Raw genomic sequence first — 54,908 nt, 5'->3', positions numbered from 1 at the left:
GGTGAGCATCACCTCAGAGTCTACCAGGTTTTTGGAGCACCCCAGGGTTACGATATTTACCTTGTCTTTCTTTAGTCCTTTTGTCTTCACGGTCCTTGCTTCTAAATAAACTGCAAAGCTAATACAATTCGTACCCTATAATAAGTTCAATAGTTGTGGGTTATTATAACTTTGCCTCCATTCTCTGAAAAATATGAAATCAGGAAGCTTCATTGTACTGGGTATTTGGTTGCTGCTGGCGTGTCAGGAGATCAAAGATTGTGGGCTGGAGTCCAGCACAGACTATGCGATAGCTGGCTACTATGTGGCAGACTCTGCAGAAAAGACACCCCGTGTAGCCAAGTTCAACAAAGTATACGAGGTTGGTGTGAGTAATTACTATATCTCCAATGTAGAAGATACCATTGCGGACGATTCTGTGCAGCTGGTGGGCTTGCCAGTATATGATCAGGCAGAGCAAGTGACTTATATTTTTGAGACGGACAGTGTGGATTATGAGCTGGATATTCTCTACAAACCACATTTGAGGATATACTATGACAATTGCGATCCTGTCTTTTCATTTAAGCTGGATACGGTGCTCAGCACTACTTTTGACTCAGTGGTGGTGGTCAATCCGGCGCTGGATCGTGTGGTGCCCGAAAACATTGAAATTTATTTTTAAGCAACAAATAAGAGATCGAAGCGAAAGAAATGAAGATTGAGTTTAATCCCGAATTGACGGAAGTAGCAAGAGAAATGCGCGAAAACAGTTCATTGGCAGAAATTCTGCTTTGGAACGAACTGAAGGCCCGTAAGCTGAAAGGATTTCAGTTTTTTCGTCATAAACCGGTAGGAGACTGCATCGTTGATTTTTACTGCAATCGTCTCAGACTGGCTATCGAAATAGACGGTATCGATCGGGATATGGCGTATAAGGTAGATGCCGATCAGCAAAAGACATTGGAAAGCAAAGGCGTTAATTTTTTGCGGTTTGATGCGCTACTCATCAAAAGAAATACAGAGGCAGCTGTGGAGAAGATCGCAGCTTATATAGAGGAGTTTGAGGGCAATTGATCGCTAAGACTACATATCGCAGGTATTTCTTCGGGGCAGTGCTCTTGCTGACCGTATTGGCTGAGGCCACAGCTCAGGGTGGATTGGGTCAGCGCATGCAGAGTCAGATGTCTGGAGGTGGTGGCAAACCACTACCCCGTGAGCCGCTGTTTGAAAAGCGTGAGCGCGACTGGAAGCCATCGATGCTTAAGTTGAGTGCCGATTTTATTCCGCTGGGGCAGACAGCCTTTGCCGATGTGATGAGTGGCTGGGGCGTGCAGGCGGCCATGGATTTCGACATTTATTTTCTTTCGGTGGCCTATGGTCATCAGGCGTCCACTCGAGGAGAAGATCAGAACTATACTTACCAAAACTCGGGAAATTATTTCATGATTGGCCCGGAGACCAACCTGCTCAAAAACGACCGAAACGGCAACTCTCTCACATTTGGGCTGAAGTACGGCCGATCATGGTTTAGCGATGAAATTTCCTTTCGCAGAGACAGTACCTTTTTTGGGTCCTACGAGGTAAATGAGACCAATCCAGGCCTCACCGCTTCGTGGATGGAAATGAACATGGCCCTAAACGTAAACGTTTGGAAAGGGCTTTATATGGGCTATACGGTACGCTACAAGTTTTTTAGAAACGTGAAAGGCTGGGAGACCTTTGCTCCTTATGATGTACCGGGCTTTGGTTTGTATGAAGACAATACTGGCGTACAGTTCAATTATTACATTGGGTGGGCATTTCGGTGGAGAGAAAAATTTCCACCGCTACCAGAAGTCAACTAGAGAAACCTTACTTCGTCTATTAGGTCGCCAAAGTCCTTGTCGAGCATCGCTTTCACCTTGTCTTTGTTGTTAGCCAGCTCTTGCTTGAGAGGCGCAGAGGTGAGCTTGACAAATAGTACCCTGTTTTTGATAAATAAGTCAGAAGTTCGCGAACCAATGGGCTTGCCCATGATAGTGCTCCAGGACTGGAGCAGAAGCTTTTCGCGGTATTTGGTGTCTATTTTTTCCTTTTGCAAAAACTGCCTGAAGGCGCTGGTAAACGTATGGGAGTTGTCTCTATCTTTTTTCATTTCAGTTGTCCGTCGTGGATTTCATAAAACTGCACATTTGCTTTCCCCTCAAAAAACGCTTCTGAGCGTTCTTTCCGTGCGTCGGTAATGAAGATCTGCGAAAACCGCTCCTCATCTGTGAGCAAAGATACCAATCGATGGATGCGCTCATCGTCCAACTTGTCGAAAATATCATCCAATAGCAAAAGCGGGCTCAAGCCTTTCAGCGTTTTGAGGTAGTCATACTCGGCCAGCTTCAGCGCGATCACAAAAGATTTTTGCTGACCCTGAGAGCCAAATTTTTTCACTGCCCGGTCATTGAGCGCAAACACATAGTCATCCCGATGAGCCCCTTTAGTGGTGCGTTGGAGGAGGATGTCTTTCTGAAACACCTCTTTGAATTGCAGCTCGAAATCCTCAGAGACCACATCCGAACGGTAGCGTATGCTGGGGGTTTCCTTGCCCTCAAAGATCTGCGCGTAGTTTTTGATAAAATAGGGTGTAAACTCCTCAATAAATGCCTGTCTTCGCTTTGCTATTTGCTGAAAAAGCGGGAGCAATCCTTCGTCGTATACGTCCAGTAGTTGGCGGTTGATGTTGAGCTTGCCGTCGTTTTGTTTTAAGAAACTATTTCGCTGCTTGAGGAGGCGTTGCATTTGGATGAGGGCTTCCAGGTAGCTGCGGTCATGTTGTGCGATCACACTGTCAAAAAACTTTCTGCGAACTTCACTGCCTTCTTTGATAATCTCCGTATCGTCCGGCGTGATGAGCACAGAGGGCAGGCGGCCGATGTGGTCACTGAGTTTGTCCACCTCTTTGCCGTTTACTTTCAGCACCTTCTTTTTGCCCTGCTCAAAGTAGCAATTGATTCTTAGTTCCTGATCCGCTACCTCAAAGACGCTGTTGATAGCAAAAAAAGATTCTCCGTGTTGGATGTTTTGTCCGTCTACCGTGTTGAGTGCACTCCGCGTCATGGACAGATAATGAAGCGCGTCCAGTAGATTGGTCTTACCCATCCCATTTTTTCCTACCAGGCAGTTGATCCCCGAAGAAAAATTGGCCTCTAAAGCGTCGTAGTTTTTAAAATAGGTAAGTTTCAGGCTATTGAGCTTCATAGATTTTGCCGCAAGGCCTTTTTCGGTTAATTTCGCAAGGCTTGAAGGATACTGAAGGCGCAAAACTAAACATAAGACAGTAAGCTTAATTGGATATGGCAGCCAAATCAAAGTCAAAAAAAGAAGAATTTAGCAAAGAGCAATACATGGAATGGTACGAGTCCATGTTGTTCATGAGACGATTCGAAGAAAAGGCAGGACAGCTTTACGGACAGCAAAAAATCCGTGGGTTTTGCCACTTATATATAGGACAGGAAGCGTGTGTAGCCGGAGCAGTTTCGGCATTGAAGAAAGGTGATAAATACATCACTGCATACCGTGATCACGCACATCCCATTGCTTTGGGTAGTGACCCAAAGGCTATCATGGCGGAGCTTTTTGGTAAACGCACCGGAATCTCTAAAGGTAAAGGCGGATCCATGCACATGTTTGACAAAGAGAATGGATTCTTTGGTGGACATGGTATTGTAGGTGGCCAGATTCCATTAGGTGCTGGTATTGGTTTTGCTGAAAAGTACAATGGTACTGACAACCTGTGTGTATGCTACATGGGAGATGGTGCTGTGCGTCAGGGAGCTTTTCACGAGGCACTCAACCTCGCTATGACTCTGAAGCTGCCAGTGATTTTTGCCATCGAAAACAATGGCTATGCCATGGGTACATCTGTAAAGCGTACCAGTAACGTGACTGAGCTGTTTCAACTGGGGGAGGCATATGACATGCCATCTGCCCCTGTGGATGCAATGTCTGTAGAGGCTGTGCACCATGCCATGGCAGAGGCTGGCGAGCGTGCAAGAAAAGGTGAAGGACCTACACTTCTTGAGCTAAGAACTTACCGCTACAAAGGGCACTCTATGTCGGATCCGGCAAAATATCGTACCAAAGAGGAGGTAGAGGAGTACAAGCAAAAAGACCCTATCGAGCAAGTAAAGGCTGTAATTCTTAAAAAGAAATGGGCCTCTGAAGAGGAGCTCAAGGAATTGGATAAGAAACTCAAAGATCAGGTGAAGGAATGCGTGGATTTTGCTGAAGAGTCTGAGTTTCCTCCAGCTTCTGATGCCTACACTGACGTGTACGCCGAAGAAAATTATCCATTCATAATGGATTAATGCAAAAAGTATATCTTTGCGACCTTAAATTTTATTTTGAATAATGGCTAAGACAACAACCAAGAAGGAAGAGGGGATAGAAATCCTGGAAGATCCGGATGTACTTGCGAATAAGGCTGAGGAGTTTTTCAACAATAAGCGCAATAAGAACCTCGTCTTTGGTATCGGTGGCGTAATTGCCGCAGTGATAGCTGGATTTTTGATTTACAAGGTGTATATCTCTAATCAAAACCAGGAAGCACAGCAAGAGATGTTTCAGGCGGTGTATTACTTTGAAGCAGATAGCCTGGGTAAAGCACTCAATGGCGATGGCATCAACTACGGTTTCTTAGACATTAAAGATACCTACAGCGGTACAGAAGCAGCCAACCTTGCGAGCTTCTACGCTGGAGCATCTTACATGAAGCTCGGAGATTACAGCAGCGCCATTCGCAACCTGGAAGACTTCAGTAGTTCGGATTATCTGGTGCAGGCTAGAGCCTATGCTTTGGTAGGAGATGCAAACATGGAGTTGGAAAACTATGGTGCGGCAGTGGATGCGTACGAGCAGGCGGCAGGTTACAAACCTAACGACCAGTTTACTCCTATATACTTGCAAAAGTTGGCTGTAGCTCATGAAGCAAACGGAAATTTCGATGCTGCGGCAGCTGCTTATGGCAAGATCGTGGATGAATTTCCAAATGCGACGTTACTACAGGAAGCAAAGAAACAGAAGGCCAGACTCGAGGGACTGGCTGCCGAATAATATTTAGATTCAATCGAAAACAAAATCTAAGGGATAGGGCAGCAAAAGCTTTATCCCTTTTTTTATTTTATGGCAACATCATTAAAAAACCTTAGTGATACCAATGTAAAAGGAATCAAGGACGTTTCCGGATTTAAATTTGGTATCGTAGTAGCAGAGTGGAACGAAGAAGTAACCGAAGCCTTGTATTCGGGCGCATTCGAGACGCTTCTTCAGCTGGGAGCCACACGCGAAAACATCGAGCGAATGAATGTGCCGGGCAGCTTTGAGCTTACGCTCGGAGCTCAGTGGATGGCAAAGCGAGAAGACATAGATGCAGTCATTACCCTGGGCTGTGTCATCCAGGGAGAGACGCGTCATTTTGATTTTATCTGCCAGGCTTGTGCTCAGGGCATCACTGATGTGGGCCTAAAATATGACAAGCCTGTGGTCTTTGGGGTACTCACCCCCGATACACAAAAGCAAGCCATGGATCGAGCAGGCGGCAAGCATGGCAACAAGGGTGACGAAGCAGCAGCTACAGCAGTGAAAATGCTCAGCGTAAAACCTGTTTGACTGAAATAAACACCCATTAGCCCATCAGTGTAATAACGTTTCAAGTCAAAACTTTTTATCAGGAATGAAAATTTTAAAATTCGGAGGGACATCTGTAGGCTCACCTGAGCGTATGAAGCAAGTGGCAGAGATCATTGCTGGTGTGCCAGGAGAGAAGATCGTGGTATTATCAGCAGTATCAGGTACCACCAATACACTGGTGAGCATCTGTGAACAATGCGAAAAGGGGAACAAGGAAGAGGCATCGAGAATAGCCAATGACTTGGAGGTCAAATACCACGAGTTTGTAGATGAGCTACTCGGGCAGGCTCCAGCTGCTGATACCAATCACGAATTTGTAAAACAAACTTTTGCAGATATCAGGGCATTGGTCGATGAGAAATACTCAGAGCAGGTGGCTAAGATGCTGGTCGTAAAGGGAGAACTGATTTCCACGCGTTTTTTCACCGATTACCTCAATAGTCACACCAACACGGCTGCCGATATGGTGATGGCCCAGGATTTTATGTCCCTGGACGAGTATGCAGAACCAGACTTGAAACTGTCAGGTAAGAAGCTCAAGCATCTGCTGACCGAGGTAAAGAACGATGTAGTTATTACTCAGGGTTACATAGCTCGAAATGCCGCTGGAGGTATGGACAACCTCCGCCGAGGGGGAAGTGATTATTCTGCCACCATCATTGGCGCGGTACTGGGAGCCGAAGAAGTGCAGATCTGGACAGATATCGACGGGATGCACAATAACGATCCAAGAATTGTACAGCCGACACACCCTCTGGCTAATCTCAGCTTTGAAGAAGCGAGTGAGCTGGCATACTTTGGTGCCAAAGTGCTCCATCCTCACTGCATAGTGCCAGCGCAGCTGCATGAAGTTCCTGTGCGCATCAAAAACACCATGGATCCGGATGCACATGGTACGCTGATATCTTCGCATCGTGAGCCGGAGGCAGTAAAAGCCATAGCGGCAAAGGATCACATCACTGCTATCAAAATAAAGTCTAGCCGCATGGTGATGGCTTATGGTTTCTTGAAGCGTGTATTTGAGGTGTTTGAAAAGTACCGTACCCCTATCGACATGATCACGACCTCAGAGATTGCTGTGTCGCTTACGATTGACAATCCAGAGCATATCGATGCGATATCCAAGGAGATATCTCAGTACGGCACTGTAGAAGTAGATGCCAAGCAAACCATCATTTGCATCGTAGGTGATCTGATCGCTGAGCGTAAAGGTATGGGCAAAGCCATCTTTGAAGCGCTAGATGAGATACCACTACGAATGATCTCTTACGGTGGTAGCCGAAACAATATCTCACTACTCGTAAGTGAAGAGCATAAAAAGGAAGCACTTATAAAACTGCATAAGGCACTTTTCTAAGGAAAATGCACACCAAATAAAAAAAGCCGGCTGAATTTCAATTCAGCCGGCTTTTTTTAATGTCTTTTAGTTTTCTAGATCAAGTTCCAATAGAAGAAAATCAACCATACAACTACCAGTAGCGGAATCAAGAAAGGAATGGAAAATCGGACTATGTAGCCAAAGAAAGAGGGCATTTTGATACCTACCTGCTCGGCGATGGATTTTACCATGAAGTTAGGGCCATTGCCAATGTAGGTCATGGCACCAAAGAATACAGCAGCCACGGAGATGGCCTTGAGTTCTAGCATGGAGTTGTTATACCCGCCTTGTGAGTATTGTACGACCTCAGCCACCTTGTTGATGCTAGCTCCATCTGCAGCCATTCCTGCCGTGAGGAAGTTTACATAAGTAGGCGCATTGTCCAAAAAGCCAGAAAGCAAACCTGTACCCCAGTAGAGCGTATTGTGCGTGATAAACTGGATGCCTTCTTCGGACTGGGCAAAATTGCTGACCAACTCCAGAGCAGGCATCATGGTGCCAAATATGCCAATGAATATAAAAGCAACTTCCCGTATTGGTTCGAAGCTAAAATCATTGCCATTGAGCGCTTGCTTGTCAGCGAATTTGTAAGAACAAAAAGCTGCGGCCAGCATGATGATTTCTCGAATGTAAGAGAATTTTTGTCCATCATACATTATCCCTGGCACCCACTCAAATACATTAGGGTCTAGAAAGACAGCTCCAACCACTACAGCCAGCCACGCGAAGTTTCGTGTACCACGAAAAGCCACTTTGCCAGTAGGTGTAGCCTGCTCTTCACCAAAGCTATAGTCGGCTTTGTTGTTTTTGTCCAGCAGGAAAAACACCAACAGAAGGATTATAATGGCGAAAATCCACGGGAAGAAGTTATTTGTGAGTGTCCAGAAAAAAGGGATGCCTTTGAGGAACCCAAGAAAAAGCGGAGGGTCACCAATAGGTGTCAGTGACCCTCCCACATTACTTACAATGAAAATAAAGAAGATAATGTGATAAGCTTTGATTCTGTTTTTGTTGAGCCGAATAAACGGTCGAATGAGTAGCATTGAAGCTCCTGTGGTGCCGATGATATTGGCGATCACCGCACCAAAAGCCAGTAGGGCCACATTGGTGCCAGGCTTGGCTTCTTTATCTACAATGATCATGATTCCGCCAGAGGCCACAAAAAGCCCCGTTAGCAGGGCTATAAACTGGACATACTCAAAAAGCGCATGTACAGGGCCATGATGATTATGCAAAACAAATAGATAATAGCTAACTACGATTACAGCCAGGATTACAGCTACAATTGGATAGTTTTTATGCCAGAAGTGCTCATAAAAAAGCGGGCCTGTGGCAATCATCAGTAAGAGCACTACAAAGGGGATCACGCTCCATCCGGCGGGAGCATGATGTGCTTCGGCTGATTCGCCATGTCCATCCTGTGCAGGGCCATGCTGGCCATCCGATACAGTCTGCTCAGTGTGGTCCTGAGGGATGTCGGCCGCTTTCACCTCAACGCCAAAATTCGATACCACTAATAAAACAGTAAATAGAAATACTAGTATATGTCTTCTCATTGAGGTTATTCGGGTCATTTAGATAAAGCTAAAATTATCATTTGCCGGCTGAAAAACAAGCCAGATTTTAAATTAGTTGGGAAAGAGCAATCTTAAATGCTGCTTCTCCCAGTCCGGTTTTTTCCGGATTTTCCTGATGAACTTTCACTAACGCTTTTTCAATCGTTTGCGAAATGTCGGTGAAGATTTCATCGTCAGTTATTTTGCGATCATTCTTCGGGTCCATCAGATATGCAAAAGTCCTTGCCATGCCGCAGTTTGAAATAAAATCTGTGATTAGCGCAGCGTGACCATCTACATATTCGGCAATAGGACCGTAAAAGATCGCTTCGTCTTTGAAAGGAACATTGGCACCACAGGCAACTACCTCCAGTCCATTTGCGATGAGTTGCTCTGCCTGCTGGCGCGATACCAGGCGCGAAGCGGCTGCTGGAATAAAGATTTCTGCACCCGTACTCCAGATTTGGTCATTGCATTGGTCAAAAGGAATCAGCTCGTCAGCTACAAGTTCGTTTCCACGACGGTCATAAAAAAGTTTCTTGATCGCGTCCAGATCAAGGCCGGTGGTATCGATGATGCCTCCGTTTCGATCAATGATCCCAGCAATTTTCACGCCATATTTTGCCAGGTATAGTGCTGCTGTAGCTCCCACGTTGCCCCAGCCTTGAATTATCGCGCGCTTGGTGGTGATATCTCCACCCCAAAGCTGATAAAAATGCCTTACGGATTCTGCTACTCCAAAGCCCGTTATCATATCAGACACCGTGTACTTTTTATCTGAAGTGGGTACGTAGTTTTGGTCCTCAAGGATTTTAGAAACCCCCTGACGCAAGCGCCCGATCATGTGAATCTTTTGAGGTTTTGGTGGATCGTAGTGCCCATTTACCACTCCTTCTTGAGGGTGCCAGAGCCCAAAGCCTTCTGTAATGGGGATGACCTCATGGATTTCGTCTACATTGAGATCGCCTCCCGTGCCGTAGTAGTTTTTTAGCAGTGGGTATACCGCCTTGTACCAGCGCTTGAGCACCTCTTCTTTTCTGGGGTCATTGGGGTCAAAGTTGATGCCAGACTTGGCACCACCTATCTGAGGGCCAGATACTGTAAACTTTATTTCCATGGTTTTGGCCAGGGATTCGACTTCTCGCTTGTCCAGGCCTACACGCATGCGGGTACCACCTCCGGCAGCACCGTTTCGTAGTGAGTTGATCACTGCCCAGCCTTCAGCTTCTGTTTCAGGGTCCGACCATTCAAAGACGATTTCAGGCTTCTTGTCCTCAAACTTCTTTAGTAAATCTTTCATTTTTGGGGTATGTTGTTTGTCAAATTGGCCCCAAATTTAATGAAATGCCCTACATGCACCACCACTATCTGGTGAAACCGGCTTCATGGGTGTTGAGCGGCCTGGCTGATGGTTTAGCCGGGCAGGTGTAAGGTGCCCGAAACAGTGTCTTTTTTTGCGCCAGTCACAGAGGCATAGACATTAGGGAGACCAATTTTTTTAAGGGTTCCGAGCAAAGCAAATACGAGTGCTTCTTTGTATTCCACGAGCTCTTGCTCAGGGGTCTCAACTATGATGGAGTCAGCGCAGGCTTTTTGGATTTCTGATACCAGAAAACTGTTTAACGCTCCTCCGCCAGTGACGAGCAGTTTGCCTGTATGCCCGCTCACGGTTTTGGCTATTTCCTGAGCCAAAAAATCCACGTATGTCCGTAGGGCATCTTCAGCCTGAGGTGCGTCTAGTTCCAGTATATTGGCTGTCCATTGGTTGGCGAGTGATTTTGGAGGAGCTTGCTGAAAGTACGCCAGGGCCTCTATTTGAGATTTCCAGGCATGGGCTATTTTGCCTGTTCGGGCTAGCTCTCCTCCCGCATCGTACGGTTTTCCCAGCGCATGCGCAAAATGGTTGAGTACCTGATTGCATGGTGCCACGTCCCACGCTGTTATACCATTGTGATGGATCGAAATATTGGCGATACCTCCAAGATTGAGATATGCCACATAGCCTGGAAGTAATAGTGCTTCCCCTACAGGAACTAGTGGTGCTCCCTGGCCACCATGGTAGCAGTCGGTAGCCCTAAAGTTGTCTACCACAGGCAGGCCTAGCTGCTGACAGACGAGGTTGCCGTTTCCTATTTGAAGGCTGATTTTATGGTCTGGTTCGTGGAACACCGTGTGACCATGAATGCCTATCACATCTATGTCAGACCTTCCCGAAAGCCAAGAGCCAAGTGCTTGTGCAATCCATGCGCCATATGTAACATCTAATTGAAGTAAATCAAGGGTGCTCAACGCTGGAGCATTTCTTAGTTGCCCCTCTATGTGCTTAGGAATATTCAGTGTTTCAGCGGCTTCTATTTCATATTCCCAATGGTCCGATTTGTTAAATTTTACTAAACAAACGTCTAATCCATCCAGAGATGAGCCAGACATCACGCCTACTGCCGTATATTGGTCCAATGCTTTGTAGTTTTGTAAATAGCCAGAAAACTGGAAATCTAGTGAATAAAAGCAGGAATGTTGCCGTAGATGTGGGGAATTCCTCCGCTAAGGTGGGGGTGTTTGAGAATGACGCACTTATTAGAAAGGAACAGGTGCAATTTCTGAAGGATTTGCCAAAGGACTTATTTGGGAAAGGACACCACTGGATGTTTAGCTCAGTGGCTGGCGCAAAAGACCTCTCATCATTAATGGAAGGGGAAAGCTACCAGGTGTTGGATGCAGCTACTCCACTACCCATTAAGGTCTCCTATCAAACACCCAATACACTGGGTGTAGATCGGCTGGCAGCGGCTGTTGGAGGGTGTGCGCATTATCCAGATAGAAACTTGCTGGTGGTAGATGCAGGCTCATGCATCACCTATGATCTGGTGACGAGAGAGGGCACGTTTGAAGGAGGGGTCATTGCCCCAGGGCTACTGATGCGAATGCGAGCGATGAGTGAGTTTACGCATGCCTTACCTGATATTCGATCGGAATGGGCTCAGCATTTTGGAGCTGGAGCGGGTAAGACCACACGAGCTTGTCTGGCCAGAGGAGCGGTAGATGGGATACGTCATGAGATCGATGGATTTATTGAGCAGTTTTCGAAAGATTACAATGATTTGATCGTTATCATGACTGGCGGAGATACGGTGCACTTTGAATCCATCCTAAAAGCACCCATCTTTGCAGACTTTGATTTAGTGCTGAAGGGCTTAAATAGAATTTTGAATCATAATCAATGAACCTCCAAAAACTTTGGGTTTCGGCAATTGCCATATGCCTGACATGTCTTAGTTACGGTCAGGCCATCAACTCTCCTTACTCTAATAATGGTCTTGGTGAACTGCAGTATCAGGGGCTTCCTCATAATGTAGCCATGGGCGAAGTTGGTATAGCTATGCCTACTGCCTGGCACATCAACTTACAAAATCCTGCACTGCTGACAGCAAATACGTTTAGTACGTTTCAGGTGGGAATCACAGGAGATACGCGTCGTTATGAAACGGACCTCACTACCGATCAAAGTAGCGGTGTAAGCTTACGCTTTCTTGCCTTGAGTTTTCCTGTAGTTCGAAACAGGTGGACGGCAGCATTGGCACTGTTGCCGCTCAGTACGGTAAAGTACAATACGTTTTCTCAAGATAGCATTGATGATGTTACTAACGGTGTCACGCAGTTTGAAGGAGAAGGTGGCCTAAGCCAACTTGTATGGGCCAACGGCTTTCGGATATACAAAAGCCTAACAGTTGGGGTGAAAGCCTCTTACGTATTTGGATTGATAGATCGAAAATACCGAGCACTGCTGAACAGTGATGAGTTTGCTACGAACTATGCAGTGTCTTATTTGGAAAGTACGAGCTATTCAGATTTCAATGTCTCGTTTGGGGTTTCCTACCGGGCTACAATAGGTGAGCGAAAATACATCAATCTGGGAGGAACCTACGAACTGTCTCAAGCTTTGGATGGCACTCAGGATCAGTACTTGCAGCGCCTTGCTTTGAGTGGAGCTACCTTACAATCTCAAACAATAGCAGAGGAGGTACCTACAGAATTTAGCTTGCCAAGAGCTTATGGTCTGGGAATTTCCTACGAAAATTTAAATTCTTTTAAAATAGGAGTAGACGTGGTAAGTCAGGACTGGGAAAGTGTAAACGAAGGTCGAAATGATTTGAGAAATACCCTCAAAATCGCTGCAGGCCTTGAATGGATCCCAGATTACCAAAGTGTTAATTCTTACTTCAAACGTACCACTTTGAGGCTAGGGATTAGTTCAAAACAACTACCTTATCTGGTCAATAACACTGAAATTAATGATTTTGGTATTAATTTTGGTGCCTCTTTTCCAGTAAGTGGTTATTCAAGTATGGATACTGCTTTTAAATTCGGTCTTAGAGGAACCACAGATAATAACCTAATACGTGAAGAATACTTCCAGGTTGTTATAGGTGCTACCATTAATGATCGATGGTTTATAAAAAGAAGATACGATTAAAAAAAACGAGCTTATGACTTCTATTACTAAGCATCTTTTGAGCATTGCGTTTTTCGTAGCGGTAGCATCTGCAGCGGTAGCACAGCCTGGATGGAACTGGGGAGACTCAGTGGATAAGGCAAAAGAAAAAAATGCACTTTACTCAGACTTTGTTAGGGCCAAAAACTGGCAGGCTGCAGTAGAGCCTCATTCATGGTTACTGGAGAACACTCCCGACCTTAATGCTTCTATCTACATCAATGGAGCCAAGATTTATGAGGGACTTGCAGATGCCACGGATGACAAGCAAAAGACTCTCGAGTATCAGGGTAAAGCACTTGAAATGTATGATTTGAGGATCAAATATTTCAATAATGAGGCAGATGTACTGAACAGAAAAGCCTACGTGGCCTATAAGTACTATCGCGATGATAAGCCTAAGTACCCTGAATTGTACGAGCTGTTCAATAAAGCATTTGAGCTCAATGGAAATGATGTTCTAACCAACAACCTGACTGCTTACATGGACGTGATCAGACGTTATAAGTTGACAGGTGGTGAAATCACTGATGCGGAAGTATTTGAAAAATACACCCAAATCACAGATATCATCGCTTATAAGATGGACAACACGAGCAAAAAGGATCGATTGAAGAAAGTAGCAGACTATGTGGACAAAATCCTTACTGCTACTGTAGATGTAGATTGTGCCTTTATTACCGAAAAGCTCGGGCCTAAGTTTAAGGAAACGCAAGACATAAACCTGGCTAAGAAAATCTTTAGTCTTATGGTACAGCAAAAATGTCTGGATGATCCTCTAGCAATGGAAGTAGCCATCGCAGTAAATGAAACTTCTCCTGATTACGGGATTGCCAAATTCATCGCACAGCGAGCAGCTGGCGAAGGTGATATGACCAAAGCAGTAGAGTACTTTGAGAAAGCGGTGGAGCTTACGGATGATGTAGAGAAAAAATCGGATGTATACCTGAGCCTGGCACGTATGCAGGCTAGCAGTAGCAAAGTGTCGGCAAGATCAAGTGCACGCAAGGCTATTTCGGCCAACCCTTCCAATGCAGAAGCGTATGTGTTCATTGGCGACCTTTACATGAATAGCTTCGAAGACTGCAAAGCCGGTGAAAGCCGTGTAAAAGATAGAGCAGTATTTATCGCAGCTTATGACCAGTATAAAAAAGGTGGAGACCGTGAGAAAATGGCAGCAGCCAAAGCTCAATTTCCATCTATCGAAGAAATTTTCAACGAAGAATTGGAAGAAGGTCAAACAGTAAAAGTAGATTGCTGGATCAATGAAACAGTTCAAATTGAAAGAAGACCTGCTAACTAATTTCAATAAGATATACATGAGAACGGTCATGGCGTTTGCCCATGACCGTTTTTTTGTTTGTGGAGTAGTGATTTGTTGCTTGCTCGCGCTGAGTTGCCAAAAACGAAAAGAACTGCTGGATCAACCAGTGTATGAAGGCCCCCTGGTATCTATGGATAGCATCTATACCAAAATGAGTGACTCAGCCAAAGTGACGGTCATCCTAAAAGCGGCGCAGCAGTACAACTATGAAGGGGGAGACCGTGAATGGCCCAAAGGCCTCTACCTGGAGTATTTGGATGACGATGGAGAAGTGGTATCTACTTTCCGAGCTGATTATGTCTACTATACTTTCAAGGACAACCTCTACCGCTCAGAAGGTAATGTAGTGGTAAAAAGCCTCGATAACGAGGATGAACTAAATACCGAAGAGCTTTTCTGGAACCCTTCAGATGAAGAATTTTATACCGATCGATTCGTTACCATCCAGTCGGATGATGAGGTGCACACTGGTGAAGGCCTCAGGGCAGATCAGGATTTTTCTTCCTATAAAATATTAAAGCCACAGGGCACCTTGTTGATAGAAGAATGACATGAAACTACTCGATTACATACTTTTTAGTACTGCGGTGGCTTTGTTTATTATTGGTATCTATGAAACCATGGTAATGGGAGTGGGGCATGCTTACGGTATTTTTATGGTAAGTTTGGGTTTGTTATTTGTTTTTGGCTACCGAAAAAGCAAACGAGAGCAGAAGAAATAAGTATTTTTATACCCAATGGAAGACCCCTCCCTATATATAGGCATCGTTACGTGTTTATTGTTTTCAGCGTTTTTCTCAGGTATCGAGATCGCGTTTATATCCGCAGATAAGCTGCACATAGAAGTCATGAGCAAAAAAGGCACCTTCACAGGCAGAGTGCTTTCCGAGTTTGTGACGCGTCGCTCTCATTTTTTGGCTACCACTCTAGTGGGCAACAACCTGAGCATCGTGCTCTATGGTATTTTGATGGCCAAATTGCTAGAGCCATTGCTATACATGTATTTGCCAGAGGCGCTGCAGGGAGATGTAGTGGTTTTGGTGCTTCAGTCTTTGCTGTCTACCATAGTGGTGCTGATTACCGCAGAGTTTTTGCCCAAGAGCCTTTTTATGCTAAACCCTGACACCATGCTCACGGTGTTTTCGGTTCCTATGGCTACTATTTATGCCTTGCTCTATCCGGTAGTATTCCTCATTGTGCACATATCCAGATTTATCATCAGCAATGTGCTACGCTTTGATTATTCCGAGGACAAACCCGTCTTCGGGCTGACTGACCTCAACAACTACATCAAAAAAAACATCCTCAATGTAGAAAAGGAAGAGGATGCAGAAATAGACGCTAAGATTTTCAACAACGCCATCGAATTTAAAACCATTAGAGTGCGTGAGTGTATGATCCCGCGTACCGAAATCGTGGCAGTAGATGTAGAAGATGACCTACAGGAGCTAAAAGACGAGTTTATCCAAAGTGGACATTCCAAAATTTTGGTATACAAAGAGTCGATAGATGATGTGATTGGCTACTGCCATTCACTGGAGCTTTTCAAAAAGCCAGAGAGTATAAAAGATATGCTCACACCTATACTCATCGTGCCAGAAACCATGCTGGCCAATGAGCTACTGATTCAATTTATCACCGATCACAAGAGTATTGCCCTGGTAGTAGATGAGTATGGAGGTACATCGGGTATTGTGACCATGGAAGATGTGATCGAAGAAATTTTTGGTGAAATCCGGGATGAACATGATGATGAATACCTGGTAGAAGAGCAGATCGACGAGCACAACTTTATCCTCAGTGCCCGTCATGAAGTGGACTACCTCAACGATAAATATGACTGGAACTTGCCGCAGGGAGAGTATGATACACTAGGAGGGCTAATTCTGGCCTTTCATGAAGACATACCTACGGTAAATGAGGTGATTTTGATCTCTCCATTTCATTTCACCATTTTTACAATGGAAGAAAACCGCATTGACAAGGTTAAATTGACCATTTTGGATAGCGAAGAGCCCTTGTAGGTCAAAGGCTTAGATTGATTTTTTAATTCGTATACATGTGGTTATTTTTGCCGTCTTCAAAAAAACTACGCATATAAAATTATGGCGCTGATTAGTACACTTAGAAAGAGAATGGGCAAGATCGTTGTTGGTTTTGTGGCGTTCTCTATGTTCGCATTTATCCTCACAGATCTTTTCCAATCCAACTCTGCACTGCTGGGAGGAAATGACCGTACCGTAGCAGAAATAGCCGGCACGGATATTTCCTATGAGCAATTTCAGCAGAAGGTGGATGAGCTTTCGTATGTTTTCGCGGTAAACAACAACCGTGACCCGAGAGCTGAAGAGCAGGAAACCATCCGTGAGCAGGCTTGGAATGCACTAATCATCGACTATGCATATAAGCCACAGTTCGAGAAACTCGGCATCCAGGTGACGGACGCAGAGGTGATTGACATGGTTCAGGGTAACAACATCGACCCACAGATCAAGCAATTCTTTACAGATCCTAATACAGGAGAGTTTAAGCGCGAAAACGTGATCAACTTCCTCCAGCAAATGAACAACGCTCAGCCACAGCAGCGAGCTAGCTGGATGACATTTGAGCAGGGGCTGAAACCTAATCGCCGGATCAAAAAATACGAGAGCCTGCTGGAGCAAACTGCTTACGTGACGAAAGCAGAGGCAAAAAGTAAATACGTGGCACAGGAGAGCAACATGACAGTTGATTATGTTTATGTGCCGTTTTTTAGCGTAGCAGATAGCATGTTTAGCGTTTCAGATTCAGAAATGGAAAGCTATCTCTCTGAAAACGAAGAGCAGTATCAGCGCGATGAGTCTAGAAACCTCAGCTATGTGGTTTTCCCGATACAGCCATCTGCAGAGGATTCTGCGTATGCTCAGGAAGAAATCCAAAAACTGGCACAAGGCCTTGCAAATGCTGAAGATGATTCCACATTCGCAGTGATCAACTCAGATGCAGAAAATGCTTTCAGAACAATAGCAGACCCTTCTCTAGTGCCAGAAGGACTGGTAGGAGCTGAAGAAGGAACCGTAACAGCGCCACAGCTCGTTGGTGATAACTACGTAGTGAGCAAGCTGTCTGCAATTACCGAGGGCGATGAGGCATTCGTAAAAGCAAGACACATCCTAATCGAAATGGACGGCAATTCTGATGCGGCAATAGCAGAGGCTAAATCCAAAGCACAGGACATTATTCGTCAGTTGCGTCGCGGAGCTGATTTTGCAGAGCTAGCAGCTATTAACAGCGCAGACCAGAGCAATGCCGCTAATGGCGGAGACCTTGGATGGTTTGGTGAAAACGGCAGTTTTGTGCAGCCATTCAAAGATGCTGTTTTTGCTCATAAGGGCACTGGCGTATTGCCACAGCCGGTAGAGACATCTTTTGGTTACCACGTGATCAAAATAGATGAGCCTAAAACTACTACGGCGTACAAAGTAGCAACCATCCAAAAAGCGCTTTTCGAAAGTGATAACACGCTCAATGAGATTTACCGTCAGGCAGATCTTTTAGCTGCAAACAGCGATGACTATGAGTCACTAAAGCAAAATGCAGCTGACAATGGCGTGACCGTACGAAACGCTAGCAACATTGGGCCAAATGACAGCCGCGTGGGCATTATCTCTGATGCCAGAAGTGTAGTGCTTTGGCTGTACAATGATGCTTCAGTAAACGAAGTGTCGGATGTATTCGAAATGGATGATAACTATGTGGTGGCTGTGATGACTGGCCGCCAGATGGAAGGAACTGCCAAGCTGAGCCAGGTAAGAAGCGAGATCAGAACGAAAGTACTGAATCAGAAAAAAGCAGATTACATCAAAGAAAAACTTTCGGCGATTTCTGCAGAAGACTTTGAAGCTATAGCGAGTGAATATGGTGAAGGTGCCAGAAGTGGTAGCTCAGACTTGACGCTTAGCAGCAATTCATTCCCGAATGTAGGTTTTGCACCAGAGGCAGTAGGTGTGGCGTTTTCGCTAGAAGAAGGCGAAGGTACTGCTCCTTTTGAGGCACCAAATGGCGTGCTGATGGTGAAGGCTGTGGCCAAAAGCATGGCAGCAGACCAGGAAGACTACAGCGCTTATGTAGCGCAAGTAGAAAACGAACGACGAGTGAGAAAAGCTGTAATTGCGAACTTCCCGCTTTCGTTCTCACCGATGTTTGTGTCACAGGCCATCGACCAGGCAGTCAAGGAATTTGCCGAGATCGAAGATACCAGATACAAATTCTTCTAAGACATTTCAAAGCCAGTGAATTTCACTGGCTTTTTTTTACTTTGTACATATGAGTTGGGACGTAGAGGCATTTAGACAAAAACTGGAAGATCAGCATCAATTTCCAGGTGAGTATATGTTTAAATTCATTGTACCACATGGCAAAAAGGACGAATTGTTGGGTTTGCTTCCTAAAGATGGAAAAACTACTTTTCGCGAAAGCTCTAGCAAAACATACATTAGTATTACATGCAAGGCTAAAGTTCAAACAAGTCAGGTGGTGTTGGATGTTTACATAGCAGCCAACCAGGTGGAAGGCTGTATAGCACTTTAAAAACAGACCAAATACTATGTGGAAAGAAGCAGACAATAAACTGACACGTACAATAGAGTTTAAAGACTTTGTAGAGGCTTTTGGCTTTATGGCACAGGTAGCGATCATTGCTGAAAAGATGAACCACCATCCCAACTGGAGCAATGTCTACAATAAAGTAGAAATCGAGCTCACCACACACGATGCTGGCAATACCATTACCGATAAGGATCGGGAGCTGGCCAAAGCCATAGATAAGCTGCTGAACTAATCGAATGGAAAACGAAACCAGGCTCTATCTGATACCGACACCCATTGGTAACCTGGGCGATATGACCTACCGCGCTGTAGAGACCCTGCAGCGGGTAGATAAAATACTCGCTGAAGATACACGCACGTCAGGGGTACTGCTAAAGCACTACAGCATCACAACACCCACGGAGAGCTTCCATGCATTCAATGAGCACAAGCGAACCGAACAGATCATCCAGCGGATGAAGAATGGAGAAACCCTCGCGCTGATAACTGATGCTGGAACACCGGGGATTTCAGACCCTGGGTTTTTGCTGGCTAGGGCGTGTGCTGATGCAGGAGTAAAAGTAGAATGCTTACCAGGCGCCACGGCTTTTGTCCCTGCGCTGGTAAAGTCTGGCATGCCTTCAGATCGATTTTCCTTTGAAGGGTTTTTGCCGCACAAGAAAGGAAGAAAAACCAAGCTGGAAGAGCTCAGCACAGAGACTAGAACCATGGTGTTTTATGAGTCACCGCACCGGCTGCTCAAGACTTTGGGGCAATTTGCCGAACATATGGGTGCCGACCGTAAAGTATCGGTGTCCAGAGAGCTGACCAAGAAGTTTGAAGAAACAGTCACCGGGTCTGTTGAAGAGGTGCTCAAACATTTCGAAACGGGCACGGTAAAAGGAGAGTTTGTTGTTATCTTAGAAGGGAAGAGCAAATGATAGACCTTAAAAATACCACATTAGCTGTATCCAAACTTGCCAGAATTACCGGTGCCTTTATCCGGGAAGAAGCGCGCACCTTTTCATCCAGTGACGTGGAGCTCAAAGGCAAAAGTGATTTGGTATCTTATGTAGATAAGGAAACGGAGAAAAAGCTGGTAGAAGGACTCCAGCATATTTTGCCCGAAGCTGGTTTTATCACGGAAGAAAACACCATAGATCAAACAGAAAAGGAGCTAACGTGGATTATAGATCCATTAGACGGTACCACGAATTTTGTGCACGGCCTGCCTACCTATGCCATCAGTGTAGGGCTGATGCAAAATGGTGAAATGGTAGCCGGAGTGATCTATGAAATCAATCATGATGAATGCTTCTATGCCTGGAAGGGTGGTGGGGCTTATCTCAACGAGCAGCCTATCGCTGTGACAAAAGCAGCCAAAATTGACGATAGCCTGTTTGCCACAGGGTTTCCTATTTACAATTTCGAAAAGCTGGATCAGTACCTGGCTATATTGAATGAGCTGATGAAAAATGCACATGGCCTACGCAGAGTAGGAAGTGCAGCCACGGATATGGCTTATGTTGCTTGTGGTAGGTACGAAGCTTTTTTCGAATATAACCTCAACCCATGGGATGTAGCCGCTGGAATTATCATCGTACAGGAAGCTGGAGGAGTAGTCACTGATTTTTCAGGTGGACCTGACGCACTGTTCGGGAGAGAAATGGTAGCTGCAGGACCTGTACACGCAGAGCTGTTGTCTGTGATCCGAAAACACTGGGAAGCTTAAGCCCACACCTTGGTCCCTTCGGTACAGTTTTTACACATTTCTATTTGATCCCGACCCTGTAGCAGCTGCTGCCTAAAGTCTTGATAGGCGCTCGATTGCCAGACTGCTTCGAAAGTTTCAGTCTGCAAATTTCCAAGCGGATGCGCTGCGTCTTTGTCAAAGCAGCACGGCACAATTTGCCCATCCCAGGTCATGACACAAGAGTGCCACATTTTCCAACACTCATTAAGAATTTTGCTTTTGATCCGATAGGTGCCGTCAGACTGTTTTTTATAGCGGGCGTATTTGTCGAGTGTAGGAATTAGCGGGTTTCCTTTTTCATAATCATAAATTTGGGCCGTTTTAAAGGCCACTTTGTCCACCCCATATCGCTGAGCAAGTGCCTCTACCTCTTGTATTTGGTGCTCATTGGGCCGCACCACCAAAAACTGCCAAACTACATGTGGTGTCCGTGATTTGAGTTTTTTGCGCCAATGCAAGATGCGTTCGGTTCCATCCAGTACTTTTTCGAGTTTGCCACCTTTACGGTAGGCTTCATAAGTTTCTTGCGTGGTGCCATCTATGCTGATGATCAGCCGGTCGAGACCAGACGCTACTGTAGCTTTAGCTTTAGCATCTGAAAGGTAGTGGGCATTGGTAGAGGTAGCCGTGTAGATATTCTTTTTGGCTGCATAGCTTACCAGATCCAGAAAATCAGGATGGAGGTAGGGTTCGCCCTGAAAATAAAACAACAAGTAAAAGAGGGTATCTCCTATTTCATCGATGACCTTACGAAAAAGCTCTGGGGACAGCATGCCTGTAGGTCGGGTAAAAGATCGGAGCCCACTAGGGCATTCTGGGCAGCGCAAGTTGCAGGAGGTGGTAGGCTCTATAGAAAGGCTGATGGGCATTCCAGAAATGGAAGCTTTTCGGCTGGTTCGCGAGCTGTTGTATGATCGGTAAATGCGCCATGCGTTCTTTAGCCTTTTAAGCGTTAGCTTTGAGGCCAGTTGCAGAGTGTCGTTGACGCTGATATACATAAGATAAACTTATAAAGCATTACCCGGATATGTATTGGAGTCGGTTGATTTTTTCCATTTTACTTTGTCTCAGTATCGGAGCGCAGGCCCAAAAGGTGAAACTTTCGCCAGAAGCGGAGATCTATGTGATGACTCTGGGACCCTATCAGGAGGAATTGTATTCGGCATTTGGCCATAGCGCTATTCACCTCAAAGACCCCTACAATAAGGTAGACTGGGTGTACAACTATGGGGTTTTTGACTTTCAGCAGGAAAATTTCTTTTGGAATTTTGCCAGAGGCAAAATGCTCTATCGCCTGGGCATGTCGCGCTACAACGCTTTCAAAAACCACTACGAAAAGGAAAATCGCTACATCATCGAGCAGCGACTCAACCTGACCCTGGAAGAAAAGCAAGCACTTGTTGACTACCTGGCAGAAAACTACAAGCCAGAAAATAGGGAGTATTACTACAACTACGTTTATGACAACTGCGCCACCAAGATTCGGGAAGTTCTCAATGACCGTTTTCCAGGTAGAATCACTTTCGAAACTAGCTATATGGAAGAGGGAAAGACCATTCGCGACCTGATGGACGACTACCTCACTTATCAGCCCTGGGGCGACTGGATCATTGATATTGGGTTGGGCATGCAGATCGATAAGGAGGCAGATGAGATGGAGTATATGTTTCTGCCGGATTACATCCAAAAGGCATTTGAAGGAGCCACGTTTAAGCGTGATTCGGTTACAGTGTCTTTAGTGGCGGAGACGGTGGAAGTTTATAAGCCAACCCCCGAAACCCCCGAAAATGGGGTGTTTACACCTTTTAATGTGTTCGTGATCTTCTTTTTTGTGGTTGGGTTTATTACCAATCGAGATTTTAAAAAGGAAAAACGCACCAAATGGATCGATCCAGTGGTGTTTACCCTTGCAGGATTGCTAGGATGGTGGCTGGTATTTTTGTGGGCGGGTACTGAGCATCTGTCCAAAGACAACCTCAATTTACTCTGGGCGATTCCACTGCATATTCCGTTGGCATATCTCACAGGTGTGAAAAAACTTCAGCCGTTTTTGAGTAAGTATTTCCTTGTGATTGCGCTACTCTATGGCCTGCTTATCCTGCTATGGTCCGTATTGCCACAGCCCTTGCACCAGGCATTGATACCGTATATTCTTACCATGATTCTGCGTGGATTTTATATACACTTTGATTTGCGAAAGCAGCTTAAATTAAGGGCTAACTAACGATTACTGCCCCAGTAGCCAGGTGGTAGCTGTATAGAACCCAAGCAGCAAAAAGAATATGCCCGGGATACGGTAGACCAAAAAGGCATTGTCAGCGATGTGGGCAAAGCGAGCGCCCAATTTATTGACTGTAAGCAGTAGGCAAAAGGTGCCCGTGGAGATTCCACAGAGGTAGAGCCAAAAGTGAGATCCTTGCAAGCTGATCCAGCCATTTGCTTGCAAATAGGCCGTCACGGTTAGCCAAAAAGGAATGGTGAGGGGGTTTAGAAGACCGAGGATCACTCCGCGTTTGAAGCCATTCCGGCCTTTTAGGCTTAGCTTTCTTGTCAGAATGCTGTTTTCAGATTTTTTGGTCAATAGATTGATGAAGCCAAGCAAGATCATGGCAGCTGCGGTGATCAGCTGAAAATACTGTGTAAAAAGTGGCTTTTCACTGAGAAATAGCTGAAAGCGAACGGTAACACCTGCATAGGCAAACTCCGTAAGTGCTGCGGCTAGCGCAAAGAAAAATGCGGCTCGCTTTTGTTGCTGAATGGACAGCTGCATGCTGGTGATGTTGATGGTGCCCGGAGGAATGGAGCCCAGGTAGCTTACTACAAACCCGATGGTTAGTACCTGCAGCATCAGCCTTTTTTGTTGAGTAGTTGATTGTAAGTTCTTATGGCTTTCAGCTTAGCCAAACCAGCTGAGAAGGTCCAGTAAGGAATTCCTTGTCGATGGTTTTCCAGGCTTATTTCGGCCAGAGCCTTTAAGTGCCACAGAATAGTCCGATAGGCTTCACGTAGTGAAAAACCGGGCTGATAGATGTGCCCGGGTTCTGCCCCAGCTCCATTCAGTTCCAGGATTTGAAAGTCTTCTAGACGTGTGAGGCTTTCGATGGATTGGCACCTCAGGTCAAACCTGCCAAAGTGGAAACCCTCGATTTTGCTGGTGAGGCGGCTGAACGCAGCATGCAACTCAGGGCTGGCGAGCTTGGTGTTGTCCAAAAACTGTGTGCCCCGACAGTGGTTTCCAATGGGCTCTACTATGATTCGTTCGTCTTTATTGGGAATGTGCTGGAGCAAAGTCTGATTTTCGGGCTTGCTAAAACCATAGAGCAATTTTGCACGCTGATCCGCTTGTAATAACTGGTATACCGTGTCTGTACCATTGCCGGTTACAGTGAGAAACTCTTTTTTCACGATCGAAGTAACCATTCCTTTCTCGCTGCCAGGGGGTTTAATAAAAAAAACGCCCAGCTCCACGGGATAGTTTACATAAGCCTGAAGTAGAAAGGGCACAGGACATTTTTTGGCATAAGCTATTAGCTGTAGTTCGTTTTCGATTTTTTTCACCAGTTTGCCGCGCTCACCTTTGTCTGGCTTGGCGATCATCGGATAACCGATTTGTTCGGCTGCAGCCAAAGCATGCTGCACGTCCCTTGCTGCAATGAGTACAGTTTCGGGATAGCTATCAGCTGGCAGCAGTTTAAAAATATCCGACTTCCGTTCGCCTAGCATACCGCCAAACTCTATAGAAGGGTTGGCTGCAGTAAAGAAGAAAAAAGAGCGGCACTTGAAAGCCAGCCAGAGGTAATAGAAATACACAGGAAAATAGAGTACACCAAAAGGCCAGAATTCCCAATGAGTGATTTTTACCCACCATGTTTTTAGTGTAGATCGCACGGCTTAGGCTTGCTGCTGTTGGAAGCGTACAGTAGAGCTAGCCACGCCAAAATGGACAGGAAGCTCCACATGAGGAAATGCAATTTTTACTCCTACTTTGATGAGAGCCATGTGATGAATGGCGTGCTCTATGTTGTAGGCCAGTTCACGGTGGTAGCTACTCGGAATTTGTATTAGCTCATCCTCGTCTATCGCATAGTTGGCTTCCAGCAGTAGGGGGAAGTCTTCACGTTGGTTTTTCAGAAATGCCCGAATGTCATGAATGGTACGAAGAGCCAGCTGTAGGTCATTTTCCATGGTTTTGTCATGAAGACGGTTATCATAGTTTACTTCACTCGTCTTTGAAGACGCTATCAAACACAGGAAAAACTCCAACGTATGGCGTACATGCTGACCGATGGTGGCATTGCTGAGGGTGGGGATAGCCTGAGAAAAATTATTTGGGCCAAGCTGAGCAATGGTTTCTTCCAGCTGGTCAAGCAAACGTAGGGCTGATTGGTGGATCGACATATGGCTTACACTACTTGAGCGGACAGGTTTATATCTTCTAAATGGATGAAGATAAAAAATATCTGCGAAACAATGCGTCAGGAATTGGTGTGCGGTAGTTGATCAGTGATGGACGACACCAGACTCATTTCAAAGCCTTTGCGCATCAGATACGCCATCGTTTTTTGCTTGCGCACCCAGTCGTTCTCTTCTCTGTGCAAGCTTTCCCACTTTCGGGAAGCCAGGTCTTGAAGTACTTGCTCGTAGCGCTCATCACTGATTGCCGTGAGTCCTTCGGACATGGCCGACTCACTGACCTGATGTCTGCTAAGCTCTTGCCGTATGCGGATTTTTCCCCACTGATTAAATTCGAACTTGTCGTGACAAAAAGCTCTGGCAAATCGGTGTTCGTCGACAAAACGCTCGTGGACGAGCTGTTGTAAGAGCTCAAGGGCTTCTTCCTCCGTAAGCTCCCAAGCCTGGCATTTATCAAGTACCTGTTTGGGTGAGCGCTCTCGTCCGGCACAGTACTTGGCAGCTTTGGCCTTGGCGTGCTTTAGCAGGTCTGAGCGCTCCATGGCTTATTTGATGTAGCCTTTGTTTCGCAGTACCGTCTCCAGGAAACGGATTTCGTTTTTGTTGTTAAAAATTTTGTGCGGGAAGTAGAGCAGCTGTGCTTTGCTAGCAAACAGCACAAAGTGGTCTTTCCCTGCTTTTGCTCTTTTGATCTGATCCCACTTCATAGGCATCCCCTGTTTAGGGTTTAGCTTCAGTAAGATTTGCTGGCTTGTGATTTCGTAAGACAGTTTTTGGAACATAAACTTGCCCTGCTCCAGCTGAGTGACTCCTGCAAACTGGATCAACCAAAACAAAAGGTAAAGCACCAGGCCTATGGTAGCACCGATGATCCACCACCAGTTAGGGATCCAGAGGTACCCTGCGCAGATAGCCAGGTAGATCAGGCCTACCCACCATTGCTGCTGTAGGACTGCCACTAGGGCCGTTTTGATATAAGTTTTGGTCGGGAGTTGGTATTTTTTCGTTCTTACGATCATCTTATTTTATTGCTTTCAAACTAATGTCTAAACTTTTGTAGGAGTGCGTCAGTGCGCCTACGGATATGTAGTCTACTCCGGTCTCAGCTATATCGCCAATATTTTTTTCAGTGATGCCGCCACTGGCTTCTGTTTCCATGCGTCCGCGTACCATGTGTACTGCTTCTCGGATATCGGAGGGAAGCATGTTGTCCAGCATCACCCGGTGTACATGCCCTGTTTCGATCACTTCTTCCAGTTCGGCCAGGTTGCGTACTTCTACTTCTATTTTCAGATCCAGGTTATTGGCTTTCAGGTATTCCACGGTAGAGATAATTGCCGGATTGATACCTCCAGCATAATCCACATGGTTGTCTTTGAGCATCACCATGTCATAGAGACCAAAGCGGTGGTTGACTCCTCCGCCAATGGCCACTGCCCACTTTTCTGGTAGTCGGAAGTTTGGCGTGGTTTTTCGGGTATCGAGCAAGCGTGCCTTGTGGCCTTTGATGAGCTCACAGATTTTGTGTGTATAGGTGGCTATTCCGCTCATACGCTGCATGCAGTTGAGCACCAGGCGCTCGGCACTGAGAATGGCCTGGGCATTACCTTTCACTACCAGCCCTACTTCTCCATTATAGGCAAAGTCACCGTCTTTCTTTTTAAAGTCTATCTCGATGCTTTTGTCTACATAGTGAAAGATGCGCTCGGCTAAAGTAAGGCCAGCCAAAACGCCATTGTCTTTGATTAGTAGTTGGGCATGACTCACCTGATCTTTGGGGATGCTCCCCAATGAGCTGTGGTCTCCATCACCGATATCCTCGGAGAGGGCCGTCTTGATAAAGTATCTGATGTTCTGCTCTGTCAGGTATGGTTTTGCCATAAGACCGCAAAATTAGGAAAGCCCGTGCGATCAGAGGCTATATCCGGCCAATTATTCGCGGCTGAAGTTGATCGTATCAATCTTAAACTGGCCTTTTATCTTCTTGATGACCATCACCACGCGGTAACTTCCTTCTTCCAGGCTGTAGGTACCTATGGTGTATTTGAGGCCTTCGGGAGAAGCGCCCTGGTGGATGTAGGTAAAACCCTTGGGAGGATTGTTGAGAAAAAAATCTTTGAGCACTTCTTCGGCCTGCGCAATGCTGTAGTTGGAGGCCTTGCCATCCATCTTTATCTCCAGGTTGGCATTGCAAAATTTGATCAGCTCTTTGGAGCTCCCTGCTTTCATGGCAGTGCTGATGTCATTGAGGATCTGGTCCTGACCCTGAGCAGACCATACCAGTAAAAGTGACGTAAAAATGAAAGATAACTTGATCATGGTTATAAAGGTATCGAAAATTGTGCCACAATTGAATTTAAAAGCAGAATAACATAAATAGGTTGACGGGCTTTCTGCATCGATACTATATTTGCCCTATGAATAAAAAAGTAATTCTCCTCATTTTGGATGGCTGGGGCATAGCCCAGGAAAAAAGCGTCTCAGCCATAGACAAAGCGAACACCCCATTTGTAGACAGCCTTTATGGCAAGTATCCAAATAGCACATTAGAAGCTTCAGGCCTCGCAGTAGGGCTACCCGAAGGTCAAATGGGTAACTCCGAGGTGGGTCACATGAACATAGGTGCCGGACGAGTAGTGTATCAGGATTTGGTGAAAATCAACAATGCTGCGGAAGACGGATCCCTGGCTAAAGAAAAGGAACTAGTGGCTGCATTTGACTATGCTAAAGCCAATGGCAAAAAAGTACATTTCATCGGGCTGGTATCGGATGGCGGAGTGCACTCGCATATCAAGCACCTGAAAGGACTGCTATCTGCTGCACATGCCAATGACGTGAAGGACGTACTGGTCCATGCATTTACTGATGGTAGAGATTGTGACCCCAAAAGTGGGAAAGGCTTCGTGGAAGAGCTGGAAAAGCACATGGCGGAGACTACCGGCAAACTAGCGAGTATCACCGGACGCTATTATGCTATGGACCGAGATAAGCGCTGGGAGCGTGTAAAGCTTGCTTACGATGCCTTGGTAAATGCCAAAGGTGAAGTAGAGGCTGAAGATATGGCGGCTGCTGTACAACAGTCTTATGATAGTGATGTGACGGATGAATTCATCAAACCAATTATTCACGTAGAGAATGGCTCACCTGTGGGCAAAGTAGAAGAAGGCGACGTGGTGATGTGCTTCAATTTCCGTACGGATAGAGGAAGAGAAATCACCCAGGTACTTTCTCAGGAGGATTTCCCAGAGCATGACATGAAAAAGCTCGACCTCTACTACCTCACCATGACCAACTACGACGATACGTTTAACAATGTAAAAGTCGTTTTTGATAAAGACAACCTCCAGCAAACGCTGGGAGAAGTGCTAGCTGCTAATGGCAAGAAGCAAATCCGAATTGCTGAAACAGAGAAATATCCACACGTTACTTTCTTTTTCTCTGGTGGAAGAGAAACAGAGTTTGAAGGCGAGAAGCGCTTGCTATGCCCTTCACCAAAAGTGGCTACTTACGACTTGCAGCCAGAGATGAGTGCTCATGACATAAAAGACGCAATCATTCCTGAATTGAAAAAGGGTGAAGTGGACTTTGTTTGCCTCAACTTTGCCAACCCAGACATGGTTGGTCATACTGGAGTATTCGAAGCGGCTGTGAAAGCATGTGAGACTGTTGATAGTTGTGCAAAAGACGTAGTGGATGCAGCCTTGGAAAATGGCTACACGAGCATCATCATTGCCGATCATGGAAACTCTGACATCATGGTAAACCCTGATGGGTCTCCTAATACGGCGCACACTACGAACCTTGTGCCGTGTATTCTGGTTGACAAGGAGTTTGACGGTACCATCAAGTCGGGCAAGCTGGGAGATTTGGCTCCTACCATCCTAAAGCTGATGGGCGTGCCTAAGCCAGCCGAGATGACTGGAGATGAATTGATATAAGGCTAATTACAAATTAAATAACTCAGGCAACTCCGGCATTGGTCGGAGTTGTTTGTATACCAGGCAGTCGCCGAAATGTGGATGAAAAAATTACTGATTTGTGGGTTGGTCCTGATAGGGCTGGGGTGTGCTGAAAATGAGCAGTCGGTAAGAGCACTGGATGCCTATTTTAAGCTGGATTCGCTGTTGGATGCAGAGGTGGCTTACCTCACGTCAAAGCAGGCGAAACTCAACAAGCAAGTGATCATGGATGGTCAGGAAGAAAGTCAGCGTTTTCGGCCCGACAGCTCTCAGTGGAGTGATGAATTTGTGATCATTCGAGACTTTAGCCTCAACAAACCGCACTATGTGGGTGCCTACAAAAAGACGGAGCGCAATGGAAACACGCTTTTGGAGCTCAACGAATCAATTGACGCGCCCGTTAAGTCGTTTGAGCTAATGTATGAAAATGGGTCACTGCAGCAGATTCAAGCTACTTATTTTGAAGACAAGACTATCTACCAGCACAAGCGGGACCTCACGCTGACATTTGAGGACAACCGCCTCAAAGCATATACCATCAAAGGATTTCAGAAAATGGTGCTCAAAGACACCATCACCTATTCCATTTCGGGAAAAGTAAGCATCAATGAGTAAAGGAGAGAAGAGAAGACTGAACCGGGAAGGCCTCAAAAGACTCGCCGGAATATTTAGCTACATGTGGCCGTACAAAGTGCCGTTTATCATCGGGTTGGTGATGCTGGTGGTTTCCAGTAGCATTTTTATGGTATTTCCCTACGTGTCGGGGAAGCTGATAGATATTGCCTCTGGGAAGCAGGACTGGTTTATCAATCATATTGGAAAAGCAGCTCTTTTGCTACTGGCCGTTTTGTTTGCACAGAGCATCATGTCGTTTTTTCGAGTGGTACTTTTTGCGCGTGTTACTGAAAACGCAATGGCTAACATCCGCACTGACCTCTACCAGCGCATGGTTTCGTTGCCCCTGGCCTTTTTTGATAAAAATAGAGCAGGAGAATTGATCAGTAGGATCTCCAATGATGTATCCATTCTCCAAACCACCTTTTCCACCACGCTAGCAGAAATGATTCGTCAGGTGATCATTCTTATATCGGGGATCGCACTAATTTTTTACACCACTCCGGCTTTGAGTGTGTTCATGCTGGCCACGTTTCCAGTGATTGTTGTTTCGGCAGCAGTATTCGGAAAGTTTATCCGCAGGCAGTCCAAAAAGACACAGGAGGAGCTGGCTACAGCCAATGTGATTGTAGAAGAAACCATTCAAAGCATCCATTCGGTAAAAGCTTTTACTTCTGAGTTGGTAGAAATAGCGCGCTATAGAAGTTCCATGAAATCTGTAGTGAAAACGGCTTTGAGTGTGGCCAACTACCGAGCGGCATTTATTTCGTTTATCATCTTTATGCTGTTTGGTGGCATTGTGGCGGTGATCTGGTACGGAGCTACGCTTGTTCAGGCAGGTGATATGACGGTGGGTGACTTGCTTTCATTTGTGCTTTACACCACGTTTATCGGAGCCTCTATAGCAGGTATAGGAGATTTGTTTGGCCAGGTACAAAAGGCCATCGGAGCCTCTGAGCGTATCCTCGAAATCCAAAAGGAAACACCTGAATGGGACCTGGATCAGCAAACAGCTATTTCGCCACTTACAGGCGACATTCAATTCAGCGATGTTCATTTTAGCTATCCTACACGGGATGAAGTAGAAGTTCTGAAGGGAATTGACCTTCACATCGGGCAAGGACAAAAAGTAGCGCTAGTAGGTCATAGTGGTGCAGGTAAGTCTACCATTGTGCAGTTGATGATGCGCTTTTATGAAGTCACCGGTGGAAGTGTTAAGATCGGGGAGCAGCATCTCGCAGACATAGACTTACCACAGCTTCGAGCCAATGTAGGTATTGTACCGCAGGAGGTGATTCTTTTTGGCGGTACCATTGCTGAAAATATCCGCTACGGAAAGCCTGGGGCTTCTCAGGCAGAGGTGGAGGAAGCGGCTGCTAAAGCCAATGCCCTCGACTTTATTAACAGTTTTCCCGAAGGCTTTGATACGCTCGTGGGCGAAAGAGGCGTGAAGCTCTCCGGTGGTCAGCGCCAGCGGATTGCCATTGCCAGAGCTGTCCTTAAGGACCCGTCCATTCTCATCCTGGATGAAGCTACGAGCTCCCTGGATGCAGAGTCAGAGCACCTGGTTCAGCAGGCGCTCAATGAGCTGATGAAGGGCCGCACCACAATTATCGTAGCCCATCGTCTGGCTACCATCCGATCGGTAGACCGTATATACGTGTTGGAGAATGGGCACATTGTAGAATCCGGATCGCATGAAGAACTAGTAGGTGCCGAAAATGGAGCCTACAAAAGCTTTATTGAGTTGCAGTTGGAGGGGTGAAAATGGTCCATCAAGGATTGTCCATCATTTCATTCACTTTCCATGAATGAAAAGCGGTGTGAAATTGTTATTTTGTAGAAAAGACAGCATTCATGAATGTATCAGAATTACAGCTTCATCAAGCCATTGATGCCATTAGGGATAGCGAAAAGCTAGAGGCAATCTACACGCTTTTGAAAGGAACAAAAGGCCCTTTCAAGCCCATGTCCGGGGAAGAATACGTTGGAGCTATTGATGAAGCCAGACAGCAAATAAAAGAAGGAAAATGTCTTAGTGTTGATGATCTGGAAAAGGAATCTGATAACTGGTGAGAAAGAAAAAAGTCATTTGGTCAGATAGAGCCATAGAATCTTTAAAGGAGCATTACGATCATATCAAACAAGATTCAGTTCCTGCAGCAAAATGAGTAAAATCAGAAATGCCTCGAGAGGCTTGAATACTTATCCAGAGAAATATCAATTAGACGAATACTATCCCAATAACCCGGAAAATATCAGGAGATTTTTTCGGTGGAGTTATAGGATAGTTTATCAGGTTAACGAAAAATCTATCGACATCTTGAATGTCTTACATACTAGCCAAGAACCAAATCAGGAATAACCCATCAGGTAATTTCCAACTGGCCACTGCTGTTCAATAAAAGTAGGTGGAGCAGGTTTATGTGTGTGTCCCCCCGCAAGCGCGAACGTTTCGCTCGTGTCCAAAACTCCCGCTGGCAAACGCGTTTCGCGTGTGCCTGTAGTGTATTGAAGAGATAAAGGTAATTCCGAAAAGAACCTGGGTATAAGGCTTCATTCGACAAAAAACCCGCACTGGCTTTAGGGCGGCATGGAAGGGCTAAATGAAGACGTTAATCAGTTTCATCCGATGGGATAAATTTTTTGGGAATGAAAATCGTTAACTTTACATTATGGATTTGCAAACAAGAAAACTTCATTTTATTGAGGAAATTCTGGCCATCAGTAATGAGAAGGTCATTGAAAAGCTGGAATCAGTACTTAAAAAAGAGCAACAAGAAATAAACCCTGTGCTGAAAGAAAAACTGACTTCCAGAGCCTTAAAAGCCGAACGGGACATTAAAGAAGGAAGAGTGATGAACAGGGAAGAGATGGAGAAAAAATTGAATGCTCGCTTAGGTATATGAAATTAGTCTATACCGATCAATCCTACGAGAGTCTGGATGAATCGTTACGTTTTTTGTTGGAAGAACAAGGCTGGTCTTTAGAAAAAATACTTGAGTTTAGAAATGCCATGCTGGATAAAGCTGACAATCTGGTAACCACTTATAATCATTATCAGCAAGAGGAATATCTGGAGCATTTAGGAAAAGGACACAGAAGAATCATACACGGTTATTTTAAGATCATTTACAGGCTCGAAGGTGGATTAATCTGCGTAACAGATTTTTTTGACACTCGGCAAGACCCTTCGAAAATGAAAGGCTAATCCAGCCGCACAAGTCCGCCCCCAAGCTGGTGCGAGCGAATGTTAGCATCATTCAAAAGATTAAGGAGGTTTTGCAGAGTTCTGATGAGGGAAATGCTGTTGGATAGAACCCTGATGGTAGTATTATCACCAAGGCGGATCTAATATCCAGGGCAGAAGCTTCTGAACAAGTCATTAAAGAAGGCCAGGTCAAGAATTTAAGTGTTTTGAAAGAAGAAATAAAGAATTGGTAAATGGAGGTGGTGATTACCGCGAAAGCAGAGTTACGTCTCAAAGAAATCCACGAATACTACTCGGAATAGGCCTCACCGATGAAAGCCACAAAAATCGTCAGTCAAATAGTAGATCGAGCATTGAGCCTTAAAAATCTAGCCAATAGAGGACGTATTGATGAAGACCTCAGGCTATTAAGAAAGGAACTTCGCTATGTTTGGAACTTCATTACAGGATCATTTATCGTGTGGAGGGAGAAACTGTTTTCATAACAGATATTTTTAGTAACTGGCAACATCCGGATAAGAAGTTCAGCAGAAATCAGTAAGTCTTTCGAAAATCTCAAAACACCTTTGTTGCAAGGGTAGATTATTGTCCAACAGGCGAGCGACTGTCTTTCTTCTGTTGGCGCGAGCGTTTCGCCTCACAATAGAAACTTCATGAGTCAAGCACACACCGGTATGTAGTGTGGCCTTTAGCGACAGCAACTTCACTGTACGTACAACCACTTCCTGCTTTTCATGTAGATGAACATGACGAGCGTCACCATACCTATGATGGCGAAAAAGCCTTTCTGGTAGTCCCACTCCCTGGCGAGCTCAGGCCGACTCGCATTTCATTGGAGCTTGCTAAATGCAACTAAATATAGTTGCTTTGAGTTGTTTCTAAGAAAGAAAAACTTATTGCTAAGTTTTTAAGTATGCCATCAGGTTTTCATTATGATGAGGTGGTTAAACTACTTGGATACTTTGGTTTGAAGAAGTGAAAAAGGGGAAGACCTCTGCATCAAGAGTGAAGTTTGAGAATGCAGATGGCATACCAATCATGTTACATAAACCACATCCAAGTGGGATTATGAAGAAATACCAAATGCGACAGATAAAACAAATTTTAGGGTTATGAAATATCTGGAATACAAAGGTTACACAGGCAGCATAGAGTACAGTCCAGAGGATAATTTGCTCTATGGAAAAGTATTAGGGATTAGAGGATTGATCTCTTATGAAGGTGAGACTGGAAAGCTGCTGGAAGATGATTTTAGAGAGGCTGTTAATAATTATCTGGCTGATTGTAAAGAAGCTGGGAAGACCCCTGAAAAGCCGTTTAAGGGGAGCTTTAATGTGAGAATACCGGCATCATTACATCAAAAGGCGGCACTTTTAGCAATGGAGTCTAAAACCTCCTTGAATAATTTTGTAGCAGAGGCCATTAGATCCAGAGTTACAAAAGAACCTGCCTGAGCTCACCATACAAACCCAGCTTTAATAGTAAAGAAGAGTTTTAGTTCAGTAGCCATATCGAGCCTCAATTAACCAAGGGGAGTGAAGTCCAGACGGGGCAGCATAAGTCACGCGAAGTGATGGACACCAATGAGGAATCTACTAATCCTGAAAATTTGACGGCTCATGCTGAAATTCTTAATAGGTATAAATGAGAATATACAGACTATCACCACAAAGAGCTGCTTAATGCACGTCTATCCCATCAAAGAAGATTTCGGTGATGGCAGTGTCTTTCCATTTTAGGCCGGGGTAAATCTCCACGATCTCAAACTTGAGGACTGAGGCAGGCTTAGACTTAAGCGCATCCATGTCCTTTCGATCTGCGTATCCGATTGCCTTCACTGCAAAGTGCTGCTCTGCTTTACTGTCTTCCAAAGCCAAGTACGCAAGTGGACGGTCGTTTAGGTACACTTTGAGTTTTTTTACACGGCTATTATTTTTCCATGCAGCGTCGCTTTTCACATAGCCATTCACTACAATGATTTCGGTGATTCTGGGGTTTTCCGGGCGGAGGTGGTATTCAATATACTCACCTATGCCATAGTCATCAGCGCCCTCTACCCAAGCCGTTTCATAGCTGAGGTCGTGGGCATTTTCAGGGCTGTAGGTATTGGATCCCTGAGGGCTGAGCGAAGAAGAGGCTGTTTGTGTGTCCAGACCACCTCCACAGTACCAACTGCAGGCTCTTCCTACTATGTCCCACATGCTTTCGTACACTTCTCCATACTTCGTGAAAAGCTCCTCTTCTTCGGGAGTCAACTCTTCCCATGTTCGCTTGCCGTCCGTCAGGTCTTGCATGGCTTTATCCCGGATGACCCATTCGGCTTTGATCTCAGGAGTAAAGTCCACCATTTTGCCAATAGTGGGTGTAAGTGTAGGGATGGATTGAGCTGAGATATTCTTGCCAATTAGTAAAATAAGAATAAAGAGAGTTCTTTTATTGAATAATTTCATGGGTAATGTGTTGGTTTAGGGATTGCGTTATTTGAAAAAAATAATATATTCACTGAATAAACTTATTCCTACTCTAATTAAGATTAGCTATGATTACTTGCAAAAATTGTAAATCAGAAAATCAAACTTCCAGCCACTGCACCGTCTGTAGCTATCCTATTCAGGGCTCAGAACAAGAACAAGCTACTTTCATAGCACGGCAGGTGACCCAAAAGAGTGATGTGGAAGAGTCATGGAAGCGACTCAAAACTGCTCGAAAAATCCTTTTTGGTATTGGTGTATTCTACTTGGTAATTTCTTTTTCACCTTTAATGCCAGACGAAGCGGTGTTCGCATTGGTTTTAAATCTGCTTTTGGCAGTCATGTTTATTGGTTTTGCGCTGCTTACTTACAAAAACCCACTAGTAGCCATGGGAGTGCCTTTGGTGCTGATTATGGTATATTATCTGGGAATGCTGTTTATTGACCCGGCGTATTTGTGGACGGGTATATTTTGGAAGGTTTTAGTGGTCACAGGCCTCACCTATGGTTTTGTGAGTGTGCGAAAGTCCAATAGAATTTTGCGTGAAAACACTTACCTAGCCTCAATTCTCGAAAAATAACACAAGCTACAACCACTTCCTGCTTTTCATGTAAATAATCATGATGACTGTGACTACCCCGATCATGGCATAGAAGCCCTGCGGGTAAGCCCAGTCCCAGCCGAGCTCAGGCATAGACTCAAAGTTCATTCCATAGATGCCTGCTATGAAGGTAAGTGGTATAAAAATGGTAGCGATGATCGTCAGTACCTTCATCACCTCATTCATTTTCATGCTGAGCTGTGACAGGTAGAGGTCCATCACACTGGTAAGTATCTCTCGGTAAGTGTCCAGGTTTTCTACCACCTGCACGGCATGATCGTAAGAGTCGCGCACAAACATCAGCGTGCTCTCGGAGAAAAACTGTGCATTACGAGTGGAGATGTTGTGGACTACATCGCGTACCGGATACATGTAGCGTCTAAGCTGGATAAGGTCCTTTCGTACCACCTGAATATCCCGTAGTTCGATTCGCTCCGGCTTGCGCACCACCAGATCTTCCAGTCGCTCGATCTTGGCCCAGACCTGGTCCAGCGTCTCGTAGTAGAAGTCTATCACAATATCCATGAGCATGTAGGCCAGGTAGTCAGCACCTCTCTTGCGAGCACGCCCACGACCGTTTTTGAGTCGGGTGCGAATGTCATCAAACACGTCTCCCGGTTTTTCCTGAAAGCAAATCACAAAATTTTCGTGGATTACCATGCTCATCTGCTCTATGTCCACTTTGTTGTGCGCCTCTACATGGTTGATCATTTTCATGCAGATAAACAGATGATCTTCAAACTCCTCTACTTTCGGGCGCTGGTTGGTGTCTAGAATATCTTCCAGCGTGAGCGGGTGAAGGCCAAGTAGTTCTCCGATTTTTGATATTACTGACACGTCATGCAGACCTTGCACATTGATCCAGGTGACTGAGTCGGGGTGATTGTATTGCCGCAGGTCTTCAGGATTTTCTATGTCTATTTCGTCTATCCGGTCATTGGTATAGTCCATCACATGGATGTTTACTTTGTCTGTGTAGACTTTGCCCGTATAAATGAGGCTTCCAGGCGCCAGTCCCGTTTTAGGGCGTTTGCGGCTAAGCGTGATGGGGCTGTACTTTTTGAGATCGGTGATCGGATCTGTGATCTGCTTTAGTTTGGATAGTTGCTTTTTTACCATGTCAGGCAAAGAAATATGAAAGCATTAATAATTAAGCAAAAACTTCTTCAGGGTCTTTTTTTACCACCCTGGGATCATCTGGCAAACATACTCCGGGAGGGAGATCTATATCTGGAGGAAGTGATACGGGAAGTCCACCCTCGTCATCGCCCTCGTCATTGTTTTTCCTATTGTCTTGATTTTTGAAAAAAATGAATAACAACAGCACGCCGTATACTACTCCACACAAGATAATATCAAAAACAACTCCCGGCATATCAATAAGCGTAAGTTTTACTTTTAAGATACTCAAAAAACCACTTCATAGACAGATTGTTAGGTAGAAAATTAGAGTTTTAATATTGCCGTTTATTTGCTTTCTTTGTTTATCCAAAAAGCCAGCTTTGGGTACGCCCTAATTTTATTCGTTACTTTATGTTATTGACCTTATTCTCTGGTGAAAACGAAGGCCTTCTCTTTGGAGTTTTCGGGGCTGTTATCATCCTGTTTCTTCTCGTGGATTTAGGAGTCTTTCACAAGGCTCACCAAAAAGTTTCTCAAAAAGAGGCCCTCTACCAAAGTTTGTTTTGGGTGGCTGTCTCTGTTGGCTATGGTATGCTGATCTACTTTTATGGAGAAGGTCCAGCTGCTACTTTTGAGTTTTTCTCTGCTTACGTTACTGAAAAAGCACTTTCTGTAGACAATATCTTTGTTATACTGCTGATCCTGCGCTATTTCAATGTAAAAGAAGAGTATTTTCACAATATCCTTTTCTGGGGAATATTGGGAGCCATTGTGTTCCGGGCCATTTTCATCTTTGTAGGGGCGCTGCTCATCGCACAGTTCCACTGGATTTTGTATGTGTTTGGGGCGTTTCTTATCTACTCAGGTATCAAAATCTACAACGAAGACGAGGATATGGACATAGAGCCGGAGAAAAACCCGGTGATGAAGTGGACCAAAAAAGTACTTCCTTTTACCACTCAAGATGCGGATGGTAAGTTTTGGGTTGTGGAAAATGGAAAGCGATTGTTTACTCCACTTTTTCTGGTCATCATCCTAATCGAGACCACTGACTTGATTTTTGCCGTAGATTCTATCCCGGCCGCATTCGCAATCACTCAAAATGAATTTGTGATTTACACATCTAATATTTTTGCGGTCATGGGCCTGAGAGCGATGTTCTTTTTGTTAGCCAATGTACTGGATAAGTTTTATCTGCTCCAAAAAGGGCTGTCTCTTGTTCTGATCTTCATTGGTGCGAAGATGATGCTAGAGATGGAAATCCTTCAGCAGGGCATCGGCTACCTCTTTGGCACTGATCATGTACACATTCCCACCTTTTTGTCGTTTGGGGTGATCATGTTTGTGCTCTTTGCCTCTATTGTATTATCTCTCATCTTCCCTAAAAAACCTGAGCTGGTAGAGGCCGAAAAGGTATCTTAAGCGGCCTATTAAGACTTTAATTCTAATAAGGCCACTTCGAAAGAGTGGCCTTTTTGATTGTAGGGAAGTGATGTCTATGATGGTGTTGGTCCGGCCAATAGCTGGTCCCATTTACAATCAGGATTTCAGGGATAAAATAAAAAAGGCACCTCAAGGGTGCCTTCTATAGAATGTTTTTGCTGCAAGCGTTTAGAAGCCAATCTTTTTGGCTTTCCAACCGCCTTCTTCCAGTGATTTGGCAGAGTCCAGTACTTTTTCTTTTAGTGACTCTTTATAGTCAGCTACGTTTTTGGCGATTTTATCATCAAAAGCGCCAATCATCTGCGCTGCAAGGATGCCGGCATTTTTAGCTCCGTCGAGTGCTACAGTGGCTACAGGGATGCCTCCGGGCATTTGCAAAATGGAAAGCACCGAATCCCATCCATCTATGGAGTTGCGAGACTTTACGGGTACACCTATGACGGGGAGTGTGGTGAGGGAAGCTACCATGCCCGGAAGGTGAGCAGCGCCACCTGCACCTGCTATGATCACTTTGAGGCTACGGCCTGCAGCTTTTTCAGCATACTCCACCATACGGTGCGGAGTGCGGTGGGCAGATACTACGGTCACTTCTACAGTCACGCCGAGCTCTTCCAGGATTTCTGCAGCTTCTGACATTACTGGCAGATCCGATTGGCTGCCCATGATGATTCCTACTTGTGGTGTGCTCATGCTTTTACTTTTAGTATTTCTTTTACTTTTAGTGCTTTTTGTTTGAGAGAGGTCACGTCTGAGTCAGTGAGTGTGATGTGCCCCATTTTTCTGAAGGGCTTCGTAATCTTTTTGCCGTAGAGATGCAAGTGTACTCCAGAGAGCTCCATGAGTTCTGTTAGTCCTTCGTACTGCGCATTTCCAGTATAACCATCTTCTCCGAGTACGTTTACCATGGCTGCAGGTCTGATGAGGTCTGTGGCACCCAGGGGCAAATTGAGAATGGCGCGTAGGTGCTGCTCAAACTGCGAAGTAATGTTGGCTTCTATGGTCTGGTGGCCGCTGTTGTGCGTGCGTGGAGCGATTTCATTGACCAGCACTTCATCGTCTTGTGTCAGAAACATCTCCACCGCTAGCAGCCCAACCATATCCAGCTGGTTGATCACATCGGTAGCTAGTTGATAGGCCTTTTCTTCGATTGTTTTACTCACCTCAGCTGGGGCAAAAAGGAACTCTACCAGATTTGCGGTAGGGTGGAAGGCCATCTCTACGAGCGGGAAGCATTTCACCTCTCCAGACTCATTTCGAGCTACTATTACACTAAGTTCTTTTTTGAAATCGATCAGTTTTTCGAGTAGTGAAGGTGCTTCGAAAGCCTTTTCCAGGTCGGCTTCATTTTTTAGAATTTGTACCCCCTGACCATCATACCCGCCTTTGCCCAGCTTGTTGACAGCTGGCAGGAAATCCTTGTTGGCGAGTACTTCAGCCTTGTTTTCAGTCAGGATAAAATCTGCCGTAGGGATGCGGTTGGCCTTGTAGAAAGTTTTTTGCTTTCGCTTGTCCTGAATCATTTCGATGATCTCAGGTTGAGGAAAGACTTTTTTGCCATCAGCTTGCAGTGCTTTGAGCGCATCGGTATTTACAGCTTCTATCTCGATGGTGATGAGGTCTTTGTCCTTCCCAAAGGCCATCACCGTGTCATAGTCTTTGAGGTCACCCTGGGTAAAGCTTGCAGCGATGTTGGCGCAAGGGGCCTTCGGGTCTGGGTCCAGCATGTGGATGTCCAGATTAAAATCGATGGCAGACTGTAGCATCATGCGGCCCAGCTGACCACCGCCGAGCACACCTATTTTCAGATCAGTTATGTCGCGATTCATGGCGCAAAGATGCGAAATTTTGCCTTTTATTTCGTCGATAAGCAACCAGAGCTGCATCTACTCGGTTATCATACTATGGACGACCAAAAGAAAGAAAAACTCGAAAAGCGATTGAAGGAAATGAAAGAGAAAGCGCTGCAAGAGGAGGAAGGGAAAAACAAAAACGAAAAATTATCAGAAGTTCCTCGTGATGCTTTTCGCAAAAATCTTGGGTGTGGAGGTTAGGCTTGGTTGAAACTGTGGACATTGCACCACATGCCAAACCTGATTTAGTGCTCCAATCAGGCTTTTACCAGACCCAGTTTGATGGCTTTACGAACAAGTGCAGTTACTTTAGAGACATTTAGCTTTTCCATGATGGACTTTCTGTGAGTCTCCACTGTTCGAACTGCTATGCACAGTGAGTCGCCAATTTCTGGAGTAGAAAGACCTTCCACGATAAGCTCCAGAACTTCCCGCTCCCGTGGAGTGAGTGCATTAGATTCTGTGAATGCAGTGGATTCTAATTATGTTTGAATAGGACAGATGCCTACTCACTCACAAACACCCGCTTTACCCGTTGACTTACGTTGGTCAAGATTTCATAAGGTATCGTCTGTGACCACCTGGCCAGATCAGCGATGCTCGGATCCTCTCCAAAAACAATGACTTCATCACCAGCCTTGACATTGAGCCCAGTGACATCTACCATGGTCATATCCATGCATACATTGCCTATGGTATAGGCCTTTTGGCCATTGATCAGCACATAGGCATTGCCATTGCCAAACAGCCGCGAGTAGCCATCGGCATAGCCGATGGCTATGGTCGCTATTTCAGAAGGCTGAGTGATTTTTCCTTTGCGTGAGTAGCCGACGGTAGCTCCCGCAGGTAGTTTTTTGATTTGTGAGATGCGTGTTTTGAGTGTGCTGATGGGGCGAAGTGCCTGTGTGCTGCCAGAGCTATCAAACCCGTACAGTCCGATGCCCAGTCGCACCATATCGAAATGATATTGGGGCCATCTGATGATGCCTGCAGAATTTACTGCATAGCGAAGTGGAGCATAGTTCAGCGCATTACTCAAAAGTTGACACGCCTTCTCGAAGCGCTCTCCTTGCTGCTGGGTATAGCCATCCTCTTCTTGGCTATCTGCACTGGAAAAGTGTGTAAATACTCCAGCAACTTTGATGCTCGGATTGGCTTTCAGCAGAGTGATTACTTCGCTGAGTTCTTCATACTCAAAGCCTAGCCGGTTCATCCCTGTTTCTATCTTCAGGTGAATGGGCATCGGGTCTGGGCACACCTCCAGGTAGTGCTTCAGCATAGATAGGCTATAGATTTCTGGCTCTAGCCTAAAGGTGCTCAGCAGCTCAAAGTGCTCCCAGCTCACGTTCATAATCATGATGGGTAGCTGTATGCCGCTTTCGCGCAAAGCAATGGCTTCATCCAGATAGGCCACTCCGAGGTAATCTACCTGGTGGTACTGCAGGAGATTGGCGATCTCCTCTGTGCCCACACCATAGGCAAAGGCTTTCACCATGACCATCAATTTGGTTCCCGGTTGTAGGTATTGTCGGTAGACGCTGAGGTTGTGCTGGATCGACTCAAAGTTGACTTCCAGTACTGTGCCGTGACTTTTTTCTTCCAGATAGCGAACCACTTTTTCCAAACCAAAATCACGAGCCCCTTTGACCAGGATGGTCTCCTGTCCGAAGTGAGGTGTAGCTCTAAGGAGATCGTCCACCGTACTATAGGTGGTAGATGGGATCTCAAAGAGGTGTTGGTGCTTTTGAAGTGCGCTGCCTACCCCTATTAGCCGACTAATTTCATGGTTTTTGAGTAGCGTATTGACCTCTTGGTAGAGCGCTGTTGGCTCTTTGCCCGATTGTAATATGTCGGAAAGAATTACCGTCCGCTGCTTTTGGGCAGGCTGCTGTTTCAGGTAGTCGAGTGCAGTGGATAAGCCTTGCAGGTCATTGTTGTAAGTATCGTCCAGAATGTGCGTGTGGTTGCGTCCACGTTTTAGCTCCAGGCGCATAGGTACAGGCTTTAGTGAGTCTATACCTCGTTGTATTTCTTCCGGGCTTTCGCCTAAAAGCCACGCAGCTACCACGGCATGCAGTAGGTTTTCTATATCCCAGGCATTGGTCCAGCGGATATTGAGCTTCAGGGATTTTCCCTGATATGTGCACCTGTAGGTGCTTCCTTGCACTTCAAAATTGATTGCCGCTTCTGGGCAGTGGATGTCCCACGAGGTAGCTGGATGCTGATGATATGTGAGCGCATCTCCCACGATGTGGTGTGAATAACGGTAGATGACATTTTCTGCAGTTGAAAAAAGCAGTGCTTTTTCGCGTGATTTTTGCGCCTGATTGGCAAATCCTGCAGCATGAGCCTCACCGATATTGGTGAAGATCCCCATGGTGGGCCGAATGACTTGCTGGAGATTTTGCATCTCTCCGGAGGCAGATATGCCGGCTTCAAACACAGCGATCTCATGCTGATCGTTCATTTCCCATACCGAAAGCGGTACGCCCAGCTGCGAATTATAACTTTTGGGGCTTTTTACTACTTGCCATTTTTGGCTGAGCAAGGTGGAGAGCCATTCTTTGACGATGGTTTTGGCATTGCTGCCGGTGATACCTACTACGGGATATGTGTGCTGTAAGCGGTGCTTAGAGGCCAGAGATTGCAGCGCAGTGAGCGTGTTCGGTACGATGATTTGGTTGCTCTCCGGCAGGTCTGCTTTACTGCTTAGGAGAAAGTTTCGAATGCCCGTGGCATGGGCTTGAGCCAAAAACTGGTGGCCATCGTGATGGAGGCCTTTTAGGGCTATGAACAGCTCATCATCAGACCCGGTAGCTTTGCGTGAATCAAAGACCAGCTTTTTGATATTGGCATTGTGCCCACCAGCGATGTGCTGGGCCTCGAGTACTGCTACGAGCTCCTGAATGTGCATGAGGCTAAATTATCAATTCCAGCTCAAACTGATTGACTTCATTCACAAAGCCGATGGCTTCCAGTGCTTCTATGGTGTCGTATGCATCTTCTGTGACATTCATAAGCGTGAGGGGCTTGCCTTTACTGACCTTTTGTGCTCTGGCACACAGCTGACGCCCTATGCCTCGCGCCCGCCAGGCTTCGTCTACCACTAGTTGGCTTATTCGCCCCAGATGGGGTTGGAAAATGACGGCACCCACCACCTGGTCATTATGGGTGGCTTCTATGATGTGCTCGTTAGCTTTGTTATGCGTGAGATGGTCACTAGTGTCCAAAAAGGCCGGCTGTATCGAAAATAGCTCATCGTAACTGGCCCAATTCGATGGTGTGTGAAAGTTGATGCCTTCTAATAGACGTTCTTCTACAGGCGTAGTAAGTTTAAAACACTTGAACGACTGAGTGTATTTGAAGTCCAGCTGCTCATAAAACTTGAGGCCAGCCTGGTTTTGGTCCACTACTTCGAGCACGATTTGTTGGATAGCCGGAGCTGCGCTCAGGTGGTGTAGTAAGTTTTCGTATAGCCTGGTGGCAATATTTTGTCTTTGAAAGGCAGGAACTACGCCGGTGCCACCATTGTATAGAGTGGACTTTCCCCGATAGGGGCCATGAGTATGCAGTAGGAAACCAGCCACCTGCCCGTCTTCCCAGGCCAGCCGGCTTAGCGGGCCATCTATGTAGAGTTTATGAAAAATTCTTTTCTCGAAATCTTCCTTGCTAGGTGCAAATCGCACGAAATAATTGGAGAAAGCAGAAAGAAATGCCTCATACAGCGACATCCAATCTTCCTCTTCGAAAGCTGCTATTTGTAAGGCCATGTGCTACTCATGAAAGCTCAAGAGAGGAATTTTGATGTCTATGGCTATGTTTTTTGTAATCGATCGCTTAAACAGCCGTTCGAAGAAATTGCGCTGACGCGGAAGCATGGCTAGCATATCCAGCTGGTGCTTTTCTGAGAACTGGACGATACCTTCTGTGATAGAATCAGCCTGAACCGTTCTTGCCGAGCAATTGGTGCCCTCAAATCTTTTTACGATTTCTTTGAGATGTTTTTGGTCTGAAGCAGTTAGCTTTTCCGGGTCATCCACTATGGAGAATACCATTACCTCGGCATCATATAGCTTCGCAAAGAGGTCGATTAGTTTTAGCCGCTGGAAGTTGACTATCTCTGAGAGGTCCGAAGCGAAACCTATTTTTTTAGGAGCAAACTCTCGATATTCTTCAGGTATCACCATTACAGGGACTTCAGAGGATTCTACTATGTCCGTAGATCTTGTGCCGATCAGGTGTTCGATTTTGTCGTGCTCTGCGCGCGTACCCATCACGATCAAGTCGATATCCTTTTGCTGAGATTCCGTGTAGATAGCATCGGTGAGGTAGGAGATAAATCGGTCTGCTTCATGAGGGACGTCTTTTAGCTCAATAATTTCTGATTCCAATTCTTCGAAGCTGTCTTTTACCTGGTTTTCATAATCCAGCATGATAGAGTCTATCAAACTGCCACCTACAAAATCTGGATGAGGATGGTGGACGTGCACAGCGTTTACCATATGAATTTTAGCGTTGAACTGCTTAGCAAAACCTATGGCAATCTTCAATGCATTTTTGGAACATTCTGAAAAATCTACAGGGACGAGTATATTGTTGATTTGCATGAGAGTCCGGTGATTTGGTTTGTAATTAAAAGTAATTTGATTCTGTTTAATATCCCAACAATTGAAATGAGTCAATGTTGAAAAACTCACTGGAAAAAAAGTGTGCTGTTGTGGATATTTCTAACGATGATTTGTGGGTATTCAGTGGGGTTTTTGTAACATTGTTGCTGTTTTCAGTATTTCCCACCGGAATGCTAAGATCTACACCTTTTCAAACTAAACGGAGTTTTTAGCTATGCCATTAGAGATTGGAAGTTTTGAGGAGTTTGCCACATATATTGGTAAAGACCTTGGACATTCTGAGCCCCTGGTTATCACACAGGAGCAGATTAATAAGTTTGCGGATGCTACAATGGACCATCAGTGGATTCATGTAGACGAAGAAAAAGCTGCCGAAGGACCATTTGGCAGCACCATCGCACATGGGTATCTTACCCTGTCTATTGTCCCTACCATGTGGGCACAGATATTGAAGCCCAATAACCTGAAGATGATGGTGAATTATGGGATCAAAGAATTGAAGTTTAATCAACCGGTGCCAGTGGGGAGCGAGCTAGTACTACATGCTCACCTGGAAAATGTGACCAACCTCCGCGGCATTTGTAAAGCGGAAATAGGTGCACGCATGGAAATCACCGGACAAAAAAAACCGGCATTTACAGCTACACTTATGCTGCTGTATCACTTTGAGTCCTAAGTATTAGTGACTTTTGAGGCATTAGCTCAGTTGGTTTAGAGCGCTACCTTGACAGGGTAGAGGTCACTGGTTCGAATCCAGTATGCCTCACACTTGACCAGACAATCATCGCCTGATTGATTAAAAAGTAAGATTTTTTGATTTAACAGCAACTTATTCATAGATAGCGATGATCAACACTTTTTTGGCCCCGAGGACCACTTCCTCTTCAGTAAATTTTGCCTCACTTTTTCTACGACTGGGTTTTGGTCTGATGATGATGACACATGGGTATAGCAAGCTCACCAACTTTGAAGGAATAGCGCCCAAGTTCATGGATTTTTTAGGCCTGGGAGGCACGGTATCATTAGGACTTACCGTGTTTGCAGAGCTTGTATGTGCTCTTCTTGTAGCGCTTGGTTTTGCTACCAGACTTACAGTGATTCCGCTCATCATTGCTATGTGTGTAGCGGTATTTGTCGTGCATGGTAGCGATCCACTTAGTAGCAAGGAATTGGCCATAAGTTATCTGGTGGCTTTCTCTGCTATTCTTTTTATGGGTGCGGGCAAGTTTTCTCTGGATGCCGTACTGTTTGGCAAAAAGTCTGATCGATATTAATCAGTGATAGCCAGGGACAAGGTCCCCGGCAAAAAGTCTTCAGTGTACTACCTCGCCCGTAAAATACAGGTAAGTATATGCTTCTGACTGGTCCGTACGAATCCGGATGTTCTTTTTAAATGTACCCACTTTGCCAGACCGAAAAGAGGCGGTTATTGTGGCGCTTTTTCCCGGTGCTATGGCATCCTGGGGAAACTTCACACTGGTACAACCACAGGAGCCTTTGGCTTCCAATACAGTCACAGGCTTGTCGGATACATTGGTAAACTCAAACGTTAGCGGTATAGCCACATTGGCTTTTACCTGACCCAACTTTAGCTGGGTGCTTTTCCAACTGATAGGAGCAGTAGCAGCCATAGCAGCTACTGCTATGCCGAGCATGAGGATGAAAGAGATTTTTTTCATAATTCGTTAAGTTTTGTGTTGACCCAAAGCTGTCTTTTTAGTTTTGAAATGGCTGTTAATGATCTCCTAATGATTGTTAATGAGATGTTAAAGTGCCCCGTCATTTTTATAGGTCCTGATTGAAAGGTGTTATTTTCACTAGATGAAAAACACGCCCATTAGGTTTTTGGTGGTACTAGGCTCCCTGTCTATGGTGGCAATTGTGGTGGTACAGGTCTTTTGGGTTTCACAGGCCATGGACAAGCAGGAAGAGCAGTTTAACCGCAATGTGCAAATGGCCCTGCACAACGTGGTAGAAGGACTGTGTGAGGCCAACGGTAATGACATTCCTTCTATTGATCCAATCGACCAATTAAGCAGCAACTACTTCATTGCCCGTACCAACTATCAGATAGACCTACAATCGCTGGACTATCTGTTGCGTGCAGAACTCCGCAAATACCATATAGATCAGGATTATGAGTATGGCGTGTATGACTGTCAGTCAGATCGGATGGTTTATGGTGATTTTGTGAGACTAAAGGGCGCTGATGGCGCAAAGCCTACTGGCAAGCTTCCCAAGCTGGCAAAAGACGAGTACTACTTTGGCCTCTATTTTCCGGGCAAGGCTTCTGGTCTCGCCAACCAACTTGGTATCTGGAAAGTGACCTCCGGTCTTACGCTCGTGATTTTGATTTTTTTTAGCTACGCTCTGGTGGTAATCCTTCGTCAAAAACGTCTCAGTGAAGTCCAGCGAGATTTTATCAACAACATGACCCATGAGTTTAAAACTCCACTCACCACACTACAAGTGGCGGCTGGATATGTGGACCGGCAAGCGCAAGAAGGGAGTAAAATGGAAAAATATGCCGCAGTGATGCGTTCAGAGCTTGCACGCCTGGAGCAGCATGTGCACCGGCTGCTGCAGACCGCACAGCTTGAGGGTGAAAGAAAGGAGCATGTGGAGCTGATAGCTATTCGCGAGTTGATAGAGCGCAAACTCAGAGACCTGCCCGAAACACCGAAAAATGTAGAGTCTGATATCAATTCGCTCAAAGACCTACAGGTGAGCGCTCCCAGTATTTTGTTGGAAACCGTACTGGACAACCTATTAGACAATGCCCTCAAATATGGTGACACTTACGTGAGAATAGTAGGAGAACAGGAGGGAAAACATGTGCGCATAAGGGTAATCAATGATGGAGTGGGTATTCCGAAGAAAGATCAAAAAAAGGTTTTTGAAAAGTTTTATCGGATAGGCAACAAGGACCGCCATGACGTGAAAGGCTTTGGTCTGGGATTATATTTTGTGAAAACAGCCATTCGGAAGATAGGAGGTCGCGTATCGCTCGTGAGCAACACAGAAGAGACCGAATTTTGCATTAAACTGCCCATAGCATGAAGCAACCTGTAATTTTATTAGCCGAGGATGATGAAAACCTCTCTTTTGTGGTGGCTGACCAGCTAGAGCAGGAAGGTTTTAAGGTGGTACAGGCCAGTGACGGAGCGTCTGCACTGGAGGCCTACAAGGCTCATGCACCAGACCTATGCCTGGTAGATGTCATGATGCCTCGTATGGACGGCTTCACACTGGCCAAGAACATTCGAGCGCATGATGAGCTGGTGCCCATTTTGTTTTTGACCGCTCGATCCATGGAGGAGGATCGATTGCGCGGATTTGAGATAGGTGGAGACGACTACATTACCAAACCATTTTCAGTGCCAGAACTTACCCACCGCATACGGGTTTTTTTACGCCGAACTATTCTTATGCCTCGGGATGCTGAAAAATTTACTATCGGGACGTTGACTTTTGACCCACAAAACTATCAGCTGGAAGGAGGAGGCCACACCAGCCAGCTTACAGAAATGGAAGCTCAGCTGTTGCAGTTACTTGCTGAAAACAGCAATCGGCTGGTAAAGCGCGAAGATATTCTCATCGCTATTTGGGGTGAAAACGACTACTTCAAAGGCCGAAGCCTGGATGTTTTTATATCCAGGCTTCGAAAGTATCTCAAAGCTGACTCAAACCTTGAAATCAAAAACCACCATGGGGTGGGGTTTACTTTACTTGATCGTAATGCTTCTTAGCAGCTTTTTGTCGCCATGCTGCAGTGTGAGCAAATAGTCTCCCGCATCATATTTTCGGAGGTCTATGTGCTGTGAGTAGCGTCCTGCAAAAGCAGGAATGAGCTGATGAAAAAGCAGCCGGTCGTTTGTGTCTCGTACACTTATGGTGAGATCTGCCTCCGAATCAGGGGTCTCCATCCGTAGGTAGATGGATGCCAGCGGAGATACTTTCACACCCAGGTCATTGAGTTCTAGACGTTCATGGTCTTTGAGTCGGGCACGTTTACCAAAAGCACTTACATCAGGGCTGATGGAGATGTCTCTTGTTGGGGTTGGAGTCGGCGGCTTATGATCTACATCTGCGATTTTTTTCACCATTACTTCGATGTTTTCCTGGAGGCTGTCCATATCGGGCATAGCGATGTGAAAGTCCATGTCCTGCACATTTTGTAGTTGCCTGTCGATGATGACTTTCATGTCTTTCATGTGCTCCTCCATGTCATCAAGATGATAACTGAAAGCATAGTGCCCAGAGTCAGTCAGGACTTTTATTCTTTTGGAGAGGCTGTCGCCATCAAAGTGAAAAGTCATGTTGGCACCTGGATGCCAAATCTGGGGGTGTGGTGGAGCTGGAGGCGGGTCGAACGGAAACGAGTTTTCTTTGCCGATAAACTCCTGTAGCTCTTCATCTGAGCGCATGGCTTCTTCAGAAGGATATGATTTTTCAAAATGTATCATCTCACCGTCTACTTCTCGGGAGATTTTTACCTGTACTTCGTTTTCGTCGGAAGACTTTTGGGCGGCAGACTCCTGACTCATGATCATGAGTGCTGCCAGTAGGGGGAGGATAATCTTTTTCATGTTTTAGCCATTTAGGTCTGTAGCGAACTTACGGAAATGGCTGAGGCAGAGACGTTAAAAGGTGGTTAATGGTTGTTAAAAAAGGTTAATGGCGAACGTGAGGGGCACTTTTGCCGTAGATTTGCTACATGAAGCGATCGACACTTCGATGGATGGTAGCGCTAATGAGTCTGGCACTTCTGGGGCTAATTGGCTTTCAGTGGTTTTGGATAGACTCTGTGATTCGGGCCAATGAGGAGCGTTTTAAGCGTGATGCTATGGAGGCCATACATGCTGTTTCAGAAAAGCTCGAAAAGCAAGAAGCGCTATATGCCTTTCATCAGGCATATCCTTTCACTGGAGTAAAGCCCCCACAACCTCCACAGCCTGCTGCTCCGGGAAGTCCCGGAGTGAAAATCTACTCAGATACCTTACAAAGTGGTCAGGGTTTAAACATCGTTTTTGATTTTCAGGCACAAACTGCCGGGGGTAGTATTCAGTTTTCAGCAGAGCACTATGAAGGTCCCCGGCCTAAACTCTCCCCAGGCACACAAAACTACCTGGACGAACACATAGCCCGAGCTACCCGCAAAAGTGAGATGGTCTTTCAGGTACTTGAAAACATGCTGATCTCCGAGCGGTCGGTAATGTCCCGCTTCAACCCTCACCAGTTGGACTCCCTGCTGGCTGGGGAATTTAGAGACAGAGGCATAGACATACCCTTCAACTATGCTGTGGTATCTCCCATCAACAACCGACTACTCCTGATCAATAACCGTGACCATAAAGAAGCACTAGAAAAAAGTGAACTGCGAGCTAGCCTGTTTCCCAACGACCTGATCGGCGAGCAAAACTGGCTGGTGGTCAACTTTCCTGATAAGCAACAATACCTGCTAAGCAAAATCTGGTTGACCATGGCTAGTTCGGGACTGCTGGTACTGGTGATTGTTGGTTCGTTTGGGTACTCTATTCACACCATATTGCGTCAGAAAAAGCTTTCTGAGATGAAGAACGACTTCATCAATAACATGACGCATGAGCTGAAAACGCCAATTGCTACCATTTCGCTGGCATGCGAGGCCCTGAGTGACCGGGAGATCAAACAGATGGAAGGCATGCGCGAGCGGTATCTAAAAATGATAGGAGATGAAAACAAAAGACTGGGTGAGCAAGTGGAGCGGGTCTTGCATATGGCCGCCCTCGACCGTAACGACATAGAGCTCAAATGCGAAGTAATGCAGCTAAAAGAGCTGGTGGAGCATGCACGTGAAAAAACAATGATACAAGTAGAATCTCGCCAGGGTACTATTCGACTAATAGACAATGCTCCCAATATACAAGTGTATGGCGATCCTACGCACCTTACCAATATTTTGGTAAACCTGCTGGAAAATGCCAATAAGTACTCCAACGACGCACCTGATATTACCATTCGCATGTATGCCAAAGGAAAAAATGTGCATATTTCTGTACAGGACCGAGGCATAGGGATGACTAAAGAAGCCCAAAATCATATATTTCAAAAGTTTTATCGCGTGCCCACTGGCGACATTCACAATGTGAAAGGCTTTGGACTGGGGCTCGCCTACGTAAAAACAATGGTGGAAATGCATAGCGGCACAGTGAGTGTAGAAAGCGAATGGGGAAAGGGTAGTAAGTTTACCATCACATTACCAGTACATCATGGAGAAGCCTAGACTATTGATCGCCGAAGATGACGAAAACCTCGGCCAAATACTCAATGAATACCTAAACCTCAAAGGGTATACCACCACGCTTTGCAGAGACGGGGAAGAAGGGGCCGCGGCGTTTAAACCCGGTAAATTTGATCTGTGTATCCTGGACCTGATGATGCCTAAAAAAGACGGTTTTCAGCTGGCTACAGAAATCAAAGAAATCGATGCGGACATTCCCATCATCTTTCTCACAGCTAAGTCGATGAAAGAAGACGTCATCAAAGGGTTTAAAATCGGCGCAGATGACTATATCACCAAACCTTTTAGCATGGAGGTGCTGCTGATGAGAATACAGGCGGTCTTGCACCGTACCATGAAGGGAGCCTCTCGGCAGGAGCTTCCTGAAGAATTGGTGATAGGCAAACTGAAATACCAACATGCCAATAATTCGCTAGAGTTGCCTTCTGGGCCCGTCAGGCTTACCACCAAAGAAAACGAGCTTCTAAAGCTATTTTTTGAAAACCTCAATCAAACCGTGACACGTACCATCGCACTGAAAAAAATCTGGAAAGATGATTCGTATTTCAATGCGCGCAGTATGGATGTATACATTGCCAAGCTCCGCAAATACCTTCGTGAAGAAGAATCCCTTAAGCTGTTGACGGTTCATGGAGAAGGCTTCAAATTGGTACAGATGAATTAGTACTCATCTTATATCTTTGTTGAGTCTGGGTGATCAGCCCGGCACGTACCCTAACTTCATAAAACCCAAAAAAGAACCTATGCGACTAGTACCTTCCATTTCGGTAATCGGTGGCAGAACCGCACGCCTCACCCAGGGCGATTATACCCGAGAAAAAGTCTACGACGTGAGTCCGCTGGATGTTGCCGAGCGATTTGCCGATCATGGAATCAAGCGTATTCACCTCATCGATTTGGACGGAGCCAAAAAAGGCACCCCTGTCAATTACCCTACTCTGGAGCTAATCGCCGGACATACCGATTTGAAAATTAATTTTGCTGGAGGTCTTCATACCGATGGAGATATACTCAAAGCGCTGGAGTTTGGTGCGGAAAGCATTACAGCTGCTACTATTGCAGTGTATAATAAAGAGCTCTTTGCCAACTGGATTATGTCATATGGCAGAGAAAAAATTGCGCTTGGTGCTGATGCCCTCAACGGACTCATCAAGGTGGGCGGCTGGCAAAAAGACACCAAATTGCCACTGGATGAGCACATCAGCTTTTTCTATGATCGTGGACTCAAATACCTAAAAACTACGGACATTTCTAAAGATGGGATCATGGAAGGCCCCTCTTTTGACTTGTATGAGCGCCTGCTCAAAGATTACCCAGAGTTGTGCCTTTTTGCCAGTGGGGGAGTACGCAACATCGACGATATCAAAAGATTACATGATATGGGAGTGTACGGCGTTATTTTTGGTAAGGCCTTCTATGAAGGGCGCATTTCGCTCAAAGAGCTGGAAGCATTTATCGCCTCTACTTAAAATTCGAAGTTGAGCTGACTAGCTCCGGCTGGCGCATCGTCATATTTCATCTTGTAGATAAAATAAAAGATGAAGTTAAACTTGCAGACAGAGTTGAGATTGGTGCTATCGGGAGCCTGAGTGTGGTACACACCACCGCTGGAAGCGGTTGTAGAATTTTCGGCTGAAGGTTCACTTAGAGCTTCTTCTTCCACGGGCTCTTCAGATTTCTTTTCTTCCGTGTTGTTGGATATAGAAGACCCTTTCAAAGACGACTTGTCTTCGGTAATTCCTGCAATTGCCAGGTTCGAGCTAATGGCAGAAATCAGGGTGATCAATATAATTAAGAAGCTTTTCAGGGTAATGATTTTGAGTAAAATTACGAAAATCTTGTGGGAACGTTAGCATATCGTAATTTTTTTCGTCTATTCGGTATGAGATTCATCATGAAAAGTCCGCTGAATGTCCATACGCTGTATGGGAAGGCTTTCGGGGTGATGCTTTTGCAAGTAGCTGATTAGCTGCTCGCGAACACTGCAGCGCAGGTCCCATGCCATCGGAGAGTTTTTGGCAGACATTAGCGCCCGTACCATTATATAATGTTCTCGGGTGTCTACCACCTGTAGTGAATTAACCTTCCCATCCCATAGAGGTTCATTGTTTAGGATTGTGGTAAGTTGCTCACGCAAAACAGGGACAGGTGTGCGGTAGTCCAGGTGCAACATCACCGAGCCAATAATTTCACCCTTGTTACGGGTCCAGTTTTGAAAGGGTTTTTCTATGAAATAAGTAATGGGAAGTACCAGGCGCCTCCAGTCCCACAACCTCACTACCACATAGGTCAGGTTTATTTCTTCTATCCATCCCCACTCACCCTCTACCAGCACCGCGTCATCTATCTTGATGGGTTGTGTAAAAGCAATCTGAATACCAGCAAGAAAATTGGCTATAGACTTTTGTGCTGCAAAGCCTATAATGACACTGGCCACTCCTGCAGAGGTAAGGATAGTTTGTCCATATTTACGGCCTGCCTCAAAGCTTAAGAGGATTACAGCCAGACCGATCATTACCAAAACGATAATGAACGTCTTTTTCACGAAGTTTAATTGAGTAATAATTTTTCGTTCCCTTCGGTTGTCTTCTTTATCGATTTGATAACGCTCCAAAAAGATGGCTTCCAGGCTATAGACAAAGCGGATGAGCAAATGAGTAGTAGCTACTACCAGCAAGATGCGAAGCAAGACCATGAGCAAATCTTTGAAGCTGTTGTCATCGGCATAATGTAGCGCGATGAAGATGAATAAAACAGGTACAAAAAAGTTGAAGGCGCCTTTGCAATGCTTACGTAAGATCAACAGGTCGTTGGATCGAGCCTTTTTAGAGGTAATAGCCAGAGAGATATACACTACCCAGTTGATCAGAAGACCGATGAGTAGTCCAGCTATCAAATTAGCAACTGGAAATTCCAATGATGTCAGATAATGAAGCCAGGATTTGAGTTCGGACATAAGTTGAAAATTGGAAATTTAAGAAGTAAAAACAAGTCCTAAAAGGCGTGGATTGTTTGAGTAGATCAGGGTAAAAGTTGCGTTTGTGTTGGCTTTTGGTGTAAATGAATATTTCGTTGAAATTATTTTTTTATTAATCCAATAATGGATTTAACTTTGCATTCCCAAAAATCACGGACTTGCCGTGTAGTTGGACAAACGGTGGTTGTAGCTCAGCTGGTTAGAGCGCCTGATTGTGGTTCAGGAGGTCGTCGGTTCGAACCCGATCTTCCACCCTTGATAAAAGCAGTTGCATGAAGATGTAGCTGCTTTTTTTTTGTTTTAAGGAGTTTTGAGTTTTTGAAATCCCTCAAGCTATCCAGACTTTTCTTAAGAATCGATATGAAAGGATTTTATGGGATTGTGGTTGAGGAAGTCATCGGCCGAAGGGTCGGTCCCATCGCCCCCGATCTTCCACCCTTGATAAAAGCAGTTGCATGAAGATGTAGCTGCTTTTTTTTTGTGTGCGCCCGGCAGGGCGCAAATACTTGGAGGTGAGTTTTTTTTTAAAAAAAAAAAGGGACAAGTCCTCTGTACGCCCGATGAGGGGAAGTACTAGCTGAGCGGCAAGTGTATTGTCTGTGAAGACCTGCATGAAGGAAGCCGA

The 54,908-nt window shown here is 45.5% G+C and carries 66 protein-coding genes and 2 tRNA genes (1 of these 68 running past the window's edge); 40 read left to right on the top strand and 28 right to left on the bottom strand.

The genetic code is table 11. From position 1 onward, the window contains the following. Positions 1–90 carry the start of a 30S ribosomal protein S12 methylthiotransferase RimO gene (gene rimO / locus C7460_RS11125; protein ID WP_115868180.1) on the bottom strand. Its footprint begins 1,224 nt before the window's first position, so the window shows 90 of its 1,314 coding nt (coding positions 1–90); the start codon lies at positions 88–90; its stop codon lies beyond the left edge, outside the window. A 103-nt stretch (positions 91–193) separates the two neighbouring features. On the opposite strand from rimO, the gene C7460_RS11120 reads away from it, so the two are divergent. From C7460_RS11120 to C7460_RS11110, 3 genes are read left to right on the top strand one after another with little or no spacing between them, the layout of a single operon-like run. Then, positions 194–664: a hypothetical protein gene (locus C7460_RS11120; RefSeq protein ID WP_115868179.1), complete on the top strand. Its 471-nt coding sequence runs from the start codon at positions 194–196 to the stop codon at positions 662–664. 29 nt (positions 665–693) lie between these two features. After that, positions 694–1,056, top strand: coding sequence for an endonuclease domain-containing protein (locus C7460_RS11115; RefSeq protein WP_115868178.1), 363 nt, complete (start codon positions 694–696; stop codon positions 1,054–1,056). Beyond that, positions 1,053–1,826, top strand: a complete 774-nt coding sequence (locus tag C7460_RS11110) for a DUF6048 family protein (RefSeq protein WP_147302916.1) — start codon at positions 1,053–1,055, stop codon at positions 1,824–1,826. Before C7460_RS11115 ends, C7460_RS11110 begins: the two co-directional genes overlap by 4 nt. Here C7460_RS11110 and C7460_RS11105 read toward each other — a convergent pair. Then, positions 1,823–2,116, bottom strand: coding sequence for a DUF721 domain-containing protein (locus C7460_RS11105; RefSeq protein ID WP_115868176.1), 294 nt, complete (start codon positions 2,114–2,116; stop codon positions 1,823–1,825). The two genes, C7460_RS11110 and C7460_RS11105, sit on opposite strands and share 4 nt — an antisense overlap. Further along, positions 2,113–3,210, bottom strand: coding sequence for a DNA replication/repair protein RecF (gene recF, locus C7460_RS11100; protein ID WP_115868175.1), 1,098 nt, complete (start codon positions 3,208–3,210; stop codon positions 2,113–2,115). Before recF ends, C7460_RS11105 begins: the two co-directional genes overlap by 4 nt. Before the next feature lie 95 nt (positions 3,211–3,305). On the opposite strand from recF, the gene pdhA reads away from it, so the two are divergent. The 4 genes from pdhA to C7460_RS11080 all read left to right on the top strand — a co-directional run bounded on the left by pdhA (position 3,306) and on the right by C7460_RS11080 (position 6,997). Beyond that, positions 3,306–4,319, top strand: a complete 1,014-nt coding sequence (gene pdhA, locus C7460_RS11095) for a pyruvate dehydrogenase (acetyl-transferring) E1 component subunit alpha (RefSeq protein WP_115868174.1) — start codon at positions 3,306–3,308, stop codon at positions 4,317–4,319. Between the two features lie 43 nt (positions 4,320–4,362). Next, positions 4,363–5,064 (top strand): tetratricopeptide repeat protein, encoded by a 702-nt coding sequence (locus C7460_RS11090; RefSeq protein ID WP_115868173.1) that lies wholly within the window; start codon positions 4,363–4,365, stop codon positions 5,062–5,064. A 69-nt stretch (positions 5,065–5,133) separates the two neighbouring features. Beyond that, positions 5,134–5,619, top strand: a complete 486-nt coding sequence (gene ribH, locus C7460_RS11085; protein WP_115868172.1) for a 6,7-dimethyl-8-ribityllumazine synthase — start codon at positions 5,134–5,136, stop codon at positions 5,617–5,619. 64 nt (positions 5,620–5,683) lie between these two features. Continuing rightward, positions 5,684–6,997, top strand: a complete 1,314-nt coding sequence (locus C7460_RS11080; protein WP_115868171.1) for an aspartate kinase — start codon at positions 5,684–5,686, stop codon at positions 6,995–6,997. Between the two features lie 74 nt (positions 6,998–7,071). On the opposite strand, the gene C7460_RS11075 is transcribed toward C7460_RS11080, so the two are convergent. From C7460_RS11075 to C7460_RS11065, 3 genes are all read right to left on the bottom strand, one after another. Then, positions 7,072–8,592 (bottom strand): sodium:proton antiporter, encoded by a 1,521-nt coding sequence (locus C7460_RS11075; protein WP_245986311.1) that lies wholly within the window; start codon positions 8,590–8,592, stop codon positions 7,072–7,074. 49 nt (positions 8,593–8,641) lie between these two features. Beyond that, the gene (locus tag C7460_RS11070; RefSeq protein ID WP_115868169.1) at positions 8,642–9,874 is read right to left on the bottom strand and encodes a Glu/Leu/Phe/Val dehydrogenase dimerization domain-containing protein; all 1,233 of its coding nucleotides are present in this window, start codon (positions 9,872–9,874) and stop codon (positions 8,642–8,644) included. Between the two features lie 113 nt (positions 9,875–9,987). After that, the gene (locus tag C7460_RS11065; protein WP_147302915.1) at positions 9,988–11,031 is read right to left on the bottom strand and encodes an anhydro-N-acetylmuramic acid kinase; all 1,044 of its coding nucleotides are present in this window, start codon (positions 11,029–11,031) and stop codon (positions 9,988–9,990) included. A gap of 41 nt (positions 11,032–11,072) precedes the next feature. Between C7460_RS11065 and C7460_RS11060 the strand changes: the two genes are divergently transcribed. The 11 genes from C7460_RS11060 (at position 11,073) to C7460_RS11015 (ending at position 20,688) form a co-directional block, all read left to right on the top strand. After that, positions 11,073–11,798, top strand: coding sequence for a type III pantothenate kinase (locus C7460_RS11060; protein WP_170147971.1), 726 nt, complete (start codon positions 11,073–11,075; stop codon positions 11,796–11,798). After that, a complete protein-coding gene (locus C7460_RS11055; RefSeq protein WP_115868166.1) occupies positions 11,795–13,048 on the top strand; it encodes a hypothetical protein in 1,254 nt (417 codons plus the stop codon). Before C7460_RS11060 ends, C7460_RS11055 begins: the two co-directional genes overlap by 4 nt. A gap of 13 nt (positions 13,049–13,061) precedes the next feature. Then, positions 13,062–14,369 (top strand): tetratricopeptide repeat protein, encoded by a 1,308-nt coding sequence (locus C7460_RS11050; RefSeq protein ID WP_115868165.1) that lies wholly within the window; start codon positions 13,062–13,064, stop codon positions 14,367–14,369. Then, the gene (lptC, locus tag C7460_RS11045; protein ID WP_115868164.1) at positions 14,332–14,940 is read left to right on the top strand and encodes an LPS export ABC transporter periplasmic protein LptC; all 609 of its coding nucleotides are present in this window, start codon (positions 14,332–14,334) and stop codon (positions 14,938–14,940) included. Before C7460_RS11050 ends, lptC begins: the two co-directional genes overlap by 38 nt. Position 14,941: 1 nt before the next feature. Next, positions 14,942–15,112, top strand: a complete 171-nt coding sequence (locus C7460_RS23755) for a hypothetical protein (RefSeq protein ID WP_170147970.1) — start codon at positions 14,942–14,944, stop codon at positions 15,110–15,112. Positions 15,113–15,127: 15 nt separating this feature from the next. After that, positions 15,128–16,414 (top strand): hemolysin family protein, encoded by a 1,287-nt coding sequence (locus C7460_RS11040; RefSeq protein ID WP_115868163.1) that lies wholly within the window; start codon positions 15,128–15,130, stop codon positions 16,412–16,414. Positions 16,415–16,495: 81 nt separating this feature from the next. Next, the gene (locus C7460_RS11035) at positions 16,496–18,646 is read left to right on the top strand and encodes a peptidylprolyl isomerase (RefSeq protein WP_115868162.1); all 2,151 of its coding nucleotides are present in this window, start codon (positions 16,496–16,498) and stop codon (positions 18,644–18,646) included. Positions 18,647–18,695: 49 nt separating this feature from the next. Next, a complete protein-coding gene (locus C7460_RS11030) occupies positions 18,696–18,959 on the top strand; it encodes a YbeD family protein (RefSeq protein WP_115868161.1) in 264 nt (87 codons plus the stop codon). Between the two features lie 16 nt (positions 18,960–18,975). Next, entirely contained in the window at positions 18,976–19,209 is a 234-nt protein-coding gene (locus C7460_RS11025; protein WP_115868160.1) for a 4a-hydroxytetrahydrobiopterin dehydratase, read from the top strand. A 4-nt stretch (positions 19,210–19,213) separates the two neighbouring features. After that, a complete protein-coding gene (gene rsmI, locus C7460_RS11020; protein ID WP_115868159.1) occupies positions 19,214–19,897 on the top strand; it encodes a 16S rRNA (cytidine(1402)-2'-O)-methyltransferase in 684 nt (227 codons plus the stop codon). Then, a complete protein-coding gene (locus C7460_RS11015) occupies positions 19,894–20,688 on the top strand; it encodes an inositol monophosphatase family protein (RefSeq protein WP_115868158.1) in 795 nt (264 codons plus the stop codon). Before rsmI ends, C7460_RS11015 begins: the two co-directional genes overlap by 4 nt. On the opposite strand, the gene C7460_RS11010 is transcribed toward C7460_RS11015, so the two are convergent. Continuing rightward, complete coding sequence (locus C7460_RS11010) at positions 20,685–21,707, bottom strand: SPASM domain-containing protein (protein ID WP_115868157.1); 1,023 nt, start codon at positions 21,705–21,707, stop codon at positions 20,685–20,687. The genes C7460_RS11015 and C7460_RS11010 overlap by 4 nt on opposite strands. Positions 21,708–21,736: 29 nt before the next feature. On the opposite strand from C7460_RS11010, the gene C7460_RS11005 reads away from it, so the two are divergent. After that, positions 21,737–22,933, top strand: coding sequence for a lipoprotein N-acyltransferase Lnb domain-containing protein (locus tag C7460_RS11005; RefSeq protein ID WP_115868156.1), 1,197 nt, complete (start codon positions 21,737–21,739; stop codon positions 22,931–22,933). Between the two features lie 3 nt (positions 22,934–22,936). Here the strand turns inward: C7460_RS11005 and C7460_RS11000 are convergent, their stop codons facing one another. From C7460_RS11000 to C7460_RS10970, 7 genes are all read right to left on the bottom strand, one after another. Further along, positions 22,937–23,557, bottom strand: a complete 621-nt coding sequence (locus C7460_RS11000; protein WP_115868155.1) for a LysE family transporter — start codon at positions 23,555–23,557, stop codon at positions 22,937–22,939. After that, on the bottom strand, positions 23,557–24,597 hold the full coding sequence (locus C7460_RS10995; protein ID WP_115868154.1) for a hypothetical protein: 1,041 nt from the start codon (positions 24,595–24,597) through the stop codon (positions 23,557–23,559). Before C7460_RS10995 ends, C7460_RS11000 begins: the two co-directional genes overlap by 1 nt. Before the next feature lie 3 nt (positions 24,598–24,600). After that, positions 24,601–25,107, bottom strand: coding sequence for a DinB family protein (locus tag C7460_RS10990; protein WP_147302914.1), 507 nt, complete (start codon positions 25,105–25,107; stop codon positions 24,601–24,603). A 77-nt stretch (positions 25,108–25,184) separates the two neighbouring features. Further along, complete coding sequence (locus C7460_RS10985; RefSeq protein ID WP_115868152.1) at positions 25,185–25,664, bottom strand: regulatory protein RecX; 480 nt, start codon at positions 25,662–25,664, stop codon at positions 25,185–25,187. Between the two features lie 3 nt (positions 25,665–25,667). Then, complete coding sequence (locus C7460_RS10980) at positions 25,668–26,141, bottom strand: YcxB family protein (protein ID WP_115868151.1); 474 nt, start codon at positions 26,139–26,141, stop codon at positions 25,668–25,670. A 1-nt stretch (position 26,142) separates the two neighbouring features. Continuing rightward, the gene (gene nadC, locus C7460_RS10975) at positions 26,143–27,003 is read right to left on the bottom strand and encodes a carboxylating nicotinate-nucleotide diphosphorylase (RefSeq protein ID WP_115868150.1); all 861 of its coding nucleotides are present in this window, start codon (positions 27,001–27,003) and stop codon (positions 26,143–26,145) included. Positions 27,004–27,054: 51 nt separating this feature from the next. Next, on the bottom strand, positions 27,055–27,441 hold the full coding sequence (locus C7460_RS10970) for a DUF4783 domain-containing protein (protein ID WP_115868149.1): 387 nt from the start codon (positions 27,439–27,441) through the stop codon (positions 27,055–27,057). A gap of 98 nt (positions 27,442–27,539) precedes the next feature. Here C7460_RS10970 and gpmI point away from each other — a divergent pair, with 98 nt between their 5' ends. From gpmI to C7460_RS10925, 9 genes are all read left to right on the top strand, one after another. Beyond that, positions 27,540–29,060 carry a 2,3-bisphosphoglycerate-independent phosphoglycerate mutase gene (gene gpmI / locus C7460_RS10965; RefSeq protein ID WP_115868148.1) on the top strand — a complete coding sequence of 507 codons (1,521 nt, stop codon included), beginning with the start codon at positions 27,540–27,542 and terminating at the stop codon, positions 29,058–29,060. A gap of 81 nt (positions 29,061–29,141) precedes the next feature. Beyond that, positions 29,142–29,696 carry a hypothetical protein gene (locus C7460_RS10960; protein WP_115868147.1) on the top strand — a complete coding sequence of 185 codons (555 nt, stop codon included), beginning with the start codon at positions 29,142–29,144 and terminating at the stop codon, positions 29,694–29,696. Beyond that, complete coding sequence (locus C7460_RS10955; protein ID WP_115868146.1) at positions 29,689–31,461, top strand: ABC transporter ATP-binding protein; 1,773 nt, start codon at positions 29,689–29,691, stop codon at positions 31,459–31,461. The genes C7460_RS10960 and C7460_RS10955 overlap by 8 nt, the downstream gene beginning before the upstream one ends. A gap of 92 nt (positions 31,462–31,553) precedes the next feature. Further along, positions 31,554–31,772 carry a hypothetical protein gene (locus C7460_RS10950; RefSeq protein WP_115868145.1) on the top strand — a complete coding sequence of 73 codons (219 nt, stop codon included), beginning with the start codon at positions 31,554–31,556 and terminating at the stop codon, positions 31,770–31,772. Positions 31,773–31,863: 91 nt separating this feature from the next. Then, entirely contained in the window at positions 31,864–32,061 is a 198-nt protein-coding gene (locus C7460_RS24530) for a type II toxin-antitoxin system RelE/ParE family toxin (RefSeq protein ID WP_221409501.1), read from the top strand. A gap of 310 nt (positions 32,062–32,371) precedes the next feature. Further along, positions 32,372–32,605, top strand: coding sequence for a hypothetical protein (locus tag C7460_RS10940; RefSeq protein WP_115868144.1), 234 nt, complete (start codon positions 32,372–32,374; stop codon positions 32,603–32,605). Then, positions 32,602–32,907: a type II toxin-antitoxin system RelE/ParE family toxin gene (locus tag C7460_RS10935; RefSeq protein WP_115868143.1), complete on the top strand. Its 306-nt coding sequence runs from the start codon at positions 32,602–32,604 to the stop codon at positions 32,905–32,907. The genes C7460_RS10940 and C7460_RS10935 overlap by 4 nt, the downstream gene beginning before the upstream one ends. 311 nt (positions 32,908–33,218) lie before the next feature. Then, complete coding sequence (locus C7460_RS23750; protein WP_170147969.1) at positions 33,219–33,392, top strand: hypothetical protein; 174 nt, start codon at positions 33,219–33,221, stop codon at positions 33,390–33,392. A 627-nt stretch (positions 33,393–34,019) separates the two neighbouring features. Continuing rightward, on the top strand, positions 34,020–34,361 hold the full coding sequence (locus tag C7460_RS10925) for a type II toxin-antitoxin system HicB family antitoxin (RefSeq protein WP_115868142.1): 342 nt from the start codon (positions 34,020–34,022) through the stop codon (positions 34,359–34,361). A gap of 225 nt (positions 34,362–34,586) precedes the next feature. On the opposite strand, the gene C7460_RS10920 is transcribed toward C7460_RS10925, so the two are convergent. Further along, entirely contained in the window at positions 34,587–35,357 is a 771-nt protein-coding gene (locus C7460_RS10920; protein ID WP_115868141.1) for an NADase-type glycan-binding domain-containing protein, read from the bottom strand. A gap of 89 nt (positions 35,358–35,446) precedes the next feature. Between C7460_RS10920 and C7460_RS10915 the strand changes: the two genes are divergently transcribed. Next, positions 35,447–35,959 carry a hypothetical protein gene (locus tag C7460_RS10915; RefSeq protein WP_115868140.1) on the top strand — a complete coding sequence of 171 codons (513 nt, stop codon included), beginning with the start codon at positions 35,447–35,449 and terminating at the stop codon, positions 35,957–35,959. Positions 35,960–35,965: 6 nt separating this feature from the next. Here the strand turns inward: C7460_RS10915 and corA are convergent, their stop codons facing one another. Continuing rightward, the gene (gene corA, locus C7460_RS10910; RefSeq protein ID WP_115868139.1) at positions 35,966–37,099 is read right to left on the bottom strand and encodes a magnesium/cobalt transporter CorA; all 1,134 of its coding nucleotides are present in this window, start codon (positions 37,097–37,099) and stop codon (positions 35,966–35,968) included. A gap of 31 nt (positions 37,100–37,130) precedes the next feature. Further along, entirely contained in the window at positions 37,131–37,391 is a 261-nt protein-coding gene (locus C7460_RS10905; RefSeq protein WP_245986309.1) for a hypothetical protein, read from the bottom strand. A 122-nt stretch (positions 37,392–37,513) separates the two neighbouring features. Here C7460_RS10905 and C7460_RS10900 point away from each other — a divergent pair, with 122 nt between their 5' ends. After that, complete coding sequence (locus C7460_RS10900; protein WP_115868137.1) at positions 37,514–38,524, top strand: TerC family protein; 1,011 nt, start codon at positions 37,514–37,516, stop codon at positions 38,522–38,524. A 189-nt stretch (positions 38,525–38,713) separates the two neighbouring features. Here C7460_RS10900 and purE read toward each other — a convergent pair whose 3' ends face one another. Beyond that, entirely contained in the window at positions 38,714–39,235 is a 522-nt protein-coding gene (purE, locus tag C7460_RS10895) for a 5-(carboxyamino)imidazole ribonucleotide mutase (protein WP_115868136.1), read from the bottom strand. Then, positions 39,232–40,371 carry a 5-(carboxyamino)imidazole ribonucleotide synthase gene (locus C7460_RS10890; RefSeq protein WP_115868135.1) on the bottom strand — a complete coding sequence of 380 codons (1,140 nt, stop codon included), beginning with the start codon at positions 40,369–40,371 and terminating at the stop codon, positions 39,232–39,234. The genes purE and C7460_RS10890 overlap by 4 nt, the downstream gene beginning before the upstream one ends. A gap of 75 nt (positions 40,372–40,446) precedes the next feature. Between C7460_RS10890 and C7460_RS23745 the strand changes: the two genes are divergently transcribed. Beyond that, positions 40,447–40,596 (top strand): hypothetical protein, encoded by a 150-nt coding sequence (locus tag C7460_RS23745; RefSeq protein ID WP_170147968.1) that lies wholly within the window; start codon positions 40,447–40,449, stop codon positions 40,594–40,596. A gap of 56 nt (positions 40,597–40,652) precedes the next feature. Here C7460_RS23745 and C7460_RS10880 read toward each other — a convergent pair whose 3' ends face one another. The 4 genes from C7460_RS10880 to C7460_RS10865 all read right to left on the bottom strand — a co-directional run bounded on the left by C7460_RS10880 (position 40,653) and on the right by C7460_RS10865 (position 45,002). Further along, positions 40,653–40,808: a response regulator transcription factor gene (locus C7460_RS10880; protein WP_170147967.1), complete on the bottom strand. Its 156-nt coding sequence runs from the start codon at positions 40,806–40,808 to the stop codon at positions 40,653–40,655. A 92-nt stretch (positions 40,809–40,900) separates the two neighbouring features. After that, complete coding sequence (locus C7460_RS10875; protein ID WP_115868132.1) at positions 40,901–43,309, bottom strand: bifunctional UDP-N-acetylmuramoyl-tripeptide:D-alanyl-D-alanine ligase/alanine racemase; 2,409 nt, start codon at positions 43,307–43,309, stop codon at positions 40,901–40,903. Positions 43,310–43,313: 4 nt separating this feature from the next. After that, complete coding sequence (locus C7460_RS10870; protein WP_115868131.1) at positions 43,314–44,165, bottom strand: GNAT family N-acetyltransferase; 852 nt, start codon at positions 44,163–44,165, stop codon at positions 43,314–43,316. 3 nt (positions 44,166–44,168) lie between these two features. Then, positions 44,169–45,002 (bottom strand): universal stress protein, encoded by an 834-nt coding sequence (locus C7460_RS10865; RefSeq protein WP_115868130.1) that lies wholly within the window; start codon positions 45,000–45,002, stop codon positions 44,169–44,171. A 235-nt stretch (positions 45,003–45,237) separates the two neighbouring features. Between C7460_RS10865 and C7460_RS10860 the strand changes: the two genes are divergently transcribed. The 3 genes from C7460_RS10860 to C7460_RS10850 all read left to right on the top strand — a co-directional run bounded on the left by C7460_RS10860 (position 45,238) and on the right by C7460_RS10850 (position 46,297). After that, positions 45,238–45,699: a MaoC family dehydratase gene (locus C7460_RS10860; RefSeq protein ID WP_115868129.1), complete on the top strand. Its 462-nt coding sequence runs from the start codon at positions 45,238–45,240 to the stop codon at positions 45,697–45,699. A gap of 15 nt (positions 45,700–45,714) precedes the next feature. Next, a tRNA-Val gene (locus C7460_RS10855) sits at positions 45,715–45,789 on the top strand. 79 nt (positions 45,790–45,868) lie between these two features. Beyond that, positions 45,869–46,297, top strand: a complete 429-nt coding sequence (locus C7460_RS10850; RefSeq protein ID WP_115868128.1) for a DoxX family protein — start codon at positions 45,869–45,871, stop codon at positions 46,295–46,297. Positions 46,298–46,336: 39 nt separating this feature from the next. Here the strand turns inward: C7460_RS10850 and C7460_RS10845 are convergent, their stop codons facing one another. After that, positions 46,337–46,702 (bottom strand): DUF1573 domain-containing protein, encoded by a 366-nt coding sequence (locus tag C7460_RS10845; protein WP_115868127.1) that lies wholly within the window; start codon positions 46,700–46,702, stop codon positions 46,337–46,339. A gap of 142 nt (positions 46,703–46,844) precedes the next feature. Between C7460_RS10845 and C7460_RS10840 the strand changes: the two genes are divergently transcribed. Both C7460_RS10840 and C7460_RS10835 read left to right on the top strand, forming a co-directional pair. Beyond that, entirely contained in the window at positions 46,845–48,083 is a 1,239-nt protein-coding gene (locus tag C7460_RS10840) for a sensor histidine kinase (RefSeq protein ID WP_115868126.1), read from the top strand. Then, positions 48,080–48,772 (top strand): response regulator transcription factor, encoded by a 693-nt coding sequence (locus C7460_RS10835; protein WP_115868125.1) that lies wholly within the window; start codon positions 48,080–48,082, stop codon positions 48,770–48,772. The genes C7460_RS10840 and C7460_RS10835 overlap by 4 nt, the downstream gene beginning before the upstream one ends. Here C7460_RS10835 and C7460_RS10830 read toward each other — a convergent pair. Next, a complete protein-coding gene (locus C7460_RS10830; RefSeq protein ID WP_115868124.1) occupies positions 48,749–49,612 on the bottom strand; it encodes a hypothetical protein in 864 nt (287 codons plus the stop codon). The genes C7460_RS10835 and C7460_RS10830 overlap by 24 nt on opposite strands. A gap of 128 nt (positions 49,613–49,740) precedes the next feature. On the opposite strand from C7460_RS10830, the gene C7460_RS10825 reads away from it, so the two are divergent. The 3 genes from C7460_RS10825 (at position 49,741) to C7460_RS10815 (ending at position 52,775) form a co-directional block, all read left to right on the top strand. Then, positions 49,741–51,288 carry a sensor histidine kinase gene (locus C7460_RS10825; protein WP_115868123.1) on the top strand — a complete coding sequence of 516 codons (1,548 nt, stop codon included), beginning with the start codon at positions 49,741–49,743 and terminating at the stop codon, positions 51,286–51,288. Next, positions 51,275–51,970 carry a response regulator transcription factor gene (locus C7460_RS10820; RefSeq protein WP_115868122.1) on the top strand — a complete coding sequence of 232 codons (696 nt, stop codon included), beginning with the start codon at positions 51,275–51,277 and terminating at the stop codon, positions 51,968–51,970. Before C7460_RS10825 ends, C7460_RS10820 begins: the two co-directional genes overlap by 14 nt. A 79-nt stretch (positions 51,971–52,049) precedes the next feature. Continuing rightward, positions 52,050–52,775: a 1-(5-phosphoribosyl)-5-[(5-phosphoribosylamino)methylideneamino]imidazole-4-carboxamide isomerase gene (locus C7460_RS10815; RefSeq protein WP_115868289.1), complete on the top strand. Its 726-nt coding sequence runs from the start codon at positions 52,050–52,052 to the stop codon at positions 52,773–52,775. Here the strand turns inward: C7460_RS10815 and C7460_RS10810 are convergent. Both C7460_RS10810 and C7460_RS10805 read right to left on the bottom strand, forming a co-directional pair. Next, entirely contained in the window at positions 52,772–53,092 is a 321-nt protein-coding gene (locus C7460_RS10810; RefSeq protein ID WP_115868121.1) for a hypothetical protein, read from the bottom strand. The two genes, C7460_RS10815 and C7460_RS10810, sit on opposite strands and share 4 nt — an antisense overlap. Positions 53,093–53,179: 87 nt before the next feature. Next, positions 53,180–54,262 carry a mechanosensitive ion channel family protein gene (locus C7460_RS10805; RefSeq protein ID WP_115868120.1) on the bottom strand — a complete coding sequence of 361 codons (1,083 nt, stop codon included), beginning with the start codon at positions 54,260–54,262 and terminating at the stop codon, positions 53,180–53,182. A 200-nt stretch (positions 54,263–54,462) separates the two neighbouring features. On the opposite strand from C7460_RS10805, the gene C7460_RS10800 reads away from it, so the two are divergent. Next, positions 54,463–54,538, top strand: a tRNA-His gene (locus C7460_RS10800). A 139-nt stretch (positions 54,539–54,677) separates the two neighbouring features. On the opposite strand, the gene C7460_RS24055 is transcribed toward C7460_RS10800, so the two are convergent. Then, positions 54,678–54,908, bottom strand: a 231-nt coding sequence (locus tag C7460_RS24055; RefSeq protein WP_221409500.1) for a hypothetical protein, incomplete at its 5' end; no start/stop codon positions are given.

Source organism: Marinoscillum furvescens DSM 4134 (assembly GCF_003386095.1).
GTDB classification, from domain to species: Bacteria; Bacteroidota; Bacteroidia; order Cytophagales; family Cyclobacteriaceae; genus Marinoscillum; species Marinoscillum furvescens.
The sequence above is the reverse complement of the archived record's forward strand: the minus strand, read 5'-3'. Positions and strand labels throughout refer to the sequence as shown.

Bases quoted from the DNA above. Each gene is read 5' to 3' on its own strand.
- C7460_RS11120 (WP_115868179.1), top strand. From the start codon at position 194: ATGAAATCAGGAAGCTTCATTGTACTGGGTATTTGGTTGCTGCTGGCG.
- C7460_RS11115 (WP_115868178.1), top strand. From the start codon at position 694: ATGAAGATTGAGTTTAATCCCGAATTGACGGAAGTAGCAAGAGAAATG.
- C7460_RS11105 (WP_115868176.1), bottom strand. From the start codon at position 2,116: ATGAAAAAAGATAGAGACAACTCCCATACGTTTACCAGCGCCTTCAGG.
- recF (WP_115868175.1), bottom strand. From the start codon at position 3,210: ATGAAGCTCAATAGCCTGAAACTTACCTATTTTAAAAACTACGACGCT.
- pdhA (WP_115868174.1), top strand. From the start codon at position 3,306: ATGGCAGCCAAATCAAAGTCAAAAAAAGAAGAATTTAGCAAAGAGCAA.
- C7460_RS11090 (WP_115868173.1), top strand. From the start codon at position 4,363: ATGGCTAAGACAACAACCAAGAAGGAAGAGGGGATAGAAATCCTGGAA.
- ribH (WP_115868172.1), top strand. From the start codon at position 5,134: ATGGCAACATCATTAAAAAACCTTAGTGATACCAATGTAAAAGGAATC.
- C7460_RS11080 (WP_115868171.1), top strand. From the start codon at position 5,684: ATGAAAATTTTAAAATTCGGAGGGACATCTGTAGGCTCACCTGAGCGT.
- C7460_RS11075 (WP_245986311.1), bottom strand. From the start codon at position 8,592: ATGACCCGAATAACCTCAATGAGAAGACATATACTAGTATTTCTATTT.
- C7460_RS11070 (WP_115868169.1), bottom strand. From the start codon at position 9,874: ATGAAAGATTTACTAAAGAAGTTTGAGGACAAGAAGCCTGAAATCGTC.
- C7460_RS11055 (WP_115868166.1), top strand. From the start codon at position 11,795: ATGAACCTCCAAAAACTTTGGGTTTCGGCAATTGCCATATGCCTGACA.
- C7460_RS11050 (WP_115868165.1), top strand. From the start codon at position 13,062: ATGACTTCTATTACTAAGCATCTTTTGAGCATTGCGTTTTTCGTAGCG.
- lptC (WP_115868164.1), top strand. From the start codon at position 14,332: ATGAAACAGTTCAAATTGAAAGAAGACCTGCTAACTAATTTCAATAAG.
- C7460_RS23755 (WP_170147970.1), top strand. From the start codon at position 14,942: ATGAAACTACTCGATTACATACTTTTTAGTACTGCGGTGGCTTTGTTT.
- C7460_RS11040 (WP_115868163.1), top strand. From the start codon at position 15,128: ATGGAAGACCCCTCCCTATATATAGGCATCGTTACGTGTTTATTGTTT.
- C7460_RS11035 (WP_115868162.1), top strand. From the start codon at position 16,496: ATGGCGCTGATTAGTACACTTAGAAAGAGAATGGGCAAGATCGTTGTT.
- C7460_RS11030 (WP_115868161.1), top strand. From the start codon at position 18,696: ATGAGTTGGGACGTAGAGGCATTTAGACAAAAACTGGAAGATCAGCAT.
- C7460_RS11025 (WP_115868160.1), top strand. From the start codon at position 18,976: ATGTGGAAAGAAGCAGACAATAAACTGACACGTACAATAGAGTTTAAA.
- rsmI (WP_115868159.1), top strand. From the start codon at position 19,214: ATGGAAAACGAAACCAGGCTCTATCTGATACCGACACCCATTGGTAAC.
- C7460_RS11015 (WP_115868158.1), top strand. From the start codon at position 19,894: ATGATAGACCTTAAAAATACCACATTAGCTGTATCCAAACTTGCCAGA.
- C7460_RS11010 (WP_115868157.1), bottom strand. From the start codon at position 21,707: ATGTATATCAGCGTCAACGACACTCTGCAACTGGCCTCAAAGCTAACG.
- C7460_RS11005 (WP_115868156.1), top strand. From the start codon at position 21,737: ATGTATTGGAGTCGGTTGATTTTTTCCATTTTACTTTGTCTCAGTATC.
- C7460_RS11000 (WP_115868155.1), bottom strand. From the start codon at position 23,557: ATGCTGCAGGTACTAACCATCGGGTTTGTAGTAAGCTACCTGGGCTCC.
- C7460_RS10990 (WP_147302914.1), bottom strand. From the start codon at position 25,107: ATGTCGATCCACCAATCAGCCCTACGTTTGCTTGACCAGCTGGAAGAA.
- C7460_RS10985 (WP_115868152.1), bottom strand. From the start codon at position 25,664: ATGGAGCGCTCAGACCTGCTAAAGCACGCCAAGGCCAAAGCTGCCAAG.
- C7460_RS10980 (WP_115868151.1), bottom strand. From the start codon at position 26,141: ATGATCGTAAGAACGAAAAAATACCAACTCCCGACCAAAACTTATATC.
- nadC (WP_115868150.1), bottom strand. From the start codon at position 27,003: ATGGCAAAACCATACCTGACAGAGCAGAACATCAGATACTTTATCAAG.
- C7460_RS10970 (WP_115868149.1), bottom strand. From the start codon at position 27,441: ATGATCAAGTTATCTTTCATTTTTACGTCACTTTTACTGGTATGGTCT.
- gpmI (WP_115868148.1), top strand. From the start codon at position 27,540: ATGAATAAAAAAGTAATTCTCCTCATTTTGGATGGCTGGGGCATAGCC.
- C7460_RS10960 (WP_115868147.1), top strand. From the start codon at position 29,142: ATGAAAAAATTACTGATTTGTGGGTTGGTCCTGATAGGGCTGGGGTGT.
- C7460_RS10955 (WP_115868146.1), top strand. From the start codon at position 29,689: ATGAGTAAAGGAGAGAAGAGAAGACTGAACCGGGAAGGCCTCAAAAGA.
- C7460_RS10950 (WP_115868145.1), top strand. From the start codon at position 31,554: ATGAATGTATCAGAATTACAGCTTCATCAAGCCATTGATGCCATTAGG.
- C7460_RS24530 (WP_221409501.1), top strand. From the start codon at position 31,864: ATGAGTAAAATCAGAAATGCCTCGAGAGGCTTGAATACTTATCCAGAG.
- C7460_RS10940 (WP_115868144.1), top strand. From the start codon at position 32,372: ATGGATTTGCAAACAAGAAAACTTCATTTTATTGAGGAAATTCTGGCC.
- C7460_RS10935 (WP_115868143.1), top strand. From the start codon at position 32,602: ATGAAATTAGTCTATACCGATCAATCCTACGAGAGTCTGGATGAATCG.
- C7460_RS23750 (WP_170147969.1), top strand. From the start codon at position 33,219: ATGAAAGCCACAAAAATCGTCAGTCAAATAGTAGATCGAGCATTGAGC.
- C7460_RS10925 (WP_115868142.1), top strand. From the start codon at position 34,020: ATGAAATATCTGGAATACAAAGGTTACACAGGCAGCATAGAGTACAGT.
- C7460_RS10920 (WP_115868141.1), bottom strand. From the start codon at position 35,357: ATGAAATTATTCAATAAAAGAACTCTCTTTATTCTTATTTTACTAATT.
- C7460_RS10915 (WP_115868140.1), top strand. From the start codon at position 35,447: ATGATTACTTGCAAAAATTGTAAATCAGAAAATCAAACTTCCAGCCAC.
- corA (WP_115868139.1), bottom strand. From the start codon at position 37,099: ATGGTAAAAAAGCAACTATCCAAACTAAAGCAGATCACAGATCCGATC.
- C7460_RS10900 (WP_115868137.1), top strand. From the start codon at position 37,514: ATGTTATTGACCTTATTCTCTGGTGAAAACGAAGGCCTTCTCTTTGGA.
- purE (WP_115868136.1), bottom strand. From the start codon at position 39,235: ATGAGCACACCACAAGTAGGAATCATCATGGGCAGCCAATCGGATCTG.
- C7460_RS10890 (WP_115868135.1), bottom strand. From the start codon at position 40,371: ATGAATCGCGACATAACTGATCTGAAAATAGGTGTGCTCGGCGGTGGT.
- C7460_RS23745 (WP_170147968.1), top strand. From the start codon at position 40,447: ATGGACGACCAAAAGAAAGAAAAACTCGAAAAGCGATTGAAGGAAATG.
- C7460_RS10875 (WP_115868132.1), bottom strand. From the start codon at position 43,309: ATGCACATTCAGGAGCTCGTAGCAGTACTCGAGGCCCAGCACATCGCT.
- C7460_RS10870 (WP_115868131.1), bottom strand. From the start codon at position 44,165: ATGGCCTTACAAATAGCAGCTTTCGAAGAGGAAGATTGGATGTCGCTG.
- C7460_RS10865 (WP_115868130.1), bottom strand. From the start codon at position 45,002: ATGCAAATCAACAATATACTCGTCCCTGTAGATTTTTCAGAATGTTCC.
- C7460_RS10860 (WP_115868129.1), top strand. From the start codon at position 45,238: ATGCCATTAGAGATTGGAAGTTTTGAGGAGTTTGCCACATATATTGGT.
- C7460_RS10850 (WP_115868128.1), top strand. From the start codon at position 45,869: ATGATCAACACTTTTTTGGCCCCGAGGACCACTTCCTCTTCAGTAAAT.
- C7460_RS10845 (WP_115868127.1), bottom strand. From the start codon at position 46,702: ATGAAAAAAATCTCTTTCATCCTCATGCTCGGCATAGCAGTAGCTGCT.
- C7460_RS10840 (WP_115868126.1), top strand. From the start codon at position 46,845: ATGAAAAACACGCCCATTAGGTTTTTGGTGGTACTAGGCTCCCTGTCT.
- C7460_RS10835 (WP_115868125.1), top strand. From the start codon at position 48,080: ATGAAGCAACCTGTAATTTTATTAGCCGAGGATGATGAAAACCTCTCT.
- C7460_RS10830 (WP_115868124.1), bottom strand. From the start codon at position 49,612: ATGAAAAAGATTATCCTCCCCCTACTGGCAGCACTCATGATCATGAGT.
- C7460_RS10825 (WP_115868123.1), top strand. From the start codon at position 49,741: ATGAAGCGATCGACACTTCGATGGATGGTAGCGCTAATGAGTCTGGCA.
- C7460_RS10820 (WP_115868122.1), top strand. From the start codon at position 51,275: ATGGAGAAGCCTAGACTATTGATCGCCGAAGATGACGAAAACCTCGGC.
- C7460_RS10815 (WP_115868289.1), top strand. From the start codon at position 52,050: ATGCGACTAGTACCTTCCATTTCGGTAATCGGTGGCAGAACCGCACGC.
- C7460_RS10805 (WP_115868120.1), bottom strand. From the start codon at position 54,262: ATGTCCGAACTCAAATCCTGGCTTCATTATCTGACATCATTGGAATTT.